A 55,646-nucleotide genomic window follows, 5' to 3' on the forward strand; every position below is an offset into this window, starting at 1 on the left:
AACGAGTCGTTGACGGCGGTGGTGTGCGGGAAGATGAAGGGGAAGGGTAGTTGTGCGGACGGCGAGGAGATATTTAGGGGTAATGATGCGGAGTGTAAGCCTTTTATGGGGTGACAATAGGGTGGAAAGGAGATAAGAAAGTAAAGCTCGGGCACGTCTTTTGGTAGGCTGCTCTTAACCTCGAGTACTGCATTATTGTCTTAACCCGTTTTATTATTTTGACGAACTGAATATTTCAAATCCAGTACCTTATGTTGACACTGCCACCAGCCGGCAGAAGGTAATGCCCTGATCAGAACTATTGGAAATTAACTGTAAATTGAGCAGAAAAAGTTTGAAAGTAGAGAAATTGGTAGTTTAAGTTATTGATGCAACATTATTCAGATGGCCCGAGTGGTCATGGGTAAGGACAATAAAAGATAAGGCTGCAGACAAATTACACCAAGCAAAGATAGCATTGTCTGCAGGGTAAAAAGCTGGTTGATACAGCAAACAGATATCTGTGTATCTATTTTGAAAGGCTATATCGAGAAACTGCACATCACTCCGTCAATATCGACAAGATAAGGTATAGCAGAATGCACGATCAAAGGCTACGGCGGCAAAACAGATGGCACCTAGAAAAACATCAGCTACAGACCTGCATTATCGCAAACCCCTTTGCAACAACTCATCGACGGAAACGCAAATCAAACACAACCGAATATTTGTTGAAAAACCCGTTATGTAGTTGAACAAAGCTTTGTTACGTTTCACTGTAAATCAGGCTGTGAACCTAATTTGCTTTAGGCAACATGGGTGTGCAACGCTATTCGAAAGCGATATGTTTGAATCGTTGAACCGGTTAACAGCTTACTTGCGCTTGTTTGCTCCTACAAGATGCGAGTATTGGGAAGATAAAAGGAAACTGTCAAATCCCTGTGTTTGAATTTTGGCTGTTGGGGATGAAGGATTTTTTGCAAAGGTCTTAGGCCGTCTGAAAACTTGATAGAAGCAGTCGTCTGTTAAATATGCGATAATGCGGGAGATTTCATGGGTGTGGTAGAAACATGGTTGAGACTGTCCGGTGGGAATTATGCCGGACAACGATGGAATCGGTTTGCTTGAAACGCCCGCTTTGCGGGTTTTTTTATGGGAAGGAATGGTCATGCCTAATCCGCTTTATCGGCAACATATTATTTCAATTTCAGATTTGACGACGGAGCAGCTCGAATTGCTGCTTCAGACGGCCTTGAAGTTGAAAAAGCAGCCTCGTGAAGATTTGCTTGAAGGCAAGTTGATTGGTTCGTGCTTTTTTGAACCGTCCACCCGTACGCGTTTGTCTTTTGAAACGGCGGTACAGCGTTTGGGTGGGAAAGTTATCGGTTTTTCCGATGGCGCGAATACCAGTGCGAAAAAGGGTGAAACGCTTGCGGATACTGCGAGGATTATTTCCAGCTATACGGATGCGATTATTCAGCGACACCCGAAAGACGGTGCGGCCCGTGTGGCGGCCGAGTTTTCGAGCGTGCCCGTGATTAATGCCGGCGATGGTACCAACCAACATCCGAGTCAGACGCTTTTGGACTTGGTAACGATTTATGAAACGCAGGGCAGTTTGAGCAATTTGAAGATTGCGATGGCCGGTGATTTAAAATATGGCCGTACGGTACATTCATTATGTCAGGCGCTGAAGCGTTGGGGTTGTGAATTTGCGTTTGTTTCCCCTCCCAGCTTGGCGATGCCGGACTATATCACTGAAGAGCTGGAAGAGGCAGGTTGCCCTTATCAAATTTTGCCCGGCTTGGAAGAAGCGGTCGAATGGGCGGATATTTTGTACATGACCCGCGTTCAGCGTGAACGTTTTGATGAGCAGGAATTTGCCAAAATCCAGGGTAAATTCAATCTTGATGCGTCAATGTTGGCAAATGCCAAACTCAATTTGCGCGTCTTGCATCCTTTACCGAGGGTAGATGAAATTCATCCGAATGTGGATAAAACACCTCATGCCTATTATTTTGAACAGGCAACCAACGGTGTGTATGCACGGATGGCGATTTTGTCTTTGGTATTGAACGAAGAAGTTTAAGGAGCGAAAGATGGAAAACTCAAAACTCAGCGTGGAAGCGATCGAACAAGGTACGGTCATTGACCATATTCCTGCCGGTAAAGGCTTGGCCATTTTAAGGCAGTTCAAGCTGTTGCATTATGGCAATGCAGTAACGGTTGGCTTCAATTTGCCCAGCAAAACGCAGGGCAGCAAAGACATTATTAAAATCAGCGGCGTATGGTTGGATGCCAATGCGGCAAACCGTTTGGCTTTGTTTGCCCCTGAGGCAGTGGTCAACAAAATCGATCGGTTTAAGGTCGTTGAGAAACAGCATTTATCATTGCCGGATGAAATTTCGGAGGTATTCCGCTGTCCGAATACCAATTGCGCCAGTCATGGCGAGCCGGTCATCAGCCGTTTTTATGTCCGCTCACATCATGGGCAGACGCGTTTGAAATGTCATTATTGCGAAAAAACCTTCTCGCGTGATTCGGTTGCCGAAGCCTGATAAAAATCTCAGGCCGTCTGAAAATACGGCTATACGGTTTGAGTTGTTTGCTTGATACATTAGATGATAAAAAGCAAGATATTAAGCCAAGTTGCGTTAAAATTACGTTAAAATGATGCCTTCCGGGTTGATGACATTATTCGCCCGAAAGGCATTATTTTTTAATAACATGATACGAAATGTAGGAAAACTCATGCACTCATCCATACAAAGCCGGTTTGCCCCAATTTTATACGTCTTGATTTTCTTTGCCGGATTTTTAGCCGCACAAGTTTGGTTTAATCAGCAAGCCTATTTGGCCAATCTTCCCCTTTTGGTTACAGCCATTTCTGCCGTTGCATTTGTTTGGTTGATTTGGGCCGTCGTCTCTGCGCGATCCAAAGCTAAAAGCAAGATGTTGCACCGTGAGCAGCTGATTCAAAAAGAGAGCATTCATCCGGTTTTACATGCGACGTTGCAGCGTTCTGACGGTCAAACGGATTTATTGGTTTTGGTTGTCCGCAATAGCGGTAAGGGCTTGGCGAAGAATGTGCGTTTTGAGGCAGAGCCTTTGCCGGATCACTTGCCGAGCAAGCTGGTTGCCGATGCAGTGATGCGCTTGGAAATGTTTTCCGGCGGCGTGGATATGCTGGCATCGGGCGAATTGTATGGCGGCGTGTTTGCAAGCATGTTGGCGCTGGCTGCCGAATTGCCGGATCAGACATTTGGCGGCGTGTTGAAACTGAAGGCCACTTATGAAAATGCCTTTGGCGATCAATGCACTTCTGAAAGCATTTTGGATTTGAGCATACTGAATTTCAATTTGTCAGAAATTAAATCCAGCGGCGAGCAAAAGCCCCGCAAGAAATTGTTGTATTGATATTCAAAATATGCAGGCCGTCTGAAACCGAAATACTTGTTTTCAGACGGCCTGTTGTTATTTTTCAAATGATTTTTGAAGAAAAAGAGGCGTATCGGGTATAATAATCAAAGAATTCGAAACGGATTGTCAGGATCGGCAAGCCGTCTCATCATTGTCGTATTTCAAAACCCTACTGATATTTTTTCAATAATCTGTTGCTATGTATCGGAACTTTTTCTGATGTTGGCACTGGCGAAATATTCCTTCAGCCATTTACTCTCAGGAAGCTGCTTATGTTAGTGTGTAATCCTTATGAAGTTGTGATCCATGGTACGACCAGCAAAGGCAAGATTTTCCGACCAAGCGACTGGGCGGAGCGCCTGTGTGGTATTTTGTCTTCCTTTACTAAAGACAACCGCCTTTCCTATTCTAATTGGGTGCGCCCGATTTTGGTGGATAATGTCCGTTGTGTAGCGGTCGATAAAAAGTTGGAAGAAGACAATCCGCAAATGTTCCGTTTCTTGATGGACTTTGCGGCGGATAATGATTTGCGCGTGATTGACTGCAAAGCCTTACTCAAAGAGCAGGAAAGCAAGCAGCAGGGCGAAGTGCCGGTCGAGCGCGTTTTGTTGGCGCAGGCGATTGAAGAAAAACACGCCGCCGAGCGTGCCGAAGCGGCCGATACCCAGCCTGAGCCTCAAGCTGCCGCGCCTGTGGTCGGCGTATTACGTGAAATTCCGCCGGAAGAAACTGCAACCGCTTTTGCGGCATTGAGCATTTTGCGTTCTTCTTTGACCGATATTCACCGTTTTGTCGAACAAATCAACGAACATCAGCGTAAAACCGGCTACCGCCTGCTGGGCATTTTTGAAGAAGGCAAACAAAATGCCGTAGCCGTATGCGGTTTCCATGCCGCGTACAACTTGGCCAGCGGTTACCATATCCATATTGACGACATCGTGACCATGCCTCAATGCCGCCAAAAAGGCTATGCTTCGCGCTTGTTGGAAGAAGTACGCAAAATCGGTGCGGAAACCGGCGCAACCAAAATCCATCTGAATGTCCATGTGAACCATGACCGTGCAGATGCGCATCGTCTCTACTTCAAAAACGGATTTGAAATTTGTGCGTACCATTTCCGTTGCGACCCGAAATAATTTTTGTGGAAAGAGGGAATCCAATGTTGAAGATTTTGACTGCGGTTGTTTTGGCACTGAGTTTGGCGGCCTGCGCATCAGGCAGCGGGCAAGGCAGCTCGCAAATGTATGGCGAGATTAAGGCCGGTGTAGAAATCAGCCATCAACGTTGAGGCATATAATGACAAGGCCGTCTGAAATAGGTTTTTCTGTTTCAGACGGCCTTTTTGCAGCTTGATTAGAGGGTAGCGGAGGTGTCGTCGGTGGCAACAGTCCGATGCAGGCGATACCAATTGTACAGGCGCAAGATGCACAAGAAAGCAATAATGGGCATGCAGGTTGCGGTAACCAGATAACGCGGGTTGCTGAAGTTTAAAACATTGCGGCCGGAAAGCAGCGACAAAGCGGCATGCAACCATTCCCATAAAGACGAAATGCTGAATGCCAAAACAGCCAACAGGCCGAGGGTTCGGAAAATACCGATGGGCAGGATTTGTCGGCGTAATACGGCGCGGTTGAGTTGGAACAAAACAATCAAACCGAAGCCGATGATGCAGACCATGCCGCCGTTGGCGACGATTTGCAGGCTGTTGAAGGCGATGTCGGGCGTAACGGAAAGCGTGCCGGACTGGTTGGATGCAGTTTGTTGCAAGTTTAAGCCTTGCATCACATTCAGGACGAAACCGTATATCAGGTCGGCCAAAACGATGCCGATGGGCAGAGGAGTCAAAAAACGTTTCATGGATCGGTCGGATATTTCAGTATTCTATTCGGATGATTGAGGCCGTCTGAAAATTAAACATGACGACGTGAGGGTATATTGTATCCGATAGGAAAGTAGGTTAATGCAAAAATAAATTTAGTTTAAGTCAGAAAATGATGTAATTTTACGCCAACATTATTGCATTAAGAGTACAATCCTCTTCATTATCAAACGTGAAATCAACAGGAAAGGACGTTTACATGAGCCAATTGCAACGTGATTTAACCCGTATCAGCCACAATACCAAAATTGTCGCCACACTGGGTCCGGGCAGCAACAATGTACAATTGTTGGAAGACATGATCCGTGTCGGCGGCCTTAATGTCGTCCGTTTCAATTTCAGCCACGGTACGCCGGAGTTTCATGAAGAAAATGCCCGTATCGTACGCGAAGCCGCGAAACGTGCGGGTCAGGAAATCGCCATCCTCGCCGACTTGCAAGGACCTAAAATCCGCGTGGGTAAAATTGCAGGCGGCAGCATCGAGCTGAATAAGGGTGAAACCTTGATTTTGGATGCCGCGCTTGAAGGCGAAGGCACACGCGAAGCGGTTGGCCTGGACTACCGCGATTTGCCCAATGACGTCGCTGCCGGCGATGTTTTGTGGCTGGACGACGGCCTGTTGACTTTGACCGTTGAAGCGGTTGAAGGAAGTAAGATTATTACAAGGGTGGAAAACAGCCATGTGCTGAAAAGTAACAAAGGTATCAATAAACGCGGCGGCGGCCTGTCTGCCGGTGCGTTGACCGAAAAAGACTTCCGCGACTTGAAAACCGCGATTGCCATCGGTTGCGACTACTTGGCCATCAGCTTTGTGAAATCTGCCGAAGATTTGCACATCGCACGCGCCAAAGTCGAAGAAGAAATGAAAGGCAGCACCGCCGTACGCCCCGGTTTGGTTTCCAAAATCGAGCGCGTAGAAGCCATTGAAAACCTGGACGAAATCATCCTTGCCAGCGACGGTATTATGGTTGCCCGCGGTGACTTGGCAGTGGAAGTCGGCCATGCCGCCGTACCTGCCCTGCAAAAACGCATGATCCGCCGCGCCCGTGAGTTGCGCCGCTTCAGCATCACCGCAACTCAAATGATGGAATCCATGATTACCAATCCTGTACCGACCCGCGCGGAAGTCAGCGATGTGGCCAACGCAGTATTGGACGGTACCGATGCGGTGATGTGTTCCGCCGAAACCGCCGTCGGCGCGTATCCGTTTGAAACCGTCAGCCAAATGGCGATTATTTGTGCGGCTGCGGAAAAAGAACAAGATTCACTCAACGGCGTTGCCGAACAGGTCGAGTATCCCGAAGCCGTCAGCACCAACTTGGCGATTGCCGGCGGTGCGGTTAGCGTGGCGCGCGCAGTTCACGCCAAAGCCATTGTTGCCCTGACTGAAAGCGGCTCGACCGCCTTCGAAGTCAGCCGCCACAACATCACCCTGCCGATTTTTGCCCTGACGCCGAGTGTTTCAGCACAACGCCGTATGGCGATGTACCGCGGCGTGCGTCCGTTGATTTTGGCCACCAGTACCGACCACGATACCGCGCTGAACGAAGTGGAAGCCATGCTGGTAGAACACAAAATCCTCCAAAGCGGCGACCAATACATCATCACCAGCGGTTCGAAAATGCGCGAATCCGGTTCGACCAATACGCTGGAAGTGTTGCAGGTCAAATAATTGCAGTGATCCGATGATTGGAAAAGCAGGCTGTTTTAGCCTGCTTTTTTTGTGTAAAAAAAGAAAAGATTAGGCAAAAATAATGATGTAGTATAGAATTGAGTGCCTATACTAAATCAATAAAGGACGTTTCAGACGGCCTTTTTCTTTGTCCGCTACTTTCACGGTAAACCAAAATGATTCATTTCAATCTGAAAAAAACAGCATTTATTTTAAGCGCAGCACTGTTATCTACCGCCGTCCAGGCCTCCGGCTACCACTTCGGCACACAATCCGTTAATGCACAAGGCACGGCCAACGCCGCCGCCGCCGAAGCCGCCGATGCATCAACCATTTTCTACAACCCGGCCGGTTTGAGCAAACTTGACAGCAGCCAAATTTCCGTCAACGCCAATATCGTTTTCCCAAGCATTCACTATGAGGCGGAATCTGCAAAACACTTCCGCACGGGTGCCGATGTCAGCGGTTCGACCAGCGGCAAAATTACCGAAACCACCGTTGCTCCGCATATCTATGGCGCGTACAAAGCCAGCGACGATGTCACTTTGGGTTTGGGCGTGTACGTTCCCTTCGGCTCTGCAACCGAATATGAAAAAGATTCCGTATTGCGCCACAACATCAACAAACTGGGTTTGACCACCATTGCCATCGAGCCGGTAGTCGCATGGAAACTGAATGAGCAGCACGCCGTCGGTGCCGGTTTGATTGCCCAATATTCCAAAGCCGAATTGCGCAAATACTCCGACTGGGACGCTTCTGGCGCCATCAGCCAGTTGGCAAGCGGCTTGGCTTCCCGTCAAGCAGGCCGTCCCGTTGCTGTCGATGCGACCGGCAAGGCTGACGGTCATGCCGATGTAAAAGGCCACGATTGGGGCTTCGGCTATCAACTGGCGTGGATGTGGGACATCAACGACCGCGCACGCGTGGGTGTGAACTATCGTTCCAAAGTATCGCATACGCTGAAAGGCACTGCCGATTGGGAAGCTGACGGCGCATATGCAAAACGCGCTTGGGACTTGGGTGCAATGGCTGCACGCGGTTATGTGCCGAACGAAAAAGCCAGCGTCAAAATCGTCACGCCTGAGTCTTTATCCGTTCACGGTATGTACCGCGCTACAGACAAAACCAATTTGTTCGGCGATGTGACTTGGACGCGGCACAGCCGCTTCAACAAAGCCGAGCTGGTGTTTGAAAATACCAAAAACGTTGTCAACGGCAAATCTGACCGTACCGTCATCACGCCTAACTGGCGCAACACTTATAAAGTCGCATTCGGCGGCTCTTACCAAGTTACCGAACCATTGCAACTGCGTGCCGGTATCGCTTTCGACAAATCACCGGTTAAAAGCGCCGAAGACCGCATGAACAGCCTGCCTGACGGCAACCGTATCTGGTTCTCCGTTGGTGCTAAATATCAACTGGGCAAAAATCATGTCATCGATGCGGCGTACAGCCATATCCACATCAATGACACGGTTTACCGCACCGGCAAAGCCAGCGGCAACGACGTAGACAGCCGCGGTGCATCTTCTGCACGCTTCAAAAACAAAGCAGACATCTTGGGCTTGCAATACACTTACAAATTCAAATAATCGGATTTGAGTTGTGGATAAAAAGGCCGTCTGAAGATTTCAGACGGCCTTTTTGATTGGCAGGAACAGATGGAACAATCAACAGGCAATAAATAGCGTATCGGGCTTTTCATATTTCTGATTGGAATGGCAGAACGGGAAAACAATAGAAAAGGGGAGAGCTGATAAATAGCTGAAGACATGAGATATTGTTTGCGCTTTAAACAACGTGTTACCAATTTTATTTAATGGGCGGAAATCAAAAGGCCGTCTGAAAAACAGGTTTTCAGACGGCCTTTGTTTGCTGGATGGCTGCTAAGAAAGCTCAATCAGCTGCGGACTTCCAGTTCGATTTCTCTTTCCTGTTCGTCTTCGGCCGGTTTGTCCATGGTTTTTTCATCGGCCATATTGTCCAAATCGCGGCCGGGCTCGGAGGCGGTATCGCCGATGGAAACGCTGTTCAGGCTTTCCAAAATAATGGCTGAGGCCAGATGGTCGGATGTGCGGTACACCATTGCCAACCCGATTTCTTCCGCTGGAATGGAAACCAATTCAACCGTATCTTTGTCTTTCGGCTTGCGAATCAGGTTGTTGGACAGATTCACACGGACTTGGCGGCCGCGTTTGTAGAGGCTGACCACCGTGCCTTTGTCCAAACCGTCGAGTTCGCCTTTATCCAAAGTAATGGTTTGGAACTGGCCGGCTTCGCCCACGCCGTCGAAGATGGAAACGACTTTGGCCTGAATCGGACGGGCAGGGGCGTGAGGCATCACATTGAAGCTGTCGAGGCCTTCGGGCAGTTTCAGCAGATAGTCGTCTTTGCGGATTTCAGAAACGGCTTCTTCGATAACCAAAGGTTGCGCGGACTGGGTGCGCAGCTTCATGACTTTGTTGACTTGGGTGTAATACTCGTTGCTTTTGAGTTTTTCGTCAGAAGCGCGGGTACGGTGTTCCAAGGCGGAGTCGGTGTAAGGCAGCGTGTTGGCGATGCCGCTGAACACGACTTCTTGGCCGAGGAATTTGCCGGTTTCCGGATCGGTGATGTTTTTATTGACGCGGTAGGTCAGGTAGCGGCCGGGTTCGGTCAGGCCGTATGCGTACACGCGGTTGCCTTGGGTGTAGAGGACGCGGTTGTCGGGGCCTGCAATAAGGCGCGGCGCGTTGGCGGTTTCTTCCGGAGCGATAATCTGCGGATGTTTCATAAACATGCGGTAGAGGTTGACGTTGACAGTTGGAATACCGTAGCCGGAAGTTTCGCGTACGCGCGGATGCAGTTTGATCACGGGAATGCCGTCTGAACGGGTTTGGGCGTGTTCAAAACCCAGTCGCGGCTGGCCGTTGACGTAGCGTAAAACCAACACCTGCCCCGGATAGATCAGATGCGGATTGCGGATGGCGTTGCGGTTGGCGCCCCAAAGGCGGTTCCATTGCCACGGGCTGTACAGATATTTGCCGGAAATACCCCACAAGGTATCGCCGTTTTTAACGACGTAGCGTTGCGGCGCATTGGGTCGGATTTTTAAAGAAGCTGCCTGAGTGTGGGCAGAAATAGCCATGCCTGCCATGCAAAGCAGGGTTATAATACGTTGTTGCATAACCGTTCCCCTTGAAATCGGTTTGGTTTGTCTTCAGATGATAAATAGAGAAGGCTGGAGTTTGCGAAACTGCCGCCCATCCATCAATACGATAACGAACGGCCTCTGTCGCGCTATCTTAACATTTTTCGGCGTTATTTTAGCATTGAATGTTGCTGTCATGACAGGAGATTGTGGCGGCGGAATCCAAATCTGTATGAAAATCACACATCAGCTTTATAAAACGAGAATATTATGGCTTTACTGAACATCCTCCAATACCCTGACGAGCGTTTGCACACGGTCGCCAAACCTGTTGAAAAAATCGACGAGCGCATCCAGACATTGGTTGCCGATATGTTTGAAACCATGTACGAAGCACGCGGTATCGGCTTGGCGGCCACTCAAGTCGACGTACACGAACGCATCGTCGTGATGGATTTGACCGAAGACCGCAGCGAGCCGCGCGTGTTCATCAATCCCGTTATTGTCGAAAAAGACGGCGAGACGACTTACGAAGAAGGCTGCCTGTCCGTGCCGGGCATTTACGATACCGTGACCCGTGCCGAGCGCGTCAAAGTCGAAGCCTTGAACGAAAAAGGCGAGAAATTCACGCTGGAAGCAGACGGCCTGTTGGCAATCTGCGTGCAGCACGAATTGGACCACCTGATGGGCATCGTGTTTGTCGAACACCTGTCGCAGCTGAAACAAGGCCGCATCAAAACCAAACTGAAAAAACGTCAGAAACACACCATCTGACCTAAGCATCGCTTAAAGGCCGTCTGAAAAGACAAAACAGAAGGCAGACTTCGGTTTTCAATCTTTCAGACGGCCTTTTCAGCTGAAACAGTTTGCCCAACGCGCCCATTCAAACCATTTCCACAAGGACACAACATGAAAGTCATCTTTGCCGGTACGCCCGATTTTGCCGCCGCCGCCTTGAAAGCCATCGCCGCCGCAGGTTTTGAAATTCCGCTGGTGTTGACCCAGCCCGACCGCCCAAAAGGCCGCGGCATGCAGTTGACCGCATCGCCGGTCAAACAGGCAGCCTTGGAATTGGGTTTGACCGTGGCGCAGCCGGAAAAGTTGCGCAATAACGCCGAAGCCCTGCAAATGCTCAAAGATACGGGCGCGGATGTGATGGTGGTGGCCGCGTATGGTTTGATTTTGCCGCAGGAAGTGTTGGATACGCCCAAACACGGCTGCCTCAATATTCACGCCTCGCTGTTGCCCCGTTGGCGCGGCGCGGCACCGATTCAACGTGCGATTGAAGCCGGCGACGCCGAAACCGGCGTGTGCATCATGCAGATGGACATCGGCTTGGATACCGGCGATGTGGTTAGCGAACACCGCTACGCCATCCAGCCTACGGATACCGCCAACGAAGTGCATGACGCGTTGATGAGTTTGGGCGCGGAAGCGATTGTTGCCGACTTGCAGCGTCTGCAGGCGGAAGGCCGTCTGAATGCGGTCAAACAGCCTGAAGAAGGCGTTACCTATGCTCAAAAATTAAGCAAAGAAGAGGTGCGTATCGATTGGAATGAAAGCGCGGCTGTGATTGAACGCAAAATCCGCGCCTTCAACCCCGTTCCCGCTGCGTGGGTGGAATATCAAGGCAAGCCGATGAAAATCTGGTGTGCCGAAGTGGTGGCCAAACAGGGTAAGGCAGGCGAAGTATTGTCCTGCACTTCAGACGGCCTGCTGGTGGCGTGCGGTGAAAACGCGCTGAACATCACCGAATTGCAGCCTTCCGGCAGCAAACGCATGAGCATACAGGCATTTGCGGCAGGCCGGACGATTGAAATCGGGACGGTTTTGTAACAGGCTGGAAACCAACGTAGAGGAAAGAAAACAATGGCTGTTTTTGAAGTGGTCGAGGGCGATATTACCCGATTGGCAGTCGATGCGATTGTCAATGCGGCCAATTCATCGCTGTTGGGCGGTGGCGGCGTGGACGGTGCGATACACCGTGCCGCGGGCAAAGAGCTGCTGGACGAGTGCCGCACTTTGGGCGGTTGCCGCACAGGCGAAGCCAAAATAACCAAAGGCTACCGTTTGCCTGCGCGTTTTGTCATCCACACGGTCGGGCCGGTATGGTTTGGCGGAAAACAAAATGAAGAGGCTAAATTGGCACAATCTTATGCCAATTCCTTGCTGCTTGCCCAGAAACACGATCTTCACAGCATCGCCTTTCCGTGCATCAGCACCGGTGTGTACCGCTTCCCGGTCGAAGCCGCCGCGCGTATCGCTTTGGAGAGTTTGAAGCAAACCCTGCCGCAATGTCCGGCAGTGGAAAAAATCATCTTTTGCTGTTTTTCCAAAACAGATGCCGAATATTATCGGGCATTGCTGGCTGCCGAACAGGCCGTCTGAAATCCGCCGAACACTTGAAATCAAATTATGAATCAGAAAGCAAAAATATGAGTATGTCCCTCGCCCAAAAACTGGCCGCCGACAGCGTTGCCGCGGTTGCCGAAGGGCGCAATCTTCAGGATGTTTTGGCGGAAATCCGCGCGGCGCATCCGCAGCTGACGGCGCAGGAAAACGGCGCCTTGCAGGATATTGCCTATGGCTGCCAACGTTATTTGGGCAGTTTGAAACATATGCTTGGGCAAATGCTGAAGAAGCCGATTGACAATCCGCAGCTTGAAAGCCTGCTTTTGGCGGCGATGTACCAACTGCATTACACGCGCAACGCGCCTCATGCCGTGGTCAATGAGGCGGTGGAAAGCATTGCCAAAATCGGCCGCGGCCAGTTCCGCTCGTTTGCCAATGCAATTTTGCGCCGCTTTTTGCGTGAACGCGACAAGCTCGCGGCTTCTTGTAAAAAAGACGATGTGGCGAAACACAATTTGCCGCTGTGGTGGGTGGCTTACTTGAAAAACCATTATCCGAAACATTGGCACAACATCACCACTGCGCTGCAATCGCATCCGCCGATGACTTTGCGCGTCAACCGCCGACACGGCAATGCCGAAAGCTATTTGGAAAAACTGGCTGTGGAAGGTATTGCGGCCAGGGCGTTGGACGAATACGCCGTGATGTTGGAAGAAGCCGTGCCGGTAAGCCGCCTGCCCGGTTTTTCAGACGGCCTGGTGTCTGTGCAGGATTTTGGTGCGCAGCGTGCTGCCTATTTGTTGAACCCGAAAGACGGAGAACGCATCCTCGATGCCTGTGCGGCGCCGGGCGGTAAGACAGGCCATATCTTGGAATTGGCAGATTGTCATGTTACCGCTTTGGATATAGACGAAGGCCGTCTGAACAGGGTGAAGAGCAATCTTGACCGTTTAGGCTTTCAGACGGCCTCTTTGGCTTGTGCCGATGCGCAGGACTTGGCGGCATGGTATGATGGTAAGGCCTTTGACGCTGTTTTGGCCGATGTGCCGTGTACTGCTTCGGGCGTGGCGCGGCGCAATCCCGACGTCAAATGGCTGCGCCGACCGACCGATGCCGTCAAAACCGCACGCCAACAGGAAGCATTATTAGACGCGCTGTGGCAGACCCTGACGAAAAACGGCAGGATGTTGCTGGCTACCTGCTCGGTCTTTGTCGAAGAAAACGACGGTCAATTGCAAAAATTCCTTAACCGCCATGCCGATGCCGAGTTGATCGAATCGCATGTGCTTTTACCGAACAAACATCAAGATGGCTTTTATTACGCGCTTATTAAAAAGCAGTAAAACGCTGATTGTACCGCTCTTGCTCGCCGTGTCGCTGAACGCGGCGGGCGAGGGCATCAGTGCGACCCGTGCCGAGGCAAAGCTGACCCATGCCGGACAGCTTTCCGTCAGCAGCCGTTTCCGCACCGACCTGCCCGATCAGCTCAAAGAAGCACTCAAACAGGGCGTCCCCCTGCATTTCAATTTAAGTTGGCAGCTGTCGGCGCCGTCCGTGGCGTCTTATAAATTCAAGTTCGACCAACTGCTCAACAACGACAGCACGATTCAATATAAATTATCCTTCCATCCGCTGACCAACCGCTATCGCGTTACCGTCGGTACGTTTTCTACCGAGTACGACACGCTTGAGACTGCCTTGCGCGCAGTGGGCGCGGTCGCAAATTGGAAGGTTTTGTCCAAAGGCGCGCTGAGTGATGTGGCCGCCAAAGACACGAAGGCTGAAATCCGCCTGCTGCTGACAACCGCCAAGCTGCCCAAACCGTTCCAAATCAATGCCCTGACTTCTAAAAATTGGCATTTGGATTCGGGTTGGAAATCCTTGTCGGTCATGCAGGAGTAAACCATGCGCCGCTTTCTCCTGATTGCCGCTGTATTCGCCGTAGTTTTGTTGTACGGTCTGACTGTTGCAACGGGCAGCAGCAACGTATTGTCCGATTATTTCTGGTGGATTGTTGCCTTGTGCGGCTTGCTGTTGCTGGTGTTGGCGGCGGTGTTGGTGCGCTATGTCGTGCTTTTGATGCGTGACAACAGCAAAAGCGTGTTCGGTTCGCAGATTGCGCGTCGGCTGTCAGGGATGTTTACTTTGGTTGCCGTATTGCCGGGCGTGTTTTTGTTCGGTATTTCCGCCCAGTTTATTAACGGTACGATTAATTCTTGGTTTGGCAACGATACCCATGAGGCATTGGAGCGCAGCTTAAACTTGAGTAAATCCGCGCTGAACTTGGCGGTGGACAACGCTGTCAGCAACGCTACGCCGGTGCAAATCGACTTAATCAGCGCCGCTTCGCTGGACGGCGACTTGGGGCAGACGCTGACCCAATCCGCGCCTACTTCCGAATTTGCCCAGCTGGCGCTTTACAACGCGACCACCCATAAAGCCGAGAAAAGCATCAATCCCCTGAAACTAAATCAACCTGAGCTTAACAAAGAAGGATGGGAGCAGCTGGAACAGACCGGCTCGGTACGTAGTTTGGAAAACATCGGCGGCGTGCTGTATGCTCAAGGCTGGATGCTGATCGGTACGCATAAAAATCAGGATTATGCATTGTTTTTCCGCCAGCCGATTCCGAAAGATGTTGCCCAAGATGCGACGTTGATTGAAGCGGCCCGCGCCAAATACGCCGAGCTGAGTTATACCAAAAAAGGCCTGCAAACCTTTTTCCTGTCCACGCTGTTGGTCGCGACATTGTTGGCCATCTTTTTGGCGCTGGTGATGGCTTTGTATTTTGCCCGCCGTTTTGTGGCACCGGTGTTGTCGTTGGCAGAGGGCGCGCGGGCGGTGGCTCAGGGCGACTTCAGCCAGACCCGGCCGGTATTCCGCAATGACGAGTTCGGCCGTTTGACCCAATTGTTCAACCACATGACCGAGCAATTGGCGATTGCCAAAGAGGCGGACGAGCGCAACCGTTTGCGCGAAGAAGCCGCCCGCCATTATTTGGAATGCGTGTTGGAAAGTTTGACCACAGGCGTGATTACTTTGGATGCCGACGGCCGTCTGAAAACCTTTAACAAGGCCGCCGAACAGATTTTGGGCGTTTCGCTGGTGTCTTTGTGGGGCAGCAACTGGCATCAATGGCACGGCAAATCGCCGCAGCAAACCCTGTTGGCCGATGTGTTTGCCGCCATCCATGAAACCGCCGACAGCGACAAACCCGTCCAAGTCGAATATGCCGCGCCCGACGATGCCCGAATCTTGTTGGGCAAAGCCACCATCCTGCCGGAAGACAACGATAACGGCGTGGTGATGGTGATTGACGACATTACCATCTTGATACGCGCGCAAAAAGAGGCCGCATGGGGCGAAGTGGCGAAACGTTTGGCACACGAAATCCGCAATCCGCTTACGCCCATCCAGCTTTCCGCCGAGAGATTGGCATGGAAATTGCATGATAAACTTGACGAGCAAGATGCCCAAATCCTCAGCCGTTCAACCGATACCATCGTCAAGCAGGTTGCCGCGCTGAAAGAAATGGTCGAAGCGTTCCGCAATTATGCGCGTGCGCCGTCGCTGAATTTAGAAAAACAAGATTTAAACGGTTTGGTGTCGGAAGTATTGGTATTATATGAGGCCGGCGCGTGCAAATTTAATGCACGGCTCAGCGCTGACACCTTGCCGATTGCCGCCGATACGACGGCCATGCGCCAAGTGTTGCATAACCTATTTAAGAATGCCGCAGAAGCGGCGGAGTCGGACGAAGCGCCGCAAGTAAACATCGAAACAGGACGCGAAGGTGGACAGGTTTTCCTGACCGTCTGCAACAATGGCAAAAGTTTCAGCAAAGAAATGCTGCACAATGCTTTTGAGCCGTACGTTACCGACAAACCGACAGGAACGGGGCTGGGTTTGCCCGTTGTGAAAAAAATTATCGAGGAGCATGGCGGCCGCATCAGCCTGAGCAATCAGAACAGTGGCGGCGCGTGCGTCAAAATAGCTTTACCGAAAATGGCAGAAACTTATGCGAAGCAGTGATATTTTGATTGTAGATGATGAAGTAGGCATCCGCGACCTGCTCTCCGAAATCCTTCAAGACGAAGGCTATACCGTTACTTTGGCCGAAAATGCCGAAGAAGCGCGCCAATTGCGTTATCAAACGCGTCCGGCCATGGTGTTGCTGGACATTTGGATGCCCGATTGCGACGGCATCACTTTGTTGAAAGAATGGGCGAAAAACGGCCAACTCAATATGCCTGTGGTCATGATGAGCGGCCATGCCAGCATTGACACTGCGGTTGAAGCCACCAAAATCGGCGCGCTCGATTTTCTGGAAAAACCGATTGCCCTGCAAAAACTCTTGTCCGCAGTAGAACGCGCCTTGAAACATGGCGAAGTTCAGACGGCCTCCGGCATGACTTTGGACAAACTGGGCAACAGCCCCGTCATTCAAGAAATGAACGGCAGCATTGAAGCGGCCGCCAAACACAACCGCCCGCTGCTGTTGGCCGGTGAGGCAGGCTCGCCGTTTGAGATTGTCGCCCGCTATCTGCACAAAAGCGGTACGCCTTGGGTGGCAACCGAACGTGTCGAACACATTGTCGATACGCCGATGGAGCTGTTGCAAAAAGCATCGGGCGGTATTTTGTATGTCGGCGATATTGCCCGTTACAGCAAAAACATCCAAAACGGCATTGCTTTCTTGCTGGAGAAAGCCGACCGCTACAATGTCCGTGTGATTGCTTCATGCGGCTTTAAGCGCGGCGAGAGCGCCGATGACGTCGTTGCCGGCCGACTGGCGGAGCTGTTGAAAGAGCGCATCAATATTCCTTCTTTGCGCAGCCAGCCGGACGATATCGTCTTTTTAATCAACCGCATCATGACCGATTTGGCCGAAAGTCAAAAAATCCAGCCGGTAAAATTCAGTGATAGCGCGTTGGTGGTTTTGCGCCAATACGATTGGCCGGGCAATTACGACCAGCTTGCCGAAACGGTGAAAAACATCATGTTGGAATCGGACGGCAAAGAAGTGGACGAGCAGGCCGTTGCCGTGGCTTTGGGTCAGAAGGAAAACGCGACGGCGACAGAAATCATCGGCGGCTTCAATTTCAATATGCCTTTGCGCGAATTGAGGGAAGAAGTCGAGCGCCGCTACTTTGAGTACCACATCGCCCAAGAAGGCCAAAATATGAGTCGCGTGGCGCAAAAGGTCGGTTTGGAGCGTACGCACCTTTACCGCAAGCTCAAACAACTCGGTATCAGCGTATCGCGTCGCAGCGCCGACAAATCCGAAGAATAAGCGCAATATCGGTTCAAACACAAAAGAGGCCGTCTGAAAGCCATCAGGTTTTTCAGACGGCATCGTCATTTGACGGTTTGCTTGGATAAGCAATATTTGATAAAAAATAATGATATGGCCCGGCATTGTTGTTTTACATTTTGGTCTGACAAAAGTTTTATACCAATAAAATTTTCAGACGGCCTTAATTTGCTTCAGGCCGTCTGAAAACCATTACAAAAAGGGAACAGATTGATGACGGAAAACGAGCGTTTTGCTTGGTTGCAACTGGCATTTACGCCCTATATCGGCGCAGAAAGTTTTTTGGTACTGTTGCAGCAATTCGGTAGCGCACAAGCTGCCTTGAATGCGCCGGCAGACAAAATTGCCGCCCTGGTACGCCATAAACAGGCGGCCGAGTCATGGCGCAATGCGGACAAACGGGCTTTGGCGCAGCAGTCTGCCGAAGCCGCTTTACAATGGGAAATGCAGGACGGTTGCCGTTTGTTGCTGCTGCAAGATGATGATTTCCCTGAAATGCTAACACAAGGCATTACCGCGCCGCCGGTTTTGTTTTTACGCGGCAATGCAGAGTTGTTGCACACGCCTTCTGCCGCGATTGTCGGCAGCCGCCATGCCACGCCGCAGGCCATGCGGATTGCCAAAGATTTCGGCAGGGCGTTGAGTGAAAAAGGCATTCCTGTCGTATCGGGTATGGCTTCAGGTATCGATACTGCCGCCCATCAGGGCGCATTGCAGGCAGATGGCGGTACCATCGCCGTCTGGGGAACCGGTATAGACCGCATTTACCCGCCATCCAATAAAAACCTTGCTTATGAAATTGCTGAAAAAGGATTGATTGTCAGCGAGTTTCCTTTGGACACGCGCCCGTTTGCAGGCAATTTTCCTCGCCGCAACCGTTTGATTGCCGCGTTGTCACAGCTGACATTGGTGGTTGAGGCGGCATTGGAATCCGGCTCATTGATTACTGCCAAGCTGGCGGCGGAGATGGGGCGCGAAGTGATGGCGGTGCCTGGTTCGATAGACAATCCGCACAGCAAAGGCTGCCACAAGCTGATTAAAGACGGAGCAAAATTGGTGGAATGTCTGGACGATATTCTCCATGAGTGTCCGCAGCTATTGCAAAATACGCCTGTTCCATCATATTCTATAAATAAGACGGTAAAACCCAAAAACGACCAAATCAAACGTCTGCAACCCAAAGCAATAGCGGATGAACCGCAAAGGCCGTCTGAAAACCTATCTGCCGCCCCATCGACAAGCGCTTTATTGGAAGCAATGGGTTACGACCCAATACACCCCGATATTTTGGCGCAACAAACCAATACGGCAGCGGCAGACGTGTACGCACAGCTTTTGGAATACGAACTCGACGGTATCGTTGCTGCTTTGCCGGGCGGCCGTTACCAGCGCATCAAAGCATAAATTATCTATATTTAAGGAACCAGCATGACCGAAGTCATTGCCTATTTAATCGAACACTTCCAAGATTTCGACAACTGTCCGCCTCCGGAAGATTTGGGTCGCCTGCTGGAAGATGCAGGTTTTGACGCTACGGAAATCGGCAATACATTGATGATGATGGAAGTCTTGTTCAATACGTCCGAATTCTATGCCGAGCCGTTTAACAGCGATTCCCTGCGCGTATTCTGCCGTGAGGAAGCTGAAAACCTGCCGCAGGAAGTCATGGGCTTGATGCAGTATCTGGTTGCCGAGCACGCAATTACTTACGAGCAGCGCGAAATCGTCATTCACGCCCTGATGCACATTCCATCGGACGAAATCACCCTCGATACCGCCAAAGTGTTGGTATTGCTGGTGTTGTGGATGCACAAGAGCGAGTTGCCCGTCCTGATAGGCGACGACTTGATGAGTGCGTTGACCGGACAAAACGTGATGCACTAAACCTTTTTTCAGACGGCCTCAATCATAAAGGCCGTCTGAAACATAAACCCAATACATCCAAAAGAGAACAACAATGGCGAAAAACCTATTAATCGTCGAATCTCCGTCCAAAGCCAAAACCCTGAAGAAATATCTGGGCGGTGATTTTGAAATCTTAGCGTCTTACGGTCATGTCCGCGACTTGGTACCCAAAAGCGGAGCAGTCGATCCCGACAACGGCTTTGCCATGAAGTACCAGCTGATCAGCCGAAACAGCAAACACGTCGATGCCATCGTCGCCGGTGCCAAAGAAGCCGAAAACATCTACCTCGCAACCGACCCGGATAGGGAAGGCGAAGCCATTTCCTGGCATCTTTTGGAAATCCTCAAATCCAAACGCGGCCTGAAAAACATCAAACCGCAGCGTGTCGTGTTCCATGAAATCACCAAAAACGCCGTGCTTGATGCCGTCGCCCATCCGCGCGAAATCGAAATGGACTTGGTCGATGCGCAACAAGCCCGCCGCGCTTTGGACTATTTGGTCGGTTTCAACCTCTCGCCGTTGTTGTGGAAAAAGATCCGCCGCGGTTTGAGCGCAGGCCGTGTACAAAGTCCTGCCCTGCGCCTGATTTGTGAGCGCGAAAACGAAATCCGTGCGTTTGAAGCGCAGGAATATTGGACGGTACATCTCGACAGCCACAAAGGCCGCAGCAAATTCACCGCCAAACTCGCCCAATACAACGGCGCGAAACTCGAACAATTCGACCTGCCGAACGAAGCCGCTCAAGCCGACGTGTTGAAAGAACTCGAAGGCAAAGAGGCCGTCGTTACCGCCATCGAAAAGAAAAAGCGCAGCCGCAACCCTGCCGCACCGTTCACTACATCTACCATGCAGCAAGATGCCGTGCGCAAACTCGGCTTCACCACCGACCGCACTATGCGTACCGCCCAGCAGCTTTACGAAGGTATAGACGTAGGGCAGGGCGCCATCGGTCTGATTACCTATATGCGTACCGACAGCGTGAATTTGGCTGATGAAGCGTTAACCGAAATCCGTCATTACATCGAAAACAAAATCGGCAAAGAATATCTGCCAAGCTCGGCCAAGCAGTACAAAACCAAATCCAAAAACGCCCAAGAAGCCCACGAAGCGATCCGTCCGACTTCCGTATACCGCACGCCCGAAAGCGTCAAACCCTTCCTGAGCGCAGACCAGTTCAAACTCTATCAAATGATTTGGCAGCGCACCGTCGCCTGTCAGATGACGCCCGCCAAATTCGACCAAACCACCGTCGATATTACCGTCGGCAAAGGCGTATTCCGCGTAACCGGACAAGTGCAAACCTTCGCAGGCTTCTTGAGCGTTTATGAAGAAAGCAGCGACGACGAAGAAGGCGAAGACAGCAAAAAACTGCCCGAAATGAGCGAAGGTGATAAACTGCCTGTGGACAAACTTTACGGCGAACAACACTTTACCACTCCGCCGCCGCGCTATAACGAAGCCACACTGGTTAAAGCCCTCGAAGAATACGGCATTGGCCGCCCCTCCACCTACGCCAGCATTATTTCCACGCTCAAAGACCGTGAATACGTTACCCTTGAGCAAAAACGCTTCATGCCCACCGACACAGGCGACATCGTCAATAAATTCCTGACCGAACACTTCGCCCAATATGTCGATTACCACTTCACCGCCAAACTCGAAGACCAGCTTGACGAAATTGCCAACGGCAAACGCCAATGGATTCCCGTGATGGATAAATTCTGGAAGCCGTTTATCAAGCAAGTGGAAGAAAAAGAGGGTATCGAACGCGCCAAATTTACCACGCAGGAACTCGACGAAACCTGCCCCAAATGCGGCGAACACAAACTGCAAATCAAATTCGGCAAAATGGGCCGCTTCGTTGCGTGTGCCGGTTATCCCGAGTGCAGCTACACGCGCAATGTCAACGAAACCGCCGAAGAAGCTGCTGAACGTATTGCCAAAGCCGAGGCTGAACAAGCCGAACTTGACGGACGCGAATGCCCTAAATGCGGCGGTCGCCTAGTGTACAAATACAGCCGTACCGGCAGCAAATTCATCGGCTGCGCCAACTACCCCAAATGCAAACACGTCGAGCCGCTGGAAAAACCGAAAGATACCGGCGTCCAATGCCCGCAATGTAAAAAAGGTAACCTCGTCGAGCGCAAATCCCGCTACGGCAAACTGTTTTACAGTTGCAGTACCTATCCCGACTGCAACTACGCCACATGGAACCCACCCGTCGCCGAAGAGTGTCCGAACTGCCATTGGCCGGTTTTAACCATCAAAACCACCAAACGCTGGGGCGTGGAAAAAGTCTGCCCGCAAAAAGAATGCGGCTGGAAAGAACAGATAGAACCGCCTGCACCGAAAGAATGATGAAGTAGGTTGGTTTAAAGAGAAAAGGTCGTCTGAAAAAATTTCAGACGACCTTTGCTTTTCTGTGATTATTTTATTTGAATCCGCATGTCGTTTTAAAGTCCGATAAAATACGGTTCATTTCTGGTTCAAATAAGGCTATGTAATCGTAAGATAGACCGCGGCTGGCACTAGGGTGGGGCAGGCAGACGACTTCGCAATTTTCAAACGATTGGAATCTGATTTTGAAACGTGTACCGCTAAAATCTTTTTGTACTACTCGTAGCGGTTGAGTTTGTTTTCCGACAAGCTGCTCGAAGCGCGGCAATACATTTGCGCGATTAAGATAATTTGTCAGGTTGCTTCCCATGAAGAGAATCAATTTAGGACGTAGTTTCTCAATGTGGTAGAGAAAATTATCGACGTGTTCGGGCTGGAGAAATTTGTTTGGATTGTCGATTTTGTTGCCCTGAGTAGCTGCCCAGTTGGTTTGAACCAGGGATTTTTCAAATGCACCGCCCAATCCATTTTCGTCTAAGGGGTGTCCCCACATTTCAAACCAATTTTTTATTGTATTGTCGTAACGCCACTTTTTTGCCTGCTCACCATAATAGAGGGATTTATTTGCAAATGTATGGTCGATTTTGTTTTCAGGGAGTTTGTATTCACCTGCTACATAAGCAGCCTCATCGGCTTTACTCCAACCCCACTCATACCCACAAATCATTAAACCATGTTTGTCGTTGTAACCTTGGAATATACTGTTACTGAGATTCAGGTCTGACATGATAATAACCTTATATAAACATTTCACAGAGAAATACTCATTATAAATAAGTAAATGTAATTTATCTAGTTTAAGTTTAAAACGCACTTCACGGTGAAACATAGTTCAGTATTTCATGTCGTCAAATTCAAACTGAAAAGGTCGTCTGAAAAATTTTCAGACGACCTTTTGTCTCTAAAAGCAGAGATCGAAATACGGTTTGATAGCAGTTTCACTATATAATTGAGGCCGTCTGAAAACTTGGCATCTTTTAAAAAATTATGGCAAATAACAAACATTCCAAACACACCAATCAAGTACGCATCATTGGCGGGCAATGTAGGGGACGAAAGTTAACTTTTCTGTCCGCAGATGGTTTGCGTCCGACACCTGACAGCGTGCGTGAAAAACTGTTTAACTGGTTAGGTCAGGATTTAACCGGCAAAACAGTATTGGATTTATTCAGCGGTAGTGGTGCTTTGGGAATGGAGGCTGCTTCTCGTCATGCGGCAAAAGTGGTAATGGTCGATAACCACCGCCAAACCGTGCAAACACTTCAGAAAAATGTTCGTGAATTAGGCTTGAGGCAGGTGGAAATCGTGTGTTCAGACGGCATGGCTTATTTGACAAGGCCGTCTGAAAAATTTGATGTCGTGTTTCTTGATCCGCCTTTTGCATGGGAAGATTGGCAAAATCTGTTTATCCGATTGCAAAGCCACTTGAAAAATGGGGCAATGGTCTATATTGAAGCAGGGAATCTGCCTGAAAAACCGGATTGGCTGGAAATTTATCGGGAAGGAAAGGCGGGAATGAGCAAGTTTGAATTGTTGCTCTATTCGCAAGTTGCTGAATAGTATGGAATTTGAGAATCATTCCCAAGGTGTAAAACATTCTTTCAAACAGATTGTTCCGACATCATTTGTGCTATAATCCGCGCCCAATCGGTTTTGATAATTTAAGAAAAAAGGAAATAGAAATGTCGCTCTTTATTACAGATGAGTGCATTAACTGCGATGTGTGCGAACCGGAATGCCCTAATGATGCCATTTCGCAAGGTGAAGAAATTTACGAAATCAATCCAAATTTGTGTACGCAATGTGTAGGTCATTACGATGAGCCGCAGTGTCAACAGGTATGTCCTGTCGACTGTATCTTGATCGATGAAGAACATCCTGAGACGCACGAAGAACTGATGGCCAAGTACGAAAAAATCATTCAGTTTAAGTAAATAATGTTTAAAAGCAAAAACTTGGATATTTTTAAAGAAATAAGTGAAAAAAAATCTTGACGGAAATCTGAGTTGCAAATAAACTAGCGTTCTCTTTTGGAGGGATTCCCGAGCGGTCAAAGGGGGCAGACTGTAAATCTGTTGCGTGAGCTTCGAAGGTTCGAATCCTTCTCCCTCCACCAAAAATTCTTACTTGGAGCAAATAGTGAGTATGCGGGTGTAGCTCAATGGTAGAGCAGAAGCCTTCCAAGCTTACGGTGAGGGTTCGATTCCCTTCACCCGCTCCAAACAATTTCGCCCATGTAGCTCAGGGGTAGAGCACTCCCTTGGTAAGGGAGAGGTCGGCAGTTCAAATCTGCCCATGGGCACCATCTCATTATTACCCTTTCTTTCAAAAGCTTAGATTATAGGATATTGCCATGGCTAAGGAAAAATTTGAACGTAGCAAACCGCACGTAAACGTTGGTACTATCGGTCACGTTGACCATGGTAAAACCACTCTGACTGCTGCATTGACTACTATTTTGGCTAAAAAATTCGGTGGCGCTGCAAAAGCTTACGACCAAATCGATAACGCTCCTGAAGAAAAAGCCCGCGGTATTACCATTAATACCTCTCACGTAGAATACGAAACCGAAACCCGCCACTACGCACACGTAGACTGCCCGGGTCACGCCGACTACGTTAAAAACATGATTACCGGTGCTGCCCAAATGGACGGCGCTATCTTGGTATGTTCCGCAGCCGACGGTCCTATGCCGCAAACTCGCGAACACATTCTGTTGGCTCGTCAAGTAGGCGTACCTTACATCATCGTGTTCATGAATAAATGCGACATGGTTGACGATGCCGAGCTGTTGGAACTGGTTGAAATGGAAATCCGTGACCTGCTGTCAAGCTACGACTTCCCAGGCGACGATTGCCCAATCGTACAAGGTTCTGCATTGAAAGCTTTGGAAGGTGATGCTGCTTACGAAGAAAAAATCTTCGAACTGGCTGCTGCTTTGGACAGCTACATCCCAACACCTGAGCGTGCTGTGGACAAACCTTTCTTGTTGCCTATCGAAGACGTATTCTCTATCTCTGGCCGTGGTACAGTAGTAACCGGTCGTGTAGAGCGCGGTATCATCCACGTTGGTGACGAGATCGAAATCGTAGGTCTGAAAGAAACCCAAAAAACCACTTGTACCGGTGTTGAAATGTTCCGCAAACTGCTGGACGAAGGTCAAGCAGGTGACAACGTAGGCGTATTGCTGCGTGGTACTAAACGTGAAGACGTAGAGCGTGGTCAAGTATTGGCCAAACCGGGTACCATCACTCCTCACACCAAGTTCAAAGCAGAAGTATACGTACTGAGCAAAGAAGAGGGTGGCCGTCACACTCCATTCTTCGCTAACTACCGTCCACAATTCTACTTCCGTACTACCGACGTAACTGGTGCAGTTACTTTGGAAGAAGGCGTAGAAATGGTAATGCCGGGTGAGAACGTAACCATTACTGTAGAACTGATTGCACCTATCGCTATGGAAGAAGGTCTGCGCTTTGCGATTCGCGAAGGTGGCCGTACCGTAGGTGCAGGTGTGGTTTCTTCTATCATCGCTTAAGTTTAGAGGCCAATAGCTCAATTGGTAGAGTATCGGTCTCCAAAACCGAGGGTTGGGGGTTCGAGACCCTCTTGGCCTGCCAAATAAAAAATTAACCGGCCTTGTGCCGGTTAATTTTTTTGTACTTAAGTTTTAAGATTATCTAGAATTAATTATATGGATCAATGCTGCTATCTAAAATGGATGGTGGGTGGGGCATTGATAAGTGAGTAAAGATGACAGAACATTCGTCTGGTCACAAAGAAGGCCATCAGAAAAAGGAAGTGGTGGTAAGTAGTAAGCCAGCTCCTGAAAAGAAAGAAGGTCTGTTTGCATATTTTAAGAGCTCTTGGACCGAGTTCAAGAAGGTGGTTTGGCCGAGTCGGGATGAAGCGGTCAAAATGACTGTATTTGTAATTATCTTTGTTGCGATTTTGGCAGCCTTCATTTATGTGGCAGATACAATTATTTCATGGTTGTTTTTTGATGTTTTATTAAATAGGAAAGGGTAAAGATGTCAAAGCGTTGGTATGTGGTGCAGGCCTATTCCGGTTTTGAAAAAAATGTCCAAAAAACATTGAAAGAGCGTATTGCTCGTGAAAACATGGAAGATTATTTCGGTCAGATTCTTGTGCCCGTCGAGGAAGTAGTAGATATCAAGAATGGTCGAAAAACCATCAGTGAGCGTAAATTCTATCCAGGCTATGTATTGGTCGAAATGGAAATGACTGATGACTCGTGGCATTTGGTTAAGAGCACTCCTCGAGTAAATGGTTTTGTAGGCGGTAGTGGAAATCGCCCGATCCCAATTTCTCAAAAAGATGCGGATGCTATTTTGCAACAAGCTAAGACAGGTGTTGAGAAGCCAAAACCAAAAGTTGAGTTTGAAGTTGGTCAGCAAGTTCGAGTAAACGAAGGCCCATTTGCTGATTTTAACGGTATTGTTGATGAAGTTAATTACGAACGTAATAGACTGCGTGTTTCAGTTCAGATTTTTGGTCGCGAAACACCGGTGGAATTAGAGTTCGGTCAGGTTGAAAAGATTTAAGTGTTTTAATTCGCTTGAAAAATTTTTTTTAAGCGGATATAATCGCGAATTCTGTTTGGGAAGCGGAATGGTTCCGCGTTATACCCGTTTTTAGGAGTCCTTTAAGTGGCAAAGAAAATTATCGGCTACATTAAACTGCAAATTCCTGCAGGTAAAGCCAATCCATCTCCCCCAGTTGGTCCAGCTTTGGGTCAACGTGGTTTGAACATCATGGAATTCTGTAAAGCATTTAATGCTGCAACCCAAGGTATGGAACCTGGTTTGCCAATTCCAGTCGTGATTACTGCATTTGCAGACAAATCATTCACATTTGTGATGAAAACTCCACCAGCTTCTATCTTGTTGAAAAAAGCTGCTGGTCTGCAAAAAGGTAGTTCTAATCCTCTGACCAATAAAGTGGGTAAATTGACCCGTGCTCAGTTGGAAGAAATTGCTAAAACTAAAGAGCCTGATTTGACTGCTGCTGACTTGGATGCGGCTGTCCGTACTATCGCAGGTTCTGCTCGCTCAATGGGCTTGGACGTGGAGGGTGTTGTATAATGGCTAAAGTATCTAAACGCTTGAAAGCTCTTCGCTCTTCTGTTGAAGCTAACAAACTGTACGCAATCGACGAAGCAATTGCTTTGGTTAAAAAAGCTGCTACCGCTAAATTTGACGAGTCTGTTGACGTATCTTTCAACTTGGGCGTTGATCCTCGTAAATCTGACCAAGTTATCCGTGGTTCAGTCGTTCTGCCTAAAGGTACCGGTAAAACAACTCGCGTAGCTGTATTTACACAAGGTGTAAATGCAGAAGCTGCTAAAGAGGCCGGTGCAGATATCGTCGGCTTCGAAGATTTGGCTGCTGAAATCAAAGCAGGCAATCTGAACTTTGACGTTGTTATTGCTTCTCCTGATGCAATGCGTATCGTTGGTCAATTGGGTACTATCTTGGGCCCTCGTGGTCTGATGCCAAACCCTAAAGTAGGTACTGTTACTCCTAACGTTGCTGAAGCAGTTAAAAATGCAAAAGCAGGTCAAGTACAATACCGTACAGATAAAGCCGGTATCGTTCATGCAACTATCGGTCGTGCTTCTTTCGCTGAAGCTGACTTGAAAGAAAACTTCAATGCGTTGCTGGATGCTATCGTTAAAGCCAAACCTGCCGCTGCTAAAGGTCAGTACCTGAAAAAAGTTGCTGTATCCAGCACTATGGGTTTGGGTGTTCGCGTTGATACCGCAAGCGTGAACAACTAAGAAATTTTCAGGTGATCCGGCTTTCTGGATTGCCTGAATTTGGGCTACTTAAAATTAAGTAGATGTCCAAGACCGTAGGGATCGTGAGATTTAATCGTAACTGCCCTACGCAGACGGTAGTCCTGAAACACATTGCAAGATTGCTTGTAAGATGTCTTTTTAGGTTACCGCGCTGGTGGGATATCATTTCGGTATCCTGTTTATAAACAGTGGGAGGTAGACCTTGAGTCTCAATATTGAAACCAAGAAAGTGGCCGTAGAGGAAATTAGCGCAGCTATTGCTAACGCTCAAACTCTCGTAGTCGCTGAATATCGCGGTATCAGTGTTTCCAGCATGACTGAGCTTCGTGCGAATGCACGTAAAGAAGGCGTTTACTTGCGCGTTCTGAAAAATACTCTGGCTCGTCGCGCAGTAGAGGGTACTTCATTCGCAGGTTTGGCCGATCAAATGGTTGGTCCATTGGTTTACGCTGCTTCTGAAGATGCTGTTGCTGCTGCTAAAGTGCTGCACCAATTCGCGAAAAAAGATGACAAAATCATCGTTAAAGCCGGTTCTTACAATGGCGAAGTGATGAATCCTGCTCAGGTTGCTGAGTTGGCTTCTATTCCAAGCCGCGAAGAACTGTTGTCCAAACTGTTGTTCGTTATGCAAGCTCCTGTATCAGGCTTTGCACGTGGTTTGGCTGCTTTGGCAGAGAAAAAAGCCGGCGAAGAAGCCGCTTAATCGATTTTGTTTCATTTAATCAATTATTTTTTAATACAATATTTGGAGTAAAATAGCATGGCTATTACTAAAGAAGACATTTTGGAAGCCGTTGGTTCTTTGACCGTAATGGAATTGAACGACCTGGTTAAAGCTTTTGAAGAGAAATTTGGTGTTTCTGCTGCTGCTGTTGCAGTTGCAGGTCCTGCAGGTGCTGGTGCAGCTGCTGCTGAAGAAAAAACTGAATTTGACGTAGTATTGGCTTCTGCTGGTGATCAAAAAGTTGGCGTGATTAAAGTTGTCCGCGCTATCACTGGCTTGGGTCTGAAAGAAGCTAAAGACATCGTTGACGGTGCACCTAAAACTCTGAAAGAAGGTGTTTCTAAAGCTGAAGCTGAAGACATCCAAAAACAACTGGAAGAAGCCGGCGCTAAAGTCGAAATCAAATAATTTGATGCTTCCTGTGAAGGCTGGCAGTTTTCTGCCAGCCTTATTTTGCTTCTTAAAATAAGTATCAGGCATTGTTTACATTTATTTGCATAGTTTTTATAAAATCGTTGCAAATAAATGTAAATATTAAGTTAATGCATGTCGTTGTTTCAGACGGCCTATTATTTAAAATTGCTTTTCGGAGTGTATATGAGCTATTCGTTTACCGAGAAAAAACGTATCCGTAAGAGTTTTGCAAAGCGAGAGAATGTCTTGGATGTTCCTTTCCTGCTGGCAACCCAAATTGATTCTTATGCGAAATTTTTGCAGCTGGAAAACGCTTTTGACCAACGTACTGATGATGGTCTGCAAGCAGCATTCAATTCTATTTTCCCGATTGTGAGCCATAATGGTTATGCACGATTGGAGTTTGTGCATTACACATTGGGCGAACCTTTGTTCGATATTCCTGAATGTCAATTGCGCGGTATTACTTATGCGGCTCCATTGCGTGCACGTATCCGTTTGGTGATTTTGGATAAAGAAGCGTCTAAACCGACTGTAAAAGAAATTCGTGAAAACGAAGTATATATGGGCGAAATTCCGTTGATGACACCAAGTGGCTCTTTTGTCATCAATGGTACAGAGCGTGTAATTGTTTCCCAGTTGCACCGTTCTCCAGGTGTGTTCTTTGAGCATGACCGTGGTAAAACTCATTCCTCCGGTAAGCTGTTGTTCTCTGCTCGTATTATTCCTTACCGTGGTTCATGGTTGGATTTCGAATTTGATCCAAAAGATTTGTTGTATTTCCGTATCGACCGTCGCCGTAAAATGCCGGTTACAATTTTGTTGAAAGCTTTGGGCTACAACAATGAACAAATCTTGGATATTTTCTATGACAAAGAAACTTTCTATTTGTCTTCAAACGGTGTTCAAACAGATCTGGTTGCAAGCCGTCTGAAAGGCGAAACTGCCAAAGTTGATATCTTAGATAAAGAAGGCAATGTATTGGTTGCCAAAGGTAAACGTATTACTGCGAAAAATATCCGTGATATTACCAATGCAGGCTTGACTCGACTGGATGTGGAACCAGAAAGCCTGTTGGGTAAAGCATTGGCTACTGATCTGATTGATCCGGAAACTGGCGAAGTATTGGCTTCTGCTAACGATGAAATCACAGAAGAGCTGTTGGCCAAACTTGATATTAACGGCGTAAAAGAAATTACTACCCTGTATATCAATGAATTGGACCAAGGCGGTTATATTTCCAGCACTCTGCGTACAGATGAAACAGCCGACCAACAAGCTGCGCGTGTGGCAATTTACCGCATGATGCGTCCTGGCGAACCACCTACCGAAGAAGCTGTCGAGCAGCTCTTCAACCGTTTGTTCTTCAGTGAAGACAGCTATGACTTGTCTCGTGTAGGCCGTATGAAATTCAATACGCGCACATACGAGCAAAAATTGTCTGAAGCACAACAAAACTCTTGGTATGGCCGTCTGTTGAATGAGACTTTGGCCGGCGCAGCTGAAAAAGGCGGTTACGTTCTGAGCGTAGAAGACATTGTAGTTTCCATTGCCACATTGGTTGAATTGCGTAATGGTCATGGCGAAGTAGATGATATTGACCATTTGGGCAACCGTCGCGTTCGTTCCGTAGGCGAGTTGACAGAAAACCAATTCCGCAGTGGTTTGGCTCGTGTAGAACGTGCCGTTAAAGAACGTTTGAATCAAGCGGAATCTGAGAACTTGATGCCGCATGACCTGATTAATGCGAAACCTGTTTCTGCTGCGATTAAAGAATTCTTCGGTTCTAGCCAATTGAGCCAGTTTATGGATCAGACCAACCCATTGTCTGAAGTAACCCATAAACGCCGTGTATCTGCGTTGGGCCCGGGTGGTTTGACTCGCGAACGTGCAGGCTTTGAGGTGCGAGACGTACATCCGACCCACTATGGCCGTGTATGTCCTATTGAAACACCTGAAGGTCCGAACATTGGTTTGATCAACTCATTGTCCGTTTATGCGCGCACCAATGATTATGGCTTCTTGGAAACACCTTACCGTCGCGTTGTTAATGGTAAGGTAACTGAAGAAATCGATTACTTGTCTGCCATCGAAGAAGGTCGCTATGTGATTGCACAGGCGAATGCTGATTTGGACAAAGACGGCAATTTGATTGGCGATTTAGTTACTTGTCGTGAAAAAGGCGAAACCATTATGGCAACGCCTGACCGTGTACAATATATGGACGTGGCAACCGGTCAAGTGGTATCCGTAGCGGCATCCCTGATTCCGTTCTTGGAACACGATGATGCGAACCGTGCATTGATGGGTGCCAACATGCAACGTCAGGCCGTACCGTGCCTGTGTCCTGAAAAACCGATGGTTGGTACTGGTATTGAGCGTTCTGTTGCCGTTGACTCTGCTACTGCAATCGTTGCCCGGCGCGGCGGTGTGGTTGAGTATGTTGATGCCAACCGTGTTGTGATTCGTGTCCATGACGATGAGGCGACTGCCGGTGAAGTGGGTGTCGATATTTACAACCTGGTTAAATTTACCCGTTCCAACCAATCTACCAACATCAACCAACGTCCGGCTGTCAAAGCAGGCGATGTTTTGCAACGCGGTGATTTGATTGCTGACGGTGCATCCACCGATTTGGGTGAATTGGCTCTAGGTCAAAACATGACCATCGCCTTTATGCCGTGGAACGGTTACAACTACGAAGACTCGATTCTGATTTCTGAAAAAGTAGCTGCAGACGACCGCTATACTTCGATTCACATTGAGGAATTGAACGTTGTTGCCCGCGATACCAAGCTGGGTGCGGAAGACATTACCCGCGATATTCCGAACTTGTCCGAGCGTATGCAAAACCGTTTGGATGAATCCGGTATTGTTTACATCGGTGCGGAAGTAGAGGCCGGTGACGTCTTGGTGGGTAAAGTAACGCCTAAAGGCGAAACTCAACTGACTCCTGAAGAAAAACTGCTGCGTGCCATCTTCGGTGAAAAAGCGTCTGACGTAAAAGATACTTCATTGCGTATGCCTACCGGCATGAGCGGTACGGTTATCGACGTTCAAGTCTTTACCCGTGAAGGTATCCAACGCGACAAACGTGCTCAATCCATTATTGATTCTGAGCTGAAACGTTACCGTCAAGACTTGAGCGACCAGTTGCGTATTTTCGATAACGACGCATTTGACCGTATTGAGCGCATGATTGTCGGCCAAAAAGCTAATGGTGGCCCGATGAAGCTGGCTAAAGGCAGCGAAATTACTACCGAATATCTGGCAAGCCTGTCCAGTAAACATGATTGGTTTGACATCCGTTTGGCTGACGAAGATTTGGCCAAACAGTTGGAACTAATTAAATTGAGCCTGCAACAAAAACGCGAAGAAGCGGACGAGTTGTATGAGATTAAGAAGAAAAAACTGACTCAAGGCGACGAGCTGCAACCGGGCGTACAAAAAATGGTGAAAGTATTTATCGCCATCAAACGCCGTCTGCAAGCCGGTGACAAAATGGCGGGTCGCCACGGTAACAAAGGTGTGGTATCACGCATTCTGCCGGTGGAAGACATGCCTTACATGGCTGACGGACGTCCGGTGGACATCGTATTGAACCCGTTGGGCGTACCTTCCCGTATGAACATCGGTCAGATTTTAGAAGTTCACTTGGGTTGGGCGGCAAAAGGTATCGGCGAGCGTATCGACCGTATGCTGAAAGAGCAACGCAAAGCCAGCGAGCTGCGCGAGTTCTTGAACAAACTCTATAACAGCAGCGGTAAGAAAGAAGATTTAGACAGCCTGACAGATGAAGAAATCATCGAATTGGCTTCTAACTTGCGTAAAGGCGCATCTTTCGCATCCCCAGTGTTTGACGGTGCGAAAGAGTCTGAAATCCGCGAAATGTTGAACTTGGCTTATCCAAGTGACGATCCAGAAGTTGAAAAATTGGGCTTTAACGACAGCAAAACCCAAATCACGCTGTATGACGGACGCTCTGGCGAACCATTTGACCGCAAGGTAACAGTTGGTGTGATGCACTATCTGAAACTGCACCACTTGGTTGATGAAAAAATGCATGCCCGTTCTACCGGTCCGTACAGTCTGGTTACCCAACAACCTCTGGGCGGTAAAGCCCAGTTCGGTGGCCAACGTTTCGGTGAGATGGAGGTTTGGGCGCTGGAAGCATACGGTGCAGCATACACGTTGCAAGAGATGCTGACAGTGAAGTCGGACGACGTGAACGGTCGTACCAAAATGTACGAAAACATCGTCAAAGGCGAACACAAAATCGATGCCGGTATGCCTGAATCCTTCAACGTATTGGTTAAAGAGATTCGCTCACTGGGCTTGGATATCGATTTGGAACGCTACTAAACAGAAGTTTTCAGACGGCCTTTTAAGGTCGTCTGAAAAAGCGGTTTCAGAATAAGAATAAAGCAATCGGCATTTAGGCCGTCTGAAATCAAAAGTACCGTTTCCAATATCGAAAATCCGCCACGCGGTAAAAATACTTCCTTCAAGGAGCAAAAATGAATTTGTTGAACTTATTTAATCCGTTGCAAACCGCCGGCATGGAAGAAGAGTTTGATGCCATCAAAATCGGTATTGCCTCTCCCGAAACCATCCGCTCATGGTCTTATGGCGAAGTTAAAAAACCTGAAACCATCAACTACCGTACGTTCAAACCAGAGCGCGACGGTTTGTTCTGCGCCAAAATCTTTGGCCCGGTTAAAGACTATGAATGTTTGTGCGGTAAGTACAAACGCTTGAAATTTAAAGGCGTAACCTGTGAAAAATGTGGCGTAGAAGTTACCCTGTCCAAAGTGCGCCGCGAACGCATGGGCCATATCGAATTGGCAGCACCTGTTGCCCACATTTGGTTCTTAAAATCCCTGCCTTCCCGCCTGGGTATGGTATTGGACATGACGTTGCGTGATATCGAACGTGTATTGTACTTTGAAGCATTCGTGGTGACCGATCCCGGCATGACTCCGTTGCAACGCCGTCAATTGCTGACTGAAGACGATTACTACAACAAGCTGGACGAATATGGCGACGACTTTGATGCCAAAATGGGTGCGGAAGGTATCCGCGAATTGCTGCGCACCTTGGATATTGCCGGCGAGATCGAGATCCTGCGTCAAGAGCTGGAATCTACCGGTTCTGACACCAAAATCAAAAAAATTGCCAAACGCTTGAAAGTGTTGGAAGCCTTCCATCGTTCCGGTATGAAACTGGAGTGGATGATTATGGATGTGCTGCCGGTATTGCCACCTGATTTGCGTCCTTTGGTTCCATTGGATGGCGGTCGTTTTGCCACTTCCGATTTGAACGATTTATACCGTCGCGTCATCAACCGTAACAACCGTCTGAAACGTCTGTTGGAACTGCATGCGCCTGACATCATCGTCCGCAACGAAAAACGTATGTTGCAAGAAGCAGTTGACTCTCTGTTGGATAACGGCCGTCGCGGTAAAGCTATGACCGGTGCCAACAAACGTCCGCTGAAATCATTGGCCGACATGATTAAAGGTAAAGGCGGCCGCTTCCGTCAAAACCTGCTGGGTAAACGTGTGGACTACTCCGGTCGTTCCGTGATTACCGTAGGCCCATACCTGCGTCTGCACCAATGCGGTCTGCCGAAGAAAATGGCTTTGGAACTGTTCAAACCGTTCATTTTCCATAAACTGGAAAAACAAGGTTTGGCTTCTACCGTTAAAGCAGCGAAAAAATTGGTAGAACAAGAAGTACCGGAAGTATGGGACATCTTGGAAGAAGTGATCCGCGAACATCCGATTATGCTGAACCGTGCGCCAACCCTGCACCGTTTGGGTATTCAAGCGTTCGAACCTATCCTGATCGAAGGTAAAGCGATTCAGTTGCATCCGTTGGTATGTGCCGCATTTAACGCCGACTTTGACGGTGACCAAATGGCCGTGCACGTTCCATTGAGCTTGGAAGCACAAATGGAAGCGCGCACGCTGATGCTGGCTTCAAATAACGTATTGTCTCCAGCCAATGGCGAACCAATCATCGTACCTTCTCAAGATATCGTATTGGGTCTGTACTACATGACCCGCGACCGTATCAATGCTAAAGGCGAAGGCAGCCTGTTTGCTGATGTGAAAGAAGTGCATCGTGCATACCATACCAAACAGGTTGAACTGGGTACGAAAATTACCGTACGTCTGCGCGAATGGGTGAAAAACGAAGCAGGTGAGTTTGAGCCTGTCGTTAACCGTTACGAAACAACAGTCGGCCGTGCATTGTTGAGCGAAATCTTGCCTAAAGGCCTGCCGTTCGAGTACATCAACAAAGCGCTGAAGAAAAAAGAAATTTCTAAACTGATTAACGCATCATTCCGTCTGTGCGGCCTGCGTGAAACAGTTATTTTCGCCGACCACCTGATGTATACCGGTTTCGGTTTTGCGGCTAAAGGTGGTATTTCCATTGCGGTTGACGATATGGAAATTCCGAAAGAAAAAGCAGCCTTGCTGGCCGAGGCTAATGCCGAAGTTAAAGAAATCGAAGATCAATACCGTCAAGGTTTGGTAACCAATGGCGAACGTTACAACAAAGTAGTCGATATTTGGGGTCGTGCCGGCGATAAGATCGCTAAAGCGATGATGGATAATCTGTCCAAACAAAAAGTCATCGACCGTGACGGCAACGAAGTTGATCAAGAGTCCTTCAACTCTATTTACATGATGGCCGACTCTGGTGCCCGTGGTTCTGCGGCTCAGATTAAACAGTTGTCCGGTATGCGTGGTTTGATGGCAAAACCTGACGGCTCCATTATTGAAACGCCTATTACCTCTAACTTCCGCGAAGGTTTGACCGTATTGCAATACTTTATTGCGACCCACGGTGCGCGTAAAGGTTTGGCGGATACCGCGTTGAAAACGGCAAACTCTGGTTACCTGACCCGTCGTCTAGTAGACGTAACTCAAGACTTGGTCGTTGTTGAAGACGATTGCGGTACTTCAGATGGCTTTGTTATGAAGGCGGTCGTACAAGGTGGTGATGTGATTGAAGCATTGCGCGATCGTATTTTGGGTCGTGTTACCGCGTCTGACGTTGTTGATCCATCAAGTGGCGAGACCTTAGTTGAAGCCGGTACGTTGTTGACTGAAAAACTGGTGGATATGATTGACCAATCCGGTGTCGATGAAGTCAAAGTCCGTACCCCGATTACTTGTAAAACCCGCCATGGCTTGTGTGCACACTGTTACGGTCGCGACTTGGCACGCGGTAAACTGGTTAATGCCGGTGAGGCTGTAGGTGTCATTGCTGCACAATCTATTGGTGAACCAGGTACTCAGCTGACCATGCGTACGTTCCACATCGGTGGTGCGGCATCCCGCGCGGCTGCTGCCAGCCAAGTGGAAGCTAAATCCAACGGTACAGCTCGTTTCAGCAGCCAAATGCGTTACGTTGCCAACAACAAAGGCGAATTGGTTGTCATTGGCCGCTCTTGTGAAGTTGTGATTCACGATGAAATCGGCCGTGAACGTGAACGCCACAAAGTACCTTACGGTGCAATCCTGTTGGTACAAGACGGCGAAGCCATTAAAGCCGGTCAAACTTTGGCAACTTGGGATCCGCATACCCGTCCGATGATTACCGAACATGCAGGTTTGGTGAAATTCGAAAACGTAGAAGAGGGTGTAACCGTTGCGAAACAGACCGACGATGTAACCGGTTTGTCCACTTTGGTGGTCATCGACGGCAAACGTCGCTCCTCCGGTGCTTCTAAACTGTTGCGTCCGACTGTCAAATTGTTGGATGAAAACGGTTTGGAAATCTGTATCCCAGGTACGACTACGCCGGTTTCTATGGCGTTCCCGGTTGGTGCAGTGATTACTGTCCGTGAAGGTCAGGAAGTCGGTAAGGGTGATGTGTTGGCGCGTATTCCTCAAGCGTCTTCTAAAACCCGCGATATTACCGGTGGTCTGCCGCGCGTTGCTGAGTTGTTTGAAGCACGCGTGCCGAAAGATGCCGGCATGTTGGCTGAAATTACCGGTACCGTTTCCTTCGGTAAAGAAACCAAAGGTAAACAGCGTCTGATTATTACCGACGTAGACGGTGTAGCATACGAAACGCTGATTTCTAAAGAGAAACAGATTTTGGTACACGACGGTCAAGTGGTCAACCGCGGTGAAACCATCGTGGACGGTGCCGTAGATCCGCACGACATTCTGCGTCTGCAAGGTATTGAAGCATTGGCTCGCTACATTGTTCAAGAGGTACAAGAGGTTTACCGCCTGCAAGGTGTGAAGATTTCCGATAAACACATCGAAGTCATCATCCGCCAAATGTTGCGCCGTGTGAACATTGTGGATGCTGGTGATACAGAGTTTATTACCGGCGAACAAGTCGAGCGTAGCGATGTGATGCTTGCCAATGAGAAAGCCATCGCTGAAGGCAAAGAGCCGGCACGTTATGAAAATGTGTTGTTGGGTATTACCAAAGCTTCCTTGTCTACCGACAGCTTCATTTCTGCTGCATCGTTCCAAGAAACAACCCGCGTCTTGACCGAGGCCGCTATCATGGGCAAACAAGACGAGCTGCGCGGTTTGAAAGAGAACGTGATTGTTGGTCGATTGATTCCTGCCGGTACAGGTTTGACTTACCACCGCAGCCGTCACCAACAATGGCAGCAAGCCGATCAAGAAGCTTCTGAAATTGAAGCTTCAGACGAATAATCCGGAAGGATTTTCGTGAAAATAAAACCGCAAGCCAGTCTTGCGGTTTTATTTTATAGAGGGCTTAGATAGGGTAGAGAGCGAGGCCGTCTGAATCTTTCAGACGGCCATTGCTTCCAAAATTTTAAAGATAAATAGAAAAACACTAAACTTTATCAGTCATTTGCTTGACTAAACCCTTGCAATAAAAATATAATTCCAATCTTGTCGACATGGTGTCGGCAAGTATTTAACTCAACAGGACGAGAAAATATGCCAACTATTAACCAATTGGTACGCAAAGGCCGTCAAAAGCCCGTGTACGTAAACAAAGTGCCTGCACTGGAAGCTTGCCCGCAAAAACGCGGCGTATGCACCCGTGTATACACAACTACCCCTAAAAAACCTAACTCTGCATTGCGTAAAGTATGTAAAGTTCGCCTGACCAACGGTTTTGAAGTCATTTCATACATCGGTGGTGAAGGTCATAACCTGCAAGAGCACAGCGTCGTATTGATCCGCGGCGGTCGTGTAAAAGACTTGCCAGGTGTACGTTACCACACTGTACGCGGTTCTTTGGATACTGCAGGTGTTAAAGACCGTAAACAAGCCCGTTCTAAATACGGTGCTAAGCGTCCTAAATAATTATCGGGACTCAAATAGGCACGTCGGCCGCCTAAGCTGAACAACGGCCGAGTAAGTGAATACTTAATTGGGTATTCATGGGAATAGACCCAACTGAATAGACTAAAGGAAATTAAAATGCCAAGACGTAGAGAAGTCCCTAAGCGCGACGTACTGCCAGATCCAAAATTCGGTAGCGTTGAGCTGACTAAATTCATGAACGTATTGATGATTGACGGTAAAAAATCTGTTGCAGAGCGTATCGTTTACGGTGCTCTGGAGCAAATTGAGAAAAAAACCGGCAAAGTAGCAATCGAAGTATTTAACGAAGCCATTGCAAACGCCAAACCTATCGTGGAAGTGAAAAGCCGCCGTGTAGGTGGTGCAAACTACCAAGTTCCTGTTGAAGTTCGTCCTTCACGTCGTCTGGCCTTGGCAATGCGCTGGGTTCGCGATGCGGCCCGTAAACGTGGTGAGAAATCTATGGACCTGCGTTTGGCAGGTGAATTGATTGATGCGGCTGAAGGTCGTGGCGGTGCGTTGAAAAAACGTGAAGAAGTACACCGCATGGCTGAAGCTAACAAAGCATTCTCTCACTTCCGTTTCTAATATCGAAAGGCTAACAAAATGGCTCGTAAGACCCCTATCAGCCTGTATCGCAATATCGGTATTTCTGCCCATATTGACGCGGGTAAAACAACCACAACAGAACGTATTTTGTTCTATACAGGTTTGACTCACAAATTGGGCGAAGTGCATGACGGCGCAGCTACTACCGACTACATGGAACAAGAGCAAGAGCGTGGTATTACCATTACTTCTGCTGCTGTGACTTCTTATTGGTCCGGTATGGCGAAACAGTTCCCTGAGCACCGTTTCAACATCATCGACACCCCGGGACACGTTGACTTCACCGTAGAGGTAGAGCGTTCTATGCGTGTATTGGACGGCGCAGTAATGGTTTACTGTGCAGTAGGCGGTGTTCAACCTCAATCTGAAACCGTATGGCGTCAAGCTAACAAATACCAAGTACCTCGCTTGGCATTTGTAAACAAAATGGACCGTCAAGGTGCTAACTTCTTCCGCGTTGTTGAGCAAATGAAAACCCGTTTGCGCGCAAACCCTGTACCTATCGTAATTCCGGTTGGTGCGGAAGACAGCTTCAGCGGTGTTGTTGACCTGTTGAAAATGAAATCCATTATTTGGAATGAAGCCGATAAAGGTACAACCTTTACCTATGGCGATATTCCTGCTGAATTGGTTGAGACTGCTGAAGAATGGCGTCAAAACATGATTGAAGCCGCAGCAGAAGCCAGCGAAGAATTGATGGACAAATACTTGGGCGGTGATGAGCTGACTGAAGAAGAAATCGTAGGCGCATTGCGTCAACGTACTTTGGCCGGCGAAATTCAACCAATGTTGTGTGGTTCAGCATTTAAAAACAAAGGTGTTCAACGTATGTTGGACGCAGTTGTAGAATTGCTGCCTGCTCCTACCGACATTCCTCCAGTTCAAGGCGTTAACCCTAACACTGAAGAAGCCGACAGCCGCCAAGCAAGCGATGAAGAGAAATTCTCTGCATTAGCGTTCAAAATGTTGAACGATAAATACGTTGGTCAGCTGACTTTCATCCGCGTTTACTCTGGTGTGGTGAAATCCGGTGATACCGTATTGAACTCTGTAAAAGGTACTCGCGAACGTATCGGTCGCTTGGTACAAATGACTGCTGCAGACCGTACTGAAATTGAAGAAGTACGCGCTGGTGACATCGCAGCCGCTATCGGTCTGAAAGACGTAACCACTGGTGAGACCTTGTGTGCAGAAAGCGCACCGATCATCTTGGAACGCATGGAATTCCCTGAGCCGGTAATCCATATTGCCGTTGAGCCGAAAACCAAAGCCGACCAAGAGAAAATGGGTATTGCCCTGAACCGTCTGGCAAAAGAAGACCCTTCTTTCCGTGTTCGTACAGACGAAGAATCTGGTCAAACTATTATTTCCGGTATGGGTGAGCTGCACTTGGAAATTATTGTTGACCGTATGAAACGCGAATTCGGTGTGGAAGCAAACATCGGTGCGCCTCAAGTGGCTTACCGTGAAACCATCCGCAAAGAAGTTGAAGCTGAATATAAACATGCCAAACAATCTGGTGGTAAAGGCCAATACGGTCACGTTGTGATCAAAATGGAGCCTATGGAACCAGGTGGTGCAGGCTACGAATTTATCGATGAAATTAAAGGTGGTGTGATTCCTCGCGAATTTATTCCGTCTGTCGATAAAGGTATTCGCGATACTTTGCCTAACGGTATCGTTGCCGGTTACCCAGTAGTTGACGTACGTGTGCGTTTGATCTTCGGTTCTTCACACGACGTTGACTCCTCTCAACTGGCCTTCGAATTGGCTGCGTCTCAAGCCTTCAAAGAAGGTATGCGTAAAGCCAACCCAGCTCTGTTGGAACCAATCATGGCAGTTGAGGTGGAAACACCTGAAGAATACATGGGTGACGTAATGGGTGACTTGAACCGTCGCCGTGGTGTTGTATTGGGTATGGATGATGACGGTATCGGTGGTAAGAAAGTCCGTGCCGAAGTACCTCTGGCAGAAATGTTCGGTTACTCAACCGACCTGCGTTCTGCAACCCAAGGCCGTGCTACTTACTCCATGGAGTTCAAAAAATACGCTGAAGCTCCTGCTCACGTAGCTGCTGCTGTAACTGAAGCCCGTAAAGGCTAATCAGAAAAGGCCGTCTGAAACTGAAAATAAATTTTCAGACGGCCATTGTTCTTTAATCGATCTTTATATGTAAAGGAATTAGCTCATGGCTAAGGAAAAATTTGAACGTAGCAAACCGCACGTAAACGTTGGTACTATCGGTCACGTTGACCATGGTAAAACCACTCTGACTGCTGCATTGACTACTATTTTGGCTAAAAAATTCGGTGGCGCTGCAAAAGCTTACGACCAAATCGATAACGCTCCTGAAGAAAAAGCCCGTGGTATTACCATTAATACCTCTCACGTAGAATACGAAACTGAAACCCGCCACTACGCACACGTAGACTGCCCGGGCCACGCCGACTACGTTAAAAACATGATTACCGGTGCTGCCCAAATGGACGGCGCTATCTTGGTATGTTCCGCAGCTGACGGTCCTATGCCGCAAACTCGCGAACACATCCTGTTGGCTCGTCAAGTAGGCGTACCTTACATCATCGTGTTCATGAACAAATGCGACATGGTTGACGATGCCGAGCTGTTGGAACTGGTTGAAATGGAAATCCGTGACCTGCTGTCAAGCTACGACTTCCCAGGCGACGACTGCCCAATCGTACAAGGTTCTGCACTGAAAGCTTTGGAAGGTGATGCTGCTTACGAAGAAAAAATCTTCGAACTGGCTGCTGCTTTGGACAGCTACATCCCAACACCTGAGCGTGCTGTGGACAAACCTTTCTTGTTGCCTATTGAAGACGTATTCTCTATCTCCGGTCGTGGTACAGTAGTAACCGGTCGTGTAGAGCGCGGTATCATCCACGTTGGTGACGAGATCGAGATTGTAGGTCTGAAAGAAACCCAAAAAACCACTTGTACCGGTGTTGAAATGTTCCGCAAACTGCTGGACGAAGGTCAAGCAGGTGACAACGTAGGCGTATTGCTGCGTGGTACTAAACGTGAAGACGTAGAGCGTGGTCAAGTATTGGCTAAACCAGGTACTATCACTCCTCACACCAAGTTCAAAGCCGAAGTATACGTACTGAGCAAAGAAGAGGGTGGTCGTCACACTCCATTCTTCGCTAACTACCGCCCACAATTCTACTTCCGTACTACCGACGTAACTGGTGCAGTTACTTTGGAAGAAGGTGTAGAAATGGTAATGCCGGGTGAGAACGTAACCATTACTGTAGAACTGATTGCGCCTATCGCTATGGAAGAAGGTCTGCGCTTTGCGATTCGCGAAGGTGGTCGTACCGTAGGTGCGGGTGTGGTTTCTTCTGTAATCGCTTAATTGAGGGATATTGATAAATGGCAAACCAAAAAATCCGTATCCGCCTGAAAGCTTATGATTACAGTCTGATTGACCGTTCTGCGCAAGAAATCGTTGAAACTGCCAAACGTACTGGCGCTGTTGTTAAAGGTCCGATTCCTTTGCCAACTAAAATCGAACGTTTCAACATCTTGCGTTCTCCTCACGTGAACAAAACTTCTCGTGAACAATTGGAAATCCGTACCCACTTGCGTCTGATGGACATCGTGGACTGGACTGACAAAACTACTGATGCACTGATGAAACTGGATCTTCCAGCAGGTGTAGATGTAGAAATTAAAGTTCAATAAGAACTGAAAAACCGAACAGCTTGGCTGTTCGGTTTTTTATAGAATTCTTAGGCCGTCTGAAAATTTTCAGATATTTGGCAACACTTCATCCGAAAAAAATGGTGGTTTTAAGAAGTTAAATTGAAATTTTTGTTGATATTTCTTTGATTTGTCAATTATAATGGCGGACTTGGTACATCCGTATCAAGTTTAACTTTGTCTGAAAGGCAGGCCAATCGTAGCCCGCCCCTTTACTTAAAAGGAAAATAATCATGACTTTAGGTCTGGTTGGACGCAAAGTTGGTATGACTCGCGTGTTCGACGAGCAGGGTGTTTCTGTTCCGGTAACTGTTTTGGATATGTCTGCCAACCGCGTTACACAAGTGAAATCCAAAGATACTGACGGCTACACTGCTGTACAAGTTACCTTTGGTCAGAAAAAAGCTAATCGTGTCAATAAAACTGAAGCCGGTCACTTTGCTAAAGCAGGTGTTGAAGCTGGTCGCGGTTTGGTTGAGTTTGCTTTGACTGAAGAAAAACTGGCTGAATTGAAAGCCGGTGATGAAATTACCGTTTCTATGTTTGAAGTTGGTCAATTGGTAGATGTAACCGGTACCTCTAAAGGTAAAGGTTTCTCTGGTACGATCAAACGTCATAACTTCGGTGCTCAACGTACTTCCCACGGTAACTCCCGTTCTCATCGTGTTCCTGGTTCTATCGGTATGGCACAAGACCCTGGTCGTGTGTTCCCTGGTAAACGTATGGCAGGTCAATACGGTAACACTAAAGCAACTGTTCAAAAATTGGAAGTTGTGCGTGTTGATGCTGAACGCCAACTCTTGTTGGTTAAAGGTGCTGTTCCGGGTTCGGTTAACAGCGACGTCGTGGTTCGTCCTAGCGTGAAAGTAGGTGCGTAATGGAATTGAAAGTAATTGACGCTAAAGGACAAGTATCTGGCAGCTTGGCTGTTTCTGATGCTTTGTTTGCTCGTGAATACAATGAAGCTCTGGTTCACCAACTGGTTACTGCTTATTTGGCAAATGCCCGTTCTGGTAACCGTGCTCAAAAAACTCGTGCCGAAGTAAACCACTCTACTAAAAAACCATGGCGCCAAAAAGGTACCGGTCGTGCTCGTTCCGGTATGACTTCTTCTCCGCTGTGGCGTAAAGGTGGTCGTGCATTCCCAAACAAACCTGACGAAAACTTTACTCAAAAAGTGAACCGTAAAATGTACCGTGCCGGTATGGCGACTATTTTGTCCCAATTGGCTCGTGACGAACGTTTGTTTGCAATCGAAGCATTGACTGCTGAAACTCCTAAAACCAAAGTTTTTGCCGAACAAGTGAAAAACTTGGGTTTGGAGCAAGTTCTGTTTGTAACTAAACAGCTCGACGAGAATGTTTACTTGGCTTCACGCAACTTGCCTAACGTATTGGTTTTGGAAGCTCAACAAGTTGATCCTTACAGCTTGCTGCGTTACAAAAAAGTCGTTATCACTAAAGATGCAGTTGCACAATTAGAGGAGCAATGGGTATGAATCAACAACGTTTGACTCAAGTAATCTTGGCACCTATCGTTTCTGAAAAAAGCAACGTATTGGCTGAAAAACGTAACCAAATGACGTTTAAAGTTTTGGCAAATGCAACTAAACCTGAAATTAAAGCAGCAGTTGAGTTGCTGTTCGGTGTTCAAGTTGCAGACGTTACTACTGTTACCATTAAAGGTAAAATTAAACGTTTTGGTCGCACTTTAGGTCGTCGCAGCGATGTTAAAAAGGCTTACGTAAGCTTGGCTGCCGGTCAAGAGTTAGATTTGGAAGCCGCTGCTGCAGCTGCAGATAAGGAATAAACAAAATGGCAATCGTTAAAATGAAGCCGACCTCTGCAGGCCGTCGCGGCATGGTTCGCGTGGTAACAGAAGGTTTGCACAAAGGTGCACCTTATGCACCTCTGCTGGAAAAGAAAAATTCTACTGCCGGTCGTAACAACAATGGTCATATCACTACCCGCCATAAAGGTGGTGGCCATAAACACCATTACCGTGTTGTAGATTTTAAACGTAACAAAGACGGTATCCCTGCAAAAGTAGAGCGTATCGAGTATGACCCTAACCGTACTGCATTTATCGCATTGTTGTGTTATGCAGATGGTGAGCGTCGTTATATCATTGCTCCTCGTGGTATTCAAGCCGGCGCAGTATTGGTTTCCGGTGCTGAAGCCGCTATCAAAGTAGGTAACACTCTGCCGATTCGCAATATTCCAGTTGGTACAACTATTCACTGTATTGAAATGAAACCAGGTAAAGGTGCACAAATTGCCCGTTCAGCTGGTGCTTCTGCGGTATTGCTTGCAAAAGAAGGTGCTTACGCTCAAGTTCGTTTGCGTTCTGGTGAAGTGCGCAAAATTAGCGTAAATTGCCGTGCAACTATCGGTGAGGTTGGTAACGAAGAACAAAGCCTGAAAAAAATCGGCAAAGCTGGTGCTAACCGCTGGCGTGGTATTCGTCCGACCGTTCGTGGTGTTGTCATGAACCCTGTCGATCACCCACATGGTGGTGGTGAAGGCCGTACTGGTGAAGCTCGCGAACCGGTTAGCCCATGGGGTACTCCTGCTAAGGGCTACCGCACTCGTAATAACAAACGCACGGATAACATGATTGTTCGTCGTCGTTACTCAAATAAAGGTTAATTAGTATGGCTCGTTCATTAAAAAAAGGCCCATATGTAGACCTGCATTTGCTGAAAAAAGTAGATGCTGCTCGTGCAAGCAACGACAAACGCCCAATTAAAACTTGGTCACGTCGTTCTACCATTTTGCCTGATTTCATTGGTCTGACTATCGCTGTACACAACGGTCGCACTCACGTGCCTGTGTTTATCAGTGACAACATGGTTGGTCATAAATTAGGTGAGTTCTCATTGACCCGTACCTTTAAAGGCCACTTGGCCGATAAAAAGGCTAAAAAGAAATAAGGTGAATCATGAGAGTAAGTGCACAACATAAAAATGCCCGTATTTCAGCTCAAAAGGCTCGCTTGGTAGCTGATTTGATTCGTGGTAAAGACGTTGCCCAAGCTTTGAATATCTTGGCATTCAGCCCTAAAAAAGGTGCTGAGCTGATTAAAAAAGTATTGGAATCAGCAATCGCTAATGCCGAGCACAACAATGGTGCTGACATTGACGAACTGAAAGTGGTAACTATCTTTGTTGACAAAGGCCCAAGCTTGAAACGTTTCCAAGCTCGTGCCAAAGGTCGCGGTAACCGCATCGAGAAACAAACTTGTCATATTAATGTGACAGTGGGCAACTAAGGAAAAGCTATGGGACAAAAGATTAACCCTACAGGCTTTCGCCTGGCGGTAACTAAAGACTGGGCTTCAAAATGGTTTGCTAAAAGCACCGACTTTTCAACTGTTTTGAAACAAGATATTGATGTTCGTAATTACTTGCGCAAAAAATTGGCAAATGCTTCAGTTGGTCGCGTAGTAATCGAACGTCCTGCTAAATCTGCACGTATCACTATCCACTCTGCTCGTCCAGGTGTGGTTATTGGTAAAAAAGGTGAGGATATCGAAATCTTGAAACGTGACTTGCAAGCTCTGATGGGTGTGCCAGTTCATGTAAATATTGAAGAGATTCGCCGTCCTGAGTTGGATGCGCAAATTATTGCTGATGGTATTGCCCAGCAGCTTGAAAAACGTGTTCAATTCCGTCGTGCAATGAAACGTGCAATGCAAAATGCAATGCGTTCTGGTGCCAAAGGCATCAAGATCATGACTTCAGGCCGTCTGAATGGTGCTGATATAGCTCGTAGCGAATGGTACCGTGAAGGTCGCGTACCTTTGCATACTTTGCGTGCAAATGTAGATTATGCAACTAGCGAAGCGCACACTACTTATGGTGTACTGGGTCTGAAAGTTTGGGTTTATACAGAAGGTAATATTAAATCTTCTAAACCTGAGCATGAGAAGAAACAAAGAAAGGCAGGTGGACGTAATGCTGCAGCCAACTAGACTGAAATATCGCAAGCAACAAAAAGGTCGTAACACAGGTATTGCTACTCGCGGTAACAAAGTAAGTTTCGGTGAGTTCGGTTTGAAAGCCGTAGGTCGTGGTCGTTTGACTGCCCGCCAAATCGAAGCTGCTCGTCGTACTATGACTCGTCATATTAAACGTGGTGGTCGCATTTGGATTCGTGTATTCCCTGATAAACCAATTACTGAGAAACCTATCCAAGTTCGTATGGGTGGCGGTAAAGGTAATGTGGAATATTACATTGCTGAAATTAAACCAGGCAAAGTATTGTACGAAATGGACGGTGTTCCTGAGTCTTTGGCTCGTGAAGCATTTGAATTGGCTGCTGCCAAATTGCCTATTCCTACAACCTTTGTGGTAAGACAGGTGGGTCAATAATGAAAGCAAATGAATTGAAAGACAAATCTATTGAGCAATTAAACTCTGATTTGTTGGACTTGTTGAAAGCTCAGTTTGGCTTGCGCATGCAAAATGCAACCGGTCAGTTGGGTAAATCTAGCGAGTTGAAACGTGTACGTCGCGATATTGCTCGTATTAAAACCATTTTAACTGAAAAAGGTGCTAAGTAATGAGCGAAGCTAAAAATGTTCGTACTTTGCAAGGCAAAGTGGTAAGCGACAAAATGGACAAAACTGTTACAGTATTGGTTGAGCGTAAAGTTAAACACCCTCTGTACGGTAAAATCATTCGTTTATCAACTAAAATCCATGCACATGATGAAAGCAATCAATATGGCATCGGTGATGTAGTGGTAATCGAAGAATCTCGTCCTTTGTCAAAAACCAAGTCTTGGGTTGTCAAAGAATTGGTTGAGAAAGCACGTACTGTTTGATTTAAAATACAGTAATGTAGCTTAATAAGAAACGAAGTCTTGCAGCAAATTTGATTTGCGTGTAAACTTCGTTTCTTATCTTCCAGCTTCTTATGGAAGTTTCTCTCCCTTCGGGATCCAAGACTGGTTTACTAGAACCGTGATGGTTTCATTTAATAAGCAGCTTAAAGTAAGGTGCGAGTTATATGAAAGTGGTAAATTAAGTTGGTTAATTTAAAGGTACTAATATGATTCAAATGCAGACCATCTTAGATGTGGCTGATAACTCTGGTGCGCGTCGCGTGATGTGCATCAAGGTATTGGGCGGATCTAAGCGTCGCTACGCTTCTGTTGGCGATATTATTAAAGTTGCAGTTAAAGATGCAGCCCCACGTGGTCGTGTCAAAAAAGGTGATGTATACAATGCGGTAGTTGTTCGTACTGCTAAGGGTGTGCGTCGTCCTGATGGTGCGCTAATTAAATTTGATAACAACGCCGCTGTGTTATTAAATAATAAACTTGAGCCTCTGGGTACTCGTATTTTTGGCCCGGTAACCCGTGAATTGCGTACTGAGCGATTTATGAAAATCGTTTCATTGGCGCCCGAAGTATTATAAGGAATAGCGCGATGAATAAAATCATTAAAGGCGATCAGGTTGTAGTGATTGCCGGTAAAGATAAAGGTAAGCAAGGTCAAGTAGTTCGAGTGTTGGGTGATAAAGTTGTTGTTGAAGGTGTGAATGTTGTCAAACGCCATCAAAAACCTAATCCAATGCGTGGTATTGAGGGTGGTATTATTACTAAAGAAATGCCTTTGGATATTTCTAATATTGCAATCCTGAATCCGGAAACTAATAAAGCAGACCGTGTTGGTATTAAGCTGATTGAAAATGAAGGCAAAGTTAAACGCGTTCGTTTCTTCAAATCAAATGGCTCTATCATTGGAGCATAAGGAGATAACATGGCTCGTTTGAGAGAGTTTTATAAAGATACAGTTGTTCCTGAATTGGTTAAACAATTTGGTTACAAATCAGTAATGGAAGTTCCACGTATTGAAAAAATTACCTTGAATATGGGTGTAGGTGAAGCTGTTGCTGATAAAAAAGTAATGGAGCATGCTGTTTCTGATTTAGAGAAAATTGCTGGTCAAAAACCAGTTGTTACAGTTGCCCGTAAATCTATCGCAGGTTTTAAAATCCGTGATAACTATCCAGTTGGTTGCAAAGTAACATTGCGTCGTGATCAAATGTTTGAATTCTTAGATCGTTTGATTACTATTGCATTGCCTCGCGTACGTGACTTCCGCGGTGTAAGTGGTAAATCATTTGATGGTCGTGGCAATTACAATATGGGCGTTCGTGAGCAAATTATTTTCCCGGAAATTGAATACGATAAAATCGATGCTTTGCGTGGTTTGAATATTACTATTACAACTACTGCAAAAACTGATGAAGAAGCGAAAGCTTTGTTGTCACTGTTCAAGTTTCCGTTTAAAGGATAATCATGGCTAAGAAAGCACTTATTAATCGTGAGCTGAAACGTCAAGCATTGGCGAAAAAGTTTGCAGCTAAACGTGAGGCAATTTTCGCTGTTATTAATGATGCTAATGCGACTGAAGAAGAACGTTTTGAGGCACGTTTGAAATTTCAATCCATTCCTCGTAATGCAGCACCTGTACGTCAACGTCGTCGTTGTGCTTTAACAGGTCGTCCTCGTGGCACTTTCCGTAAATTTGGTTTGGGCCGTATTAAAATCCGTGAAATCGCTATGCGTGGCGAGATTCCTGGTGTTGTTAAAGCTAGCTGGTAATAGGAGTATAAATAATGAGTATGCATGATCCTATTTCCGATATGTTGACTCGTATTCGCAATGCGCAACGTGCTAATAAAGCAACTGTTGCCATGCCTTCTTCAAAATTGAAATGTGCAATTGCAAAAGTTCTGAAAGATGAAGGCTATATCGAGGATTTTACGGTTTCTGCTGATGCAAAACCGGTATTGGAAATTCAATTGAAATACTATGCAGGTCGCCCTGTGATTGAGCAAATTAAACGTGTTTCACGTCCTGGTTTGCGTATTTACAAAGCATCAAGCGAGATCCCTAGCGTAATGAATGGCTTGGGTGTTGCTATTGTTAGTACTTCTAAAGGTGTGATGACTGATCGCAAAGCCCGTTCTGAGGGTGTTGGTGGTGAGTTGTTGTGCATCGTAGCCTAGTGGAGAAATGTAAATGTCACGCGTCGCAAAAAACCCAGTGACTGTTCCTGCTGGTGTAGAAGTAAAATTCGGAACAGATGCATTGGTAATCAAAGGTAAACATGGCGAATTGTCCTTTCCTTTGCATTCCGATGTTGCTATTGAACTAAACGATGGTAAATTGACTTTTGCTGCAAAAAATGACAGTAAACAGGCTAATGCTATGTCTGGTACTGCTCGTGCATTGGTTAATAACATGGTTAAGGGTGTTTCTGAAGGTTTTGAGAAAAAACTTCAATTGATTGGTGTGGGTTATCGTGCCCAAGCGCAAGGCAAAGTTTTGAACTTATCTTTGGGTTTCTCTCATCCAATCGTATATGAAATGCCTGAAGGTGTTTCTGTTCAAACTCCTAGCCAAACAGAAATCGTTTTGACTGGTGCAGATAAACAAGTGGTTGGCCAAGTCGCTGCTGAAATTCGTGCATTCCGTTCTCCTGAGCCTTATAAAGGCAAAGGTGTTCGTTATGTAGGTGAAGTAGTAGTGATGAAAGAAGCCAAGAAAAAATAATTGAGGTTCACTAATGGATAAACATACAACCCGACTCCGTCGTGCACGCAAAACCCGTGCGCGTATTGCGGACTTGAAAATGGTAAGATTATGTGTGTTCCGCAGCAATAATCATATTTATGCTCAAGTAATTAGTGCTGAAGGTGATAAAGTATTGGCTCAAGCCTCTACATTGGAAGCTGAAGTACGTAGTAGCCTGAAATCAGGTAGCAACGTTGAAGCAGCAGCTGTAGTTGGTAAGCGTATTGCTGAAAAAGCTAAAGCAGTAGGTGTTGAAAAAGTTGCTTTTGACCGTTCAGGTTTCCAATATCACGGTCGTGTGAAAGCTTTGGCTGAAGCTGCACGTGAAAATGGTTTAAGCTTCTAATATTTGGAGACTTTCAGATGGCAAAACATGAAATTGAAGAACGCGGTGACGGCCTGATTGAAAAGATGGTCGCAGTTAATCGCGTGACTAAAGTAGTTAAAGGTGGCCGTATCATGGCTTTCTCTGCACTGACTGTTGTTGGTGATGGTGATGGTCGCATCGGTATGGGTAAGGGTAAATCAAAAGAAGTGCCAGTTGCTGTTCAAAAAGCAATGGATCAAGCACGCCGCTCCATGATTAAAGTACCTTTGAAAAATGGTACTATTCATCATGAAGTTATTGGTCGTCATGGCGCTACTAAAGTATTTATGCAACCTGCTAAAGAAGGTAGCGGTGTAAAAGCTGGTGGTCCAATGCGTTTAGTATTTGATGCTATGGGTATCCATAACATCTCAGCTAAAGTGCATGGTTCTACTAACCCTTACAATATTGTACGTGCTACATTAGACGGTTTGTCTAAACTGTATACCCCTGCTGATATTGCCGCTAAACGTGGCTTGACAGTAGAAGATATTTTGGGAGCTAACCATGACTGAGCAAAAAAAGATTAAAGTTACATTGGTTAAGAGCCTGATCGGTACAATTGAATCTCATCGTGCTTGTGCTCGTGGCTTAGGTTTGCGTCGCCGTGAGCATACAGTAGAGGTTTTAGATACCCCTGAAAACCGTGGTATGATCAATAAAATCAGCTACTTGTTGAAAGTGGAGTCTTAATATGTTTTTGAATACTATTCAACCTGCTGAGGGTGCTACTCACGCTAGTCGTCGTGTAGGCCGTGGTATTGGTAGTGGCCTGGGTAAGACAGGTGGTCGTGGCCATAAAGGTCAAAAAAGCCGTGCTGGCGGTTTCCACAAGGTAGGTTTTGAAGGTGGTCAAATGCCTTTGCAACGTCGCCTGCCTAAGCGTGGTTTCAAATCTTTGACTGCTGCCGCTAATGCTGAAGTTCGTTTGAGTGAGTTGAATCTGATTGCTGTAAACGAAATTGATGTTTTGGTTCTTAAACAAGCTGGTCTAATTCCTGCGACTGCTTCTAATGTAAAAGTTATTGCTTCTGGTGAGATTTCTAAAGCAGTTACCTTGAAAGGTGTAAAAGCTACTAAAGGTGCTAAAGCTGCAATTGAAGCTGCTGGTGGCAAAGTAGAAGAATAAGGCTTGCACTATAGTGGCTAATCAACAATCTTTATCAGGATTATCCAAATTTGGAGATCTGAAAAAACGTCTAGTGTTTCTATTAGGAGCTTTAGTCGTTTTCCGTATTGGTGCTCATATACCGGTACCGGGCGTAGATGCTGTTGCATTAGCTAAGTTATACGAAGGCGCTGCAAACGGCATATTCGGAATGTTAAATATGTTCTCGGGTGGTTCGTTGGAGCGCTTTAGTATATTTGCAATTGGTATCATGCCTTATATTTCATCGTCGATTATTGTTCAGCTTGCTTCAGAGATCATTCCTTCTTTAAAAGCTTTAAAAAAGGAAGGTGAGGCTGGTCGGAAAATAATTACGAAATATACTAGGTATGGGACGGTATTATTGGCTGTATTACAAAGCTTTGGTGTTGCAACATTTGTTTATCAACAAGGAGTTGTTGTAACAAGTTCGCTTGAGTTTCATATTTCTACAGTAGTCTGTTTGGTTACAGGTACGATGTTTTTGATGTGGTTGGGGGAGCAGATTACCGAGCGTGGTATCGGTAATGGCATTTCCTTAATTATTACAGCAGGTATTGTATCGGGTATTCCATCTGGTATTGTTCGGTTGTTGACTTTGACTGAACAAGGCTCTATGAGTATGTTAATGGCAGTATCCATTGTTATTGGTATTTTGCTGTTGATCTATGCTGTAGTATATTTTGAAAGTGCTCAGCGTAAGGTTCCTGTGCATTATGCTAAAAGGCAATTTGGCTCTGGAATGATGCCAGGACAAAGCATTCATATGCCGTTCAAGCTAAATATGGCCGGTGTTATTCCTCCTATTTTTGCTTCCAGTATTATCCTTTTTCCATCTACTCTTTTAGGTTGGTTTGGTTCAAATAGTACGAATTCTATTCTTCACAAGGTTGCTGCAATGCTGCAACATGGGCAGCCTTTGTATATTGTATTATTTGCAACAACTATTATCTTCTTCTGCTATTTCTATACTGCTTTAGTATTTAGCCCTAAAGAAATGGCTGAGAATTTGAAGAAAAGTGGTGCATTTGTACCTGGTATTCGCCCGGGTGAGCAAACTTCTAGATATTTGGAAAAAGTTGTACTGAGACTGACATTATTTGGTGCTTTGTATATCACTACAATCTGTCTGATACCTGAATTTTTAACGACAGCATTGAATGTGCCTTTCTATTTAGGAGGAACGTCTTTGCTTATCTTGGTTGTCGTTACAATGGATTTTAGGACGCAAATCAATTCCTACGTAATGAGTAGTCAGTATGAAGATTTGATGAGTCGTCCAGATATGAAATCTTTATCACGTAAGTAGGCTTATGGCTAAAGAAGATACCATACAGATGCAGGGTGAAATCCTTGAGACTTTGCCCAATGCAACGTTTAAAGTAAAACTGGAAAATGATCATGTAGTACTTGGTCATATCTCTGGAAAAATGCGAATGCACTATATCCGTATTTCTCCAGGTGATAAGGTAACAGTTGAACTAACTCCTTATGATTTAACCCGTGCTCGGATTGTTTTCCGAGCAAGATAAACGATAAAAGGAAATAAAATGCGTGTACAACCTTCTGTAAAGAAAATTTGTCGCAATTGCAAGATTATTCGTCGTAATCGTGTAGTTCGCGTAATTTGTACTGACCCACGTCACAAACAACGTCAAGGCTAAGAAGTTAGTTTTCTTAACTCTTGATTTTATGGTATAGTGACATACTTTGCCCTAAAAAGGAAAAAATATGGCTCGTATTGCAGGGGTAAATATCCCTAATAATGCCCATATCGTAATTGGCCTTCAGGCTATTTATGGTATTGGTGCGACTCGTGCTAAATTGATTTGTGAGGCAGCAAATATTGCTCCTACTACTAAAGCAAAAGATTTGGACGAGGCTCAATTAGACGCTTTGCGTGAGCAAGTTGCTAAATATGAAGTTGAAGGTGATTTGCGTCGTGAAGTAACGATGAGCATTAAACGACTGATGGATATGGGTTGCTATCGTGGCTTCCGTCATCGTCGTGGCTTGCCTTGTCGTGGTCAACGCACTCGCACAAATGCCCGTACCCGTAAAGGTCCGCGCAAAGCGATTGCCGGTAAGAAATAAATTTTAAGGAATTTGATTAATGGCTAAAGCAAACACAGCTTCGCGTGTACGTAAAAAAGTACGTAAAACCGTAAGCGAAGGTATTGTGCACGTTCATGCATCTTTCAACAATACCATCATTACAATCACTGACCGTCAAGGCAATGCATTGTCTTGGGCTACCTCTGGCGGCGCTGGTTTTAAAGGTTCTCGTAAAAGTACACCATTTGCAGCACAAGTTGCAGCAGAAGCAGCTGGTAAAGTTGCCCAAGAGTATGGCGTTAAAAATTTAGAAGTCCGCATTAAAGGCCCTGGCCCTGGTCGCGAATCTTCTGTACGTGCTTTAAACGCTCTTGGTTTCAAGATTACCAGCATTACTGACGTTACCCCGTTGCCTCATAACGGTTGCCGTCCGCCTAAAAAACGTCGTATTTAATATTGGAGTGATTTAAAACATGGCACGTTATATTGGCCCTAAATGTAAATTAGCACGTCGCGAAGGTACGGATCTGTTTTTGAAGAGTGCACGTCGCTCTTTGGATTCAAAATGTAAAATGGATTCTGCACCTGGTCAGCACGGTGCAAAGAAACCACGTTTGTCAGACTACGGTTTGCAATTGCGTGAAAAACAAAAAATCCGTCGTATTTATGGCGTGTTAGAACGCCAGTTCCGTCGTTACTTTGCGGAAGCTGATCGTCGTAAAGGTTCTACCGGTGAATTGCTGTTGCAATTGCTGGAGTCCCGTTTGGACAATGTCGTTTATCGTATGGGTTTTGGCTCTACCCGCGCTGAAGCACGTCAATTGGTTTCTCATAAAGCTATCGTTGTAAACGGTCAGGTTGTTAATATCCCTTCTTTCCAAGTTAAAGCAGGCGATGTTGTAGCTGTTCGTGAAAAAGCTAAGAAACAAGTACGTATCCAAGAGGCATTGAGCTTGGCTACTCAAATTGGCTTGCCAAGCTGGGTATCTGTTGATGCCGACAAATTGGAAGGTGTATTCAAAAATATGCCGGATCGCTCAGAATTGTCTGGCGATATTAATGAACAGCTGGTGGTAGAGTTCTACTCTAAATAATGCTAGCTCAATGAGGGACAGTTAAATGCAAAATAGCACAACCGAATTTTTGAAACCTCGTCAAATCGATGTAGATACCTTGTCTTCTACTCGAGCTAAGGTGTCTATGCAGCCATTTGAGCGTGGTTTTGGTCATACTTTAGGTAATGCTTTGCGTCGTATCTTACTGTCATCCATGAATGGCTTTGCACCAACTGAAGTAGTTATTTCTGGCGTATTGCACGAATACTCTACTATTGATGGTGTTCAAGAGGATGTTGTTGACGTTCTCTTGAACATTAAAGGTATCGTATTTAAGCTTCACGGTCGTAATCAAGTTCAGTTGACTTTGAAAAAAGCAGGTGCCGGTGCTGTTGTAGCCGGTGATATTGATTTGCCACATGATGTGGAAATCATCAATCCTGAACATGTTATTTGCCACTTGTCCGACAATGGTCAAATCGACATGGAAATTAAAGTAGAGCAAGGTCGTGGTTATCAATCTGTTTCAGGTCGTCGCGTATTGCGTGATGAGAACAAACAGATTGGTGCGATTCAGTTGGATGCGAGCTTTTCGCCCATCAGTCGTGTTAGCTTTGAAGTTGAACCTGCACGCGTAGAGCAACGTACGGATTTGGATAAATTGGTTTTAGATATTGAAACCAATGGTTCTCTTGATCCAGAAGAAGCTGTACGTAGTGCCGCACGTATCTTAATTGACCAAATGTCTATTTTTGCAGATTTGCAAGGTACTCCGGTTG

General features: G+C 47.0%; 62 protein-coding genes, 4 tRNA genes and 2 pseudogenes (1 of these 68 running past the window's edge). 65 read left to right on the top strand and 3 right to left on the bottom strand.

What is annotated here, in order from left to right:
* Positions 1-1,147 precede the first annotated feature (1,147 nt).
* The 5 genes from pyrB (at position 1,148) to ACTHUG_RS08650 (ending at position 4,687) form a co-directional block, all read left to right on the top strand.
* Positions 1,148-2,068 (top strand): aspartate carbamoyltransferase, encoded by a 921-nt coding sequence (gene pyrB / locus ACTHUG_RS08630; RefSeq protein WP_188213381.1) that lies wholly within the window; start codon positions 1,148-1,150, stop codon positions 2,066-2,068.
* Between the two features lie 10 nt (positions 2,069-2,078).
* Positions 2,079-2,537 (top strand): aspartate carbamoyltransferase regulatory subunit, encoded by a 459-nt coding sequence (gene pyrI / locus ACTHUG_RS08635; RefSeq protein ID WP_003749219.1) that lies wholly within the window; start codon positions 2,079-2,081, stop codon positions 2,535-2,537.
* Positions 2,538-2,730: 193 nt separating this feature from the next.
* Positions 2,731-3,396, top strand: coding sequence for a hypothetical protein (locus ACTHUG_RS08640; protein ID WP_440386608.1), 666 nt, complete (start codon positions 2,731-2,733; stop codon positions 3,394-3,396).
* A 275-nt stretch (positions 3,397-3,671) separates the two neighbouring features.
* Positions 3,672-4,535, top strand: a complete 864-nt coding sequence (locus ACTHUG_RS08645) for a GNAT family N-acetyltransferase (RefSeq protein ID WP_070836923.1) — start codon at positions 3,672-3,674, stop codon at positions 4,533-4,535.
* Positions 4,536-4,558: 23 nt separating this feature from the next.
* Positions 4,559-4,687, top strand: coding sequence for a hypothetical protein (locus ACTHUG_RS08650; RefSeq protein ID WP_440386607.1), 129 nt, complete (start codon positions 4,559-4,561; stop codon positions 4,685-4,687).
* Positions 4,688-4,752: 65 nt separating this feature from the next.
* On the opposite strand, the gene ACTHUG_RS08655 is transcribed toward ACTHUG_RS08650, so the two are convergent.
* Positions 4,753-5,256: a hypothetical protein gene (locus ACTHUG_RS08655; RefSeq protein ID WP_440386606.1), complete on the bottom strand. Its 504-nt coding sequence runs from the start codon at positions 5,254-5,256 to the stop codon at positions 4,753-4,755.
* A gap of 221 nt (positions 5,257-5,477) precedes the next feature.
* Between ACTHUG_RS08655 and pyk the strand changes: the two genes are divergently transcribed.
* Together pyk and ACTHUG_RS08665 are read left to right on the top strand one after the other, a co-directional pair.
* Positions 5,478-6,950, top strand: a complete 1,473-nt coding sequence (gene pyk / locus ACTHUG_RS08660; protein ID WP_049348624.1) for a pyruvate kinase — start codon at positions 5,478-5,480, stop codon at positions 6,948-6,950.
* A gap of 176 nt (positions 6,951-7,126) precedes the next feature.
* Positions 7,127-8,542: an OmpP1/FadL family transporter gene (locus ACTHUG_RS08665; RefSeq protein WP_440386605.1), complete on the top strand. Its 1,416-nt coding sequence runs from the start codon at positions 7,127-7,129 to the stop codon at positions 8,540-8,542.
* Between the two features lie 308 nt (positions 8,543-8,850).
* Here the strand turns inward: ACTHUG_RS08665 and ACTHUG_RS08670 are convergent, their stop codons facing one another.
* Positions 8,851-10,116, bottom strand: coding sequence for a LysM peptidoglycan-binding domain-containing protein (locus ACTHUG_RS08670; protein ID WP_003749229.1), 1,266 nt, complete (start codon positions 10,114-10,116; stop codon positions 8,851-8,853).
* A gap of 234 nt (positions 10,117-10,350) precedes the next feature.
* Between ACTHUG_RS08670 and def the strand changes: the two genes are divergently transcribed.
* The 11 genes and pseudogenes from def (at position 10,351) to topA (ending at position 22,010) form a co-directional block, all read left to right on the top strand.
* A complete protein-coding gene (gene def, locus ACTHUG_RS08675) occupies positions 10,351-10,854 on the top strand; it encodes a peptide deformylase (RefSeq protein WP_003678675.1) in 504 nt (167 codons plus the stop codon).
* 135 nt (positions 10,855-10,989) lie between these two features.
* Positions 10,990-11,916 carry a methionyl-tRNA formyltransferase gene (fmt, locus tag ACTHUG_RS08680; RefSeq protein ID WP_440386604.1) on the top strand — a complete coding sequence of 309 codons (927 nt, stop codon included), beginning with the start codon at positions 10,990-10,992 and terminating at the stop codon, positions 11,914-11,916.
* A gap of 33 nt (positions 11,917-11,949) precedes the next feature.
* On the top strand, positions 11,950-12,468 hold the full coding sequence (locus tag ACTHUG_RS08685) for an O-acetyl-ADP-ribose deacetylase (protein ID WP_440386603.1): 519 nt from the start codon (positions 11,950-11,952) through the stop codon (positions 12,466-12,468).
* A 47-nt stretch (positions 12,469-12,515) separates the two neighbouring features.
* On the top strand, positions 12,516-13,775 hold the full coding sequence (rsmB, locus tag ACTHUG_RS08690; protein WP_314577454.1) for a 16S rRNA (cytosine(967)-C(5))-methyltransferase RsmB: 1,260 nt from the start codon (positions 12,516-12,518) through the stop codon (positions 13,773-13,775).
* A complete protein-coding gene (locus tag ACTHUG_RS08695; protein WP_440386602.1) occupies positions 13,741-14,334 on the top strand; it encodes a DUF4390 domain-containing protein in 594 nt (197 codons plus the stop codon). The genes rsmB and ACTHUG_RS08695 overlap by 35 nt, the downstream gene beginning before the upstream one ends.
* A gap of 3 nt (positions 14,335-14,337) precedes the next feature.
* Complete coding sequence (locus ACTHUG_RS08700) at positions 14,338-16,464, top strand: ATP-binding protein (protein ID WP_440386601.1); 2,127 nt, start codon at positions 14,338-14,340, stop codon at positions 16,462-16,464.
* Positions 16,451-17,725: a sigma-54-dependent transcriptional regulator gene (locus ACTHUG_RS08705; RefSeq protein ID WP_440386600.1), complete on the top strand. Its 1,275-nt coding sequence runs from the start codon at positions 16,451-16,453 to the stop codon at positions 17,723-17,725. The genes ACTHUG_RS08700 and ACTHUG_RS08705 overlap by 14 nt, the downstream gene beginning before the upstream one ends.
* A 234-nt stretch (positions 17,726-17,959) precedes the next feature.
* A pseudogene (gene dprA / locus ACTHUG_RS08710) lies at positions 17,960-18,890 on the top strand (DNA-processing protein DprA); the annotation flags it as partial.
* A gap of 59 nt (positions 18,891-18,949) precedes the next feature.
* Positions 18,950-19,150, top strand: a pseudogene (locus ACTHUG_RS08715) (DNA-processing protein DprA); the annotation flags it as partial.
* Between the two features lie 24 nt (positions 19,151-19,174).
* A complete protein-coding gene (locus ACTHUG_RS08720; RefSeq protein WP_003749244.1) occupies positions 19,175-19,630 on the top strand; it encodes a DUF494 family protein in 456 nt (151 codons plus the stop codon).
* A gap of 73 nt (positions 19,631-19,703) precedes the next feature.
* On the top strand, positions 19,704-22,010 hold the full coding sequence (gene topA / locus ACTHUG_RS08725; RefSeq protein WP_440386599.1) for a type I DNA topoisomerase: 2,307 nt from the start codon (positions 19,704-19,706) through the stop codon (positions 22,008-22,010).
* A 73-nt stretch (positions 22,011-22,083) separates the two neighbouring features.
* Here the strand turns inward: topA and ACTHUG_RS08730 are convergent, their stop codons facing one another.
* The gene (locus ACTHUG_RS08730) at positions 22,084-22,779 is read right to left on the bottom strand and encodes a hypothetical protein (protein WP_440386610.1); all 696 of its coding nucleotides are present in this window, start codon (positions 22,777-22,779) and stop codon (positions 22,084-22,086) included.
* A 257-nt stretch (positions 22,780-23,036) separates the two neighbouring features.
* Here ACTHUG_RS08730 and rsmD point away from each other — a divergent pair, with 257 nt between their 5' ends.
* The 47 genes from rsmD to ACTHUG_RS08965 all read left to right on the top strand — a co-directional run.
* Positions 23,037-23,609: a 16S rRNA (guanine(966)-N(2))-methyltransferase RsmD gene (rsmD, locus tag ACTHUG_RS08735; RefSeq protein ID WP_440386598.1), complete on the top strand. Its 573-nt coding sequence runs from the start codon at positions 23,037-23,039 to the stop codon at positions 23,607-23,609.
* Positions 23,610-23,731: 122 nt separating this feature from the next.
* Complete coding sequence (locus tag ACTHUG_RS08740) at positions 23,732-23,983, top strand: YfhL family 4Fe-4S dicluster ferredoxin (protein WP_003679513.1); 252 nt, start codon at positions 23,732-23,734, stop codon at positions 23,981-23,983.
* Between the two features lie 98 nt (positions 23,984-24,081).
* Positions 24,082-24,165: transfer RNA gene (locus tag ACTHUG_RS08745), tRNA-Tyr, on the top strand.
* A gap of 31 nt (positions 24,166-24,196) precedes the next feature.
* Positions 24,197-24,270 (top strand) — tRNA-Gly (locus ACTHUG_RS08750).
* A 9-nt stretch (positions 24,271-24,279) separates the two neighbouring features.
* A tRNA-Thr gene (locus ACTHUG_RS08755) sits at positions 24,280-24,354 on the top strand.
* 48 nt (positions 24,355-24,402) lie between these two features.
* A complete protein-coding gene (gene tuf, locus ACTHUG_RS08760) occupies positions 24,403-25,587 on the top strand; it encodes an elongation factor Tu (protein ID WP_003684779.1) in 1,185 nt (394 codons plus the stop codon).
* A gap of 6 nt (positions 25,588-25,593) precedes the next feature.
* Positions 25,594-25,669: transfer RNA gene (locus tag ACTHUG_RS08765), tRNA-Trp, on the top strand.
* Positions 25,670-25,802: 133 nt separating this feature from the next.
* Positions 25,803-26,078, top strand: a complete 276-nt coding sequence (gene secE, locus ACTHUG_RS08770; protein WP_003749256.1) for a preprotein translocase subunit SecE — start codon at positions 25,803-25,805, stop codon at positions 26,076-26,078.
* Between the two features lie 2 nt (positions 26,079-26,080).
* Positions 26,081-26,614, top strand: coding sequence for a transcription termination/antitermination protein NusG (gene nusG, locus ACTHUG_RS08775; RefSeq protein ID WP_003749258.1), 534 nt, complete (start codon positions 26,081-26,083; stop codon positions 26,612-26,614).
* A gap of 105 nt (positions 26,615-26,719) precedes the next feature.
* Positions 26,720-27,154: a 50S ribosomal protein L11 gene (gene rplK, locus ACTHUG_RS08780; protein WP_002220151.1), complete on the top strand. Its 435-nt coding sequence runs from the start codon at positions 26,720-26,722 to the stop codon at positions 27,152-27,154.
* Positions 27,154-27,849, top strand: a complete 696-nt coding sequence (gene rplA / locus ACTHUG_RS08785; protein ID WP_440386597.1) for a 50S ribosomal protein L1 — start codon at positions 27,154-27,156, stop codon at positions 27,847-27,849. The genes rplK and rplA overlap by 1 nt, the downstream gene beginning before the upstream one ends.
* Positions 27,850-28,072: 223 nt before the next feature.
* Complete coding sequence (gene rplJ, locus ACTHUG_RS08790; RefSeq protein WP_003680699.1) at positions 28,073-28,573, top strand: 50S ribosomal protein L10; 501 nt, start codon at positions 28,073-28,075, stop codon at positions 28,571-28,573.
* Between the two features lie 57 nt (positions 28,574-28,630).
* Positions 28,631-29,002, top strand: a complete 372-nt coding sequence (rplL, locus tag ACTHUG_RS08795) for a 50S ribosomal protein L7/L12 (protein ID WP_003677916.1) — start codon at positions 28,631-28,633, stop codon at positions 29,000-29,002.
* A gap of 189 nt (positions 29,003-29,191) precedes the next feature.
* Complete coding sequence (gene rpoB / locus ACTHUG_RS08800) at positions 29,192-33,370, top strand: DNA-directed RNA polymerase subunit beta (protein WP_440386596.1); 4,179 nt, start codon at positions 29,192-29,194, stop codon at positions 33,368-33,370.
* Between the two features lie 155 nt (positions 33,371-33,525).
* Positions 33,526-37,701 carry a DNA-directed RNA polymerase subunit beta' gene (rpoC, locus tag ACTHUG_RS08805; RefSeq protein ID WP_440386595.1) on the top strand — a complete coding sequence of 1,392 codons (4,176 nt, stop codon included), beginning with the start codon at positions 33,526-33,528 and terminating at the stop codon, positions 37,699-37,701.
* A 252-nt stretch (positions 37,702-37,953) separates the two neighbouring features.
* A complete protein-coding gene (gene rpsL, locus ACTHUG_RS08810) occupies positions 37,954-38,325 on the top strand; it encodes a 30S ribosomal protein S12 (RefSeq protein ID WP_002218431.1) in 372 nt (123 codons plus the stop codon).
* A 117-nt stretch (positions 38,326-38,442) separates the two neighbouring features.
* A complete protein-coding gene (rpsG, locus tag ACTHUG_RS08815; RefSeq protein ID WP_002240962.1) occupies positions 38,443-38,913 on the top strand; it encodes a 30S ribosomal protein S7 in 471 nt (156 codons plus the stop codon).
* Positions 38,914-38,931: 18 nt separating this feature from the next.
* The gene (gene fusA, locus ACTHUG_RS08820) at positions 38,932-41,037 is read left to right on the top strand and encodes an elongation factor G (RefSeq protein ID WP_036491326.1); all 2,106 of its coding nucleotides are present in this window, start codon (positions 38,932-38,934) and stop codon (positions 41,035-41,037) included.
* Positions 41,038-41,122: 85 nt separating this feature from the next.
* Positions 41,123-42,307 (top strand): elongation factor Tu, encoded by a 1,185-nt coding sequence (gene tuf, locus ACTHUG_RS08825; RefSeq protein ID WP_002215366.1) that lies wholly within the window; start codon positions 41,123-41,125, stop codon positions 42,305-42,307.
* Between the two features lie 17 nt (positions 42,308-42,324).
* Positions 42,325-42,636 (top strand): 30S ribosomal protein S10, encoded by a 312-nt coding sequence (gene rpsJ / locus ACTHUG_RS08830; RefSeq protein ID WP_002642322.1) that lies wholly within the window; start codon positions 42,325-42,327, stop codon positions 42,634-42,636.
* A gap of 251 nt (positions 42,637-42,887) precedes the next feature.
* The gene (rplC, locus tag ACTHUG_RS08835; RefSeq protein ID WP_004464584.1) at positions 42,888-43,532 is read left to right on the top strand and encodes a 50S ribosomal protein L3; all 645 of its coding nucleotides are present in this window, start codon (positions 42,888-42,890) and stop codon (positions 43,530-43,532) included.
* Entirely contained in the window at positions 43,532-44,152 is a 621-nt protein-coding gene (gene rplD, locus ACTHUG_RS08840; RefSeq protein WP_003684798.1) for a 50S ribosomal protein L4, read from the top strand. The genes rplC and rplD overlap by 1 nt, the downstream gene beginning before the upstream one ends.
* Positions 44,149-44,463, top strand: a complete 315-nt coding sequence (gene rplW, locus ACTHUG_RS08845; protein WP_003749274.1) for a 50S ribosomal protein L23 — start codon at positions 44,149-44,151, stop codon at positions 44,461-44,463. Before rplD ends, rplW begins: the two co-directional genes overlap by 4 nt.
* 5 nt (positions 44,464-44,468) lie before the next feature.
* Positions 44,469-45,302 carry a 50S ribosomal protein L2 gene (rplB, locus tag ACTHUG_RS08850; protein WP_003684813.1) on the top strand — a complete coding sequence of 278 codons (834 nt, stop codon included), beginning with the start codon at positions 44,469-44,471 and terminating at the stop codon, positions 45,300-45,302.
* Positions 45,303-45,307: 5 nt separating this feature from the next.
* On the top strand, positions 45,308-45,586 hold the full coding sequence (gene rpsS / locus ACTHUG_RS08855) for a 30S ribosomal protein S19 (protein ID WP_002215422.1): 279 nt from the start codon (positions 45,308-45,310) through the stop codon (positions 45,584-45,586).
* A gap of 8 nt (positions 45,587-45,594) precedes the next feature.
* A complete protein-coding gene (gene rplV / locus ACTHUG_RS08860) occupies positions 45,595-45,924 on the top strand; it encodes a 50S ribosomal protein L22 (protein WP_003749277.1) in 330 nt (109 codons plus the stop codon).
* A gap of 9 nt (positions 45,925-45,933) precedes the next feature.
* Positions 45,934-46,626 (top strand): 30S ribosomal protein S3, encoded by a 693-nt coding sequence (gene rpsC / locus ACTHUG_RS08865; RefSeq protein WP_003684753.1) that lies wholly within the window; start codon positions 45,934-45,936, stop codon positions 46,624-46,626.
* Positions 46,610-47,026: a 50S ribosomal protein L16 gene (gene rplP, locus ACTHUG_RS08870; protein ID WP_003749279.1), complete on the top strand. Its 417-nt coding sequence runs from the start codon at positions 46,610-46,612 to the stop codon at positions 47,024-47,026. Before rpsC ends, rplP begins: the two co-directional genes overlap by 17 nt.
* Positions 47,026-47,217 carry a 50S ribosomal protein L29 gene (gene rpmC / locus ACTHUG_RS08875; protein ID WP_003684705.1) on the top strand — a complete coding sequence of 64 codons (192 nt, stop codon included), beginning with the start codon at positions 47,026-47,028 and terminating at the stop codon, positions 47,215-47,217. Before rplP ends, rpmC begins: the two co-directional genes overlap by 1 nt.
* Entirely contained in the window at positions 47,217-47,480 is a 264-nt protein-coding gene (gene rpsQ / locus ACTHUG_RS08880; RefSeq protein WP_003749281.1) for a 30S ribosomal protein S17, read from the top strand. Before rpmC ends, rpsQ begins: the two co-directional genes overlap by 1 nt.
* 227 nt (positions 47,481-47,707) lie before the next feature.
* Positions 47,708-48,076, top strand: a complete 369-nt coding sequence (rplN, locus tag ACTHUG_RS08885) for a 50S ribosomal protein L14 (RefSeq protein WP_002215434.1) — start codon at positions 47,708-47,710, stop codon at positions 48,074-48,076.
* Between the two features lie 11 nt (positions 48,077-48,087).
* Positions 48,088-48,411 (top strand): 50S ribosomal protein L24, encoded by a 324-nt coding sequence (gene rplX, locus ACTHUG_RS08890; RefSeq protein ID WP_049348887.1) that lies wholly within the window; start codon positions 48,088-48,090, stop codon positions 48,409-48,411.
* 9 nt (positions 48,412-48,420) lie between these two features.
* Positions 48,421-48,960, top strand: coding sequence for a 50S ribosomal protein L5 (gene rplE, locus ACTHUG_RS08895; RefSeq protein WP_003684750.1), 540 nt, complete (start codon positions 48,421-48,423; stop codon positions 48,958-48,960).
* A gap of 2 nt (positions 48,961-48,962) precedes the next feature.
* Entirely contained in the window at positions 48,963-49,268 is a 306-nt protein-coding gene (gene rpsN, locus ACTHUG_RS08900; RefSeq protein ID WP_003684736.1) for a 30S ribosomal protein S14, read from the top strand.
* A gap of 14 nt (positions 49,269-49,282) precedes the next feature.
* The gene (rpsH, locus tag ACTHUG_RS08905; RefSeq protein ID WP_003749283.1) at positions 49,283-49,675 is read left to right on the top strand and encodes a 30S ribosomal protein S8; all 393 of its coding nucleotides are present in this window, start codon (positions 49,283-49,285) and stop codon (positions 49,673-49,675) included.
* A 13-nt stretch (positions 49,676-49,688) separates the two neighbouring features.
* Complete coding sequence (gene rplF, locus ACTHUG_RS08910) at positions 49,689-50,222, top strand: 50S ribosomal protein L6 (RefSeq protein WP_003749285.1); 534 nt, start codon at positions 49,689-49,691, stop codon at positions 50,220-50,222.
* A gap of 13 nt (positions 50,223-50,235) precedes the next feature.
* Positions 50,236-50,589, top strand: a complete 354-nt coding sequence (gene rplR / locus ACTHUG_RS08915) for a 50S ribosomal protein L18 (protein WP_003749287.1) — start codon at positions 50,236-50,238, stop codon at positions 50,587-50,589.
* Between the two features lie 17 nt (positions 50,590-50,606).
* Positions 50,607-51,125, top strand: a complete 519-nt coding sequence (gene rpsE, locus ACTHUG_RS08920) for a 30S ribosomal protein S5 (RefSeq protein WP_003684704.1) — start codon at positions 50,607-50,609, stop codon at positions 51,123-51,125.
* Complete coding sequence (gene rpmD, locus ACTHUG_RS08925; RefSeq protein ID WP_003684808.1) at positions 51,118-51,303, top strand: 50S ribosomal protein L30; 186 nt, start codon at positions 51,118-51,120, stop codon at positions 51,301-51,303. The genes rpsE and rpmD overlap by 8 nt, the downstream gene beginning before the upstream one ends.
* 1 nt (position 51,304) lies before the next feature.
* Positions 51,305-51,739 (top strand): 50S ribosomal protein L15, encoded by a 435-nt coding sequence (rplO, locus tag ACTHUG_RS08930; protein WP_003749291.1) that lies wholly within the window; start codon positions 51,305-51,307, stop codon positions 51,737-51,739.
* Positions 51,740-51,752: 13 nt separating this feature from the next.
* Complete coding sequence (secY, locus tag ACTHUG_RS08935; protein WP_049323404.1) at positions 51,753-53,066, top strand: preprotein translocase subunit SecY; 1,314 nt, start codon at positions 51,753-51,755, stop codon at positions 53,064-53,066.
* A gap of 4 nt (positions 53,067-53,070) precedes the next feature.
* Positions 53,071-53,289: a translation initiation factor IF-1 gene (gene infA / locus ACTHUG_RS08940; RefSeq protein WP_003684714.1), complete on the top strand. Its 219-nt coding sequence runs from the start codon at positions 53,071-53,073 to the stop codon at positions 53,287-53,289.
* Between the two features lie 18 nt (positions 53,290-53,307).
* Complete coding sequence (rpmJ, locus tag ACTHUG_RS08945) at positions 53,308-53,421, top strand: 50S ribosomal protein L36 (protein ID WP_003697674.1); 114 nt, start codon at positions 53,308-53,310, stop codon at positions 53,419-53,421.
* A gap of 67 nt (positions 53,422-53,488) precedes the next feature.
* Complete coding sequence (gene rpsM / locus ACTHUG_RS08950) at positions 53,489-53,851, top strand: 30S ribosomal protein S13 (protein WP_003749295.1); 363 nt, start codon at positions 53,489-53,491, stop codon at positions 53,849-53,851.
* 19 nt (positions 53,852-53,870) lie between these two features.
* Positions 53,871-54,266, top strand: coding sequence for a 30S ribosomal protein S11 (gene rpsK, locus ACTHUG_RS08955; RefSeq protein ID WP_002216249.1), 396 nt, complete (start codon positions 53,871-53,873; stop codon positions 54,264-54,266).
* 19 nt (positions 54,267-54,285) lie between these two features.
* Positions 54,286-54,906: a 30S ribosomal protein S4 gene (gene rpsD, locus ACTHUG_RS08960; RefSeq protein ID WP_003749296.1), complete on the top strand. Its 621-nt coding sequence runs from the start codon at positions 54,286-54,288 to the stop codon at positions 54,904-54,906.
* 25 nt (positions 54,907-54,931) lie between these two features.
* Positions 54,932-55,646: the 5' portion of a DNA-directed RNA polymerase subunit alpha gene (locus ACTHUG_RS08965; RefSeq protein ID WP_440386593.1), read on the top strand. Its footprint extends 272 nt past the window's final position; 715 of the gene's 987 nt are visible here — the first part of the coding sequence; it begins with the start codon at positions 54,932-54,934; its stop codon lies beyond the right edge, outside the window.

It is taken from the genome of Neisseria sp. P0022.S009, from assembly GCF_051956675.1.
Taxonomy (GTDB): Bacteria; Pseudomonadota; Gammaproteobacteria; order Burkholderiales; family Neisseriaceae; genus Neisseria.

Excerpts from the sequence above, each read along its gene's own strand:
- pyrB (WP_188213381.1), top strand. The coding sequence starts at position 1,148 with ATGCCTAATCCGCTTTATCGGCAACATATTATTTCAATTTCAGATTTG.
- pyrI (WP_003749219.1), top strand. The coding sequence starts at position 2,079 with ATGGAAAACTCAAAACTCAGCGTGGAAGCGATCGAACAAGGTACGGTC.
- ACTHUG_RS08640 (WP_440386608.1), top strand. The coding sequence starts at position 2,731 with ATGCACTCATCCATACAAAGCCGGTTTGCCCCAATTTTATACGTCTTG.
- ACTHUG_RS08645 (WP_070836923.1), top strand. The coding sequence starts at position 3,672 with ATGTTAGTGTGTAATCCTTATGAAGTTGTGATCCATGGTACGACCAGC.
- ACTHUG_RS08650 (WP_440386607.1), top strand. The coding sequence starts at position 4,559 with ATGTTGAAGATTTTGACTGCGGTTGTTTTGGCACTGAGTTTGGCGGCC.
- ACTHUG_RS08655 (WP_440386606.1), bottom strand. The coding sequence starts at position 5,256 with ATGAAACGTTTTTTGACTCCTCTGCCCATCGGCATCGTTTTGGCCGAC.
- pyk (WP_049348624.1), top strand. The coding sequence starts at position 5,478 with ATGAGCCAATTGCAACGTGATTTAACCCGTATCAGCCACAATACCAAA.
- ACTHUG_RS08665 (WP_440386605.1), top strand. The coding sequence starts at position 7,127 with ATGATTCATTTCAATCTGAAAAAAACAGCATTTATTTTAAGCGCAGCA.
- ACTHUG_RS08670 (WP_003749229.1), bottom strand. The coding sequence starts at position 10,116 with ATGCAACAACGTATTATAACCCTGCTTTGCATGGCAGGCATGGCTATT.
- def (WP_003678675.1), top strand. The coding sequence starts at position 10,351 with ATGGCTTTACTGAACATCCTCCAATACCCTGACGAGCGTTTGCACACG.
- fmt (WP_440386604.1), top strand. The coding sequence starts at position 10,990 with ATGAAAGTCATCTTTGCCGGTACGCCCGATTTTGCCGCCGCCGCCTTG.
- ACTHUG_RS08685 (WP_440386603.1), top strand. The coding sequence starts at position 11,950 with ATGGCTGTTTTTGAAGTGGTCGAGGGCGATATTACCCGATTGGCAGTC.
- rsmB (WP_314577454.1), top strand. The coding sequence starts at position 12,516 with ATGAGTATGTCCCTCGCCCAAAAACTGGCCGCCGACAGCGTTGCCGCG.
- ACTHUG_RS08695 (WP_440386602.1), top strand. The coding sequence starts at position 13,741 with ATGGCTTTTATTACGCGCTTATTAAAAAGCAGTAAAACGCTGATTGTA.
- ACTHUG_RS08700 (WP_440386601.1), top strand. The coding sequence starts at position 14,338 with ATGCGCCGCTTTCTCCTGATTGCCGCTGTATTCGCCGTAGTTTTGTTG.
- ACTHUG_RS08705 (WP_440386600.1), top strand. The coding sequence starts at position 16,451 with ATGCGAAGCAGTGATATTTTGATTGTAGATGATGAAGTAGGCATCCGC.
- ACTHUG_RS08720 (WP_003749244.1), top strand. The coding sequence starts at position 19,175 with ATGACCGAAGTCATTGCCTATTTAATCGAACACTTCCAAGATTTCGAC.
- topA (WP_440386599.1), top strand. The coding sequence starts at position 19,704 with ATGGCGAAAAACCTATTAATCGTCGAATCTCCGTCCAAAGCCAAAACC.
- rsmD (WP_440386598.1), top strand. The coding sequence starts at position 23,037 with ATGGCAAATAACAAACATTCCAAACACACCAATCAAGTACGCATCATT.
- ACTHUG_RS08740 (WP_003679513.1), top strand. The coding sequence starts at position 23,732 with ATGTCGCTCTTTATTACAGATGAGTGCATTAACTGCGATGTGTGCGAA.
- tuf (WP_003684779.1), top strand. The coding sequence starts at position 24,403 with ATGGCTAAGGAAAAATTTGAACGTAGCAAACCGCACGTAAACGTTGGT.
- secE (WP_003749256.1), top strand. The coding sequence starts at position 25,803 with ATGACAGAACATTCGTCTGGTCACAAAGAAGGCCATCAGAAAAAGGAA.
- nusG (WP_003749258.1), top strand. The coding sequence starts at position 26,081 with ATGTCAAAGCGTTGGTATGTGGTGCAGGCCTATTCCGGTTTTGAAAAA.
- rplA (WP_440386597.1), top strand. The coding sequence starts at position 27,154 with ATGGCTAAAGTATCTAAACGCTTGAAAGCTCTTCGCTCTTCTGTTGAA.
- rplL (WP_003677916.1), top strand. The coding sequence starts at position 28,631 with ATGGCTATTACTAAAGAAGACATTTTGGAAGCCGTTGGTTCTTTGACC.
- rpoB (WP_440386596.1), top strand. The coding sequence starts at position 29,192 with ATGAGCTATTCGTTTACCGAGAAAAAACGTATCCGTAAGAGTTTTGCA.
- rpoC (WP_440386595.1), top strand. The coding sequence starts at position 33,526 with ATGAATTTGTTGAACTTATTTAATCCGTTGCAAACCGCCGGCATGGAA.
- rpsL (WP_002218431.1), top strand. The coding sequence starts at position 37,954 with ATGCCAACTATTAACCAATTGGTACGCAAAGGCCGTCAAAAGCCCGTG.
- rpsG (WP_002240962.1), top strand. The coding sequence starts at position 38,443 with ATGCCAAGACGTAGAGAAGTCCCTAAGCGCGACGTACTGCCAGATCCA.
- fusA (WP_036491326.1), top strand. The coding sequence starts at position 38,932 with ATGGCTCGTAAGACCCCTATCAGCCTGTATCGCAATATCGGTATTTCT.
- tuf (WP_002215366.1), top strand. The coding sequence starts at position 41,123 with ATGGCTAAGGAAAAATTTGAACGTAGCAAACCGCACGTAAACGTTGGT.
- rpsJ (WP_002642322.1), top strand. The coding sequence starts at position 42,325 with ATGGCAAACCAAAAAATCCGTATCCGCCTGAAAGCTTATGATTACAGT.
- rplC (WP_004464584.1), top strand. The coding sequence starts at position 42,888 with ATGACTTTAGGTCTGGTTGGACGCAAAGTTGGTATGACTCGCGTGTTC.
- rplD (WP_003684798.1), top strand. The coding sequence starts at position 43,532 with ATGGAATTGAAAGTAATTGACGCTAAAGGACAAGTATCTGGCAGCTTG.
- rplW (WP_003749274.1), top strand. The coding sequence starts at position 44,149 with ATGAATCAACAACGTTTGACTCAAGTAATCTTGGCACCTATCGTTTCT.
- rplB (WP_003684813.1), top strand. The coding sequence starts at position 44,469 with ATGGCAATCGTTAAAATGAAGCCGACCTCTGCAGGCCGTCGCGGCATG.
- rpsS (WP_002215422.1), top strand. The coding sequence starts at position 45,308 with ATGGCTCGTTCATTAAAAAAAGGCCCATATGTAGACCTGCATTTGCTG.
- rplV (WP_003749277.1), top strand. The coding sequence starts at position 45,595 with ATGAGAGTAAGTGCACAACATAAAAATGCCCGTATTTCAGCTCAAAAG.
- rpsC (WP_003684753.1), top strand. The coding sequence starts at position 45,934 with ATGGGACAAAAGATTAACCCTACAGGCTTTCGCCTGGCGGTAACTAAA.
- rplP (WP_003749279.1), top strand. The coding sequence starts at position 46,610 with ATGCTGCAGCCAACTAGACTGAAATATCGCAAGCAACAAAAAGGTCGT.
- rpmC (WP_003684705.1), top strand. The coding sequence starts at position 47,026 with ATGAAAGCAAATGAATTGAAAGACAAATCTATTGAGCAATTAAACTCT.
- rpsQ (WP_003749281.1), top strand. The coding sequence starts at position 47,217 with ATGAGCGAAGCTAAAAATGTTCGTACTTTGCAAGGCAAAGTGGTAAGC.
- rplN (WP_002215434.1), top strand. The coding sequence starts at position 47,708 with ATGATTCAAATGCAGACCATCTTAGATGTGGCTGATAACTCTGGTGCG.
- rplX (WP_049348887.1), top strand. The coding sequence starts at position 48,088 with ATGAATAAAATCATTAAAGGCGATCAGGTTGTAGTGATTGCCGGTAAA.
- rplE (WP_003684750.1), top strand. The coding sequence starts at position 48,421 with ATGGCTCGTTTGAGAGAGTTTTATAAAGATACAGTTGTTCCTGAATTG.
- rpsN (WP_003684736.1), top strand. The coding sequence starts at position 48,963 with ATGGCTAAGAAAGCACTTATTAATCGTGAGCTGAAACGTCAAGCATTG.
- rpsH (WP_003749283.1), top strand. The coding sequence starts at position 49,283 with ATGAGTATGCATGATCCTATTTCCGATATGTTGACTCGTATTCGCAAT.
- rplF (WP_003749285.1), top strand. The coding sequence starts at position 49,689 with ATGTCACGCGTCGCAAAAAACCCAGTGACTGTTCCTGCTGGTGTAGAA.
- rplR (WP_003749287.1), top strand. The coding sequence starts at position 50,236 with ATGGATAAACATACAACCCGACTCCGTCGTGCACGCAAAACCCGTGCG.
- rpsE (WP_003684704.1), top strand. The coding sequence starts at position 50,607 with ATGGCAAAACATGAAATTGAAGAACGCGGTGACGGCCTGATTGAAAAG.
- rpmD (WP_003684808.1), top strand. The coding sequence starts at position 51,118 with ATGACTGAGCAAAAAAAGATTAAAGTTACATTGGTTAAGAGCCTGATC.
- rplO (WP_003749291.1), top strand. The coding sequence starts at position 51,305 with ATGTTTTTGAATACTATTCAACCTGCTGAGGGTGCTACTCACGCTAGT.
- infA (WP_003684714.1), top strand. The coding sequence starts at position 53,071 with ATGGCTAAAGAAGATACCATACAGATGCAGGGTGAAATCCTTGAGACT.
- rpmJ (WP_003697674.1), top strand. The coding sequence starts at position 53,308 with ATGCGTGTACAACCTTCTGTAAAGAAAATTTGTCGCAATTGCAAGATT.
- rpsM (WP_003749295.1), top strand. The coding sequence starts at position 53,489 with ATGGCTCGTATTGCAGGGGTAAATATCCCTAATAATGCCCATATCGTA.
- rpsK (WP_002216249.1), top strand. The coding sequence starts at position 53,871 with ATGGCTAAAGCAAACACAGCTTCGCGTGTACGTAAAAAAGTACGTAAA.
- rpsD (WP_003749296.1), top strand. The coding sequence starts at position 54,286 with ATGGCACGTTATATTGGCCCTAAATGTAAATTAGCACGTCGCGAAGGT.